The 57671-nt window shown below is 71.9% G+C and carries 48 protein-coding genes and 1 pseudogene (1 of these 49 running past the window's edge); 25 read left to right on the top strand and 24 right to left on the bottom strand.

The features are described from left to right. From ACIQE0_RS33660 to ACIQE0_RS33630, 7 genes are all read left to right on the top strand, one after another. A protein-coding gene (locus ACIQE0_RS33660; RefSeq protein ID WP_366337300.1) for a carbohydrate ABC transporter permease crosses the window boundary here: on the top strand, positions 1-205 show its 3' portion. 671 nt of this gene lie to the left of the window's left edge; only the last 205 of its 876 coding nucleotides appear in the window; its start codon lies beyond the left edge, outside the window; its stop codon occupies positions 203-205. Between the two features lie 222 nt (positions 206-427). Continuing rightward, positions 428-1627: an ROK family protein gene (locus ACIQE0_RS33655; RefSeq protein ID WP_384102092.1), complete on the top strand. Its 1200-nt coding sequence runs from the start codon at positions 428-430 to the stop codon at positions 1625-1627. 141 nt (positions 1628-1768) lie between these two features. Further along, entirely contained in the window at positions 1769-2860 is a 1092-nt protein-coding gene (locus tag ACIQE0_RS33650) for a substrate-binding domain-containing protein (protein WP_402339062.1), read from the top strand. Positions 2861-2983: 123 nt separating this feature from the next. Then, a complete protein-coding gene (locus ACIQE0_RS33645; RefSeq protein ID WP_366337294.1) occupies positions 2984-3784 on the top strand; it encodes an ATP-binding cassette domain-containing protein in 801 nt (266 codons plus the stop codon). Beyond that, positions 3781-5055, top strand: a complete 1275-nt coding sequence (locus ACIQE0_RS33640; protein WP_366337292.1) for an ABC transporter permease subunit — start codon at positions 3781-3783, stop codon at positions 5053-5055. Before ACIQE0_RS33645 ends, ACIQE0_RS33640 begins: the two co-directional genes overlap by 4 nt. A 277-nt stretch (positions 5056-5332) precedes the next feature. Next, positions 5333-7312, top strand: a complete 1980-nt coding sequence (gene dxs / locus ACIQE0_RS33635) for a 1-deoxy-D-xylulose-5-phosphate synthase (protein WP_402339060.1) — start codon at positions 5333-5335, stop codon at positions 7310-7312. Between the two features lie 198 nt (positions 7313-7510). Beyond that, positions 7511-9082 carry an amino acid permease gene (locus ACIQE0_RS33630; protein WP_402339058.1) on the top strand — a complete coding sequence of 524 codons (1572 nt, stop codon included), beginning with the start codon at positions 7511-7513 and terminating at the stop codon, positions 9080-9082. An 80-nt stretch (positions 9083-9162) separates the two neighbouring features. Here the strand turns inward: ACIQE0_RS33630 and ACIQE0_RS33625 are convergent, their stop codons facing one another. The 6 genes from ACIQE0_RS33625 to ACIQE0_RS33600 all read right to left on the bottom strand — a co-directional run bounded on the left by ACIQE0_RS33625 (position 9163) and on the right by ACIQE0_RS33600 (position 16264). Beyond that, complete coding sequence (locus tag ACIQE0_RS33625; protein ID WP_366337286.1) at positions 9163-9561, bottom strand: NTP pyrophosphohydrolase; 399 nt, start codon at positions 9559-9561, stop codon at positions 9163-9165. Between the two features lie 116 nt (positions 9562-9677). Beyond that, positions 9678-11828 (bottom strand): 3-hydroxyacyl-CoA dehydrogenase NAD-binding domain-containing protein, encoded by a 2151-nt coding sequence (locus ACIQE0_RS33620; protein ID WP_402339056.1) that lies wholly within the window; start codon positions 11826-11828, stop codon positions 9678-9680. Beyond that, complete coding sequence (locus ACIQE0_RS33615) at positions 11825-13045, bottom strand: acetyl-CoA C-acyltransferase (RefSeq protein ID WP_366340275.1); 1221 nt, start codon at positions 13043-13045, stop codon at positions 11825-11827. Before ACIQE0_RS33615 ends, ACIQE0_RS33620 begins: the two co-directional genes overlap by 4 nt. 245 nt (positions 13046-13290) lie before the next feature. After that, a complete protein-coding gene (locus ACIQE0_RS33610) occupies positions 13291-14565 on the bottom strand; it encodes a ribonuclease D (protein WP_366340277.1) in 1275 nt (424 codons plus the stop codon). 80 nt (positions 14566-14645) lie between these two features. Then, positions 14646-15308 (bottom strand): response regulator transcription factor, encoded by a 663-nt coding sequence (locus tag ACIQE0_RS33605; RefSeq protein WP_274912735.1) that lies wholly within the window; start codon positions 15306-15308, stop codon positions 14646-14648. A 299-nt stretch (positions 15309-15607) separates the two neighbouring features. After that, on the bottom strand, positions 15608-16264 hold the full coding sequence (locus ACIQE0_RS33600) for a DUF3000 domain-containing protein (RefSeq protein WP_402339053.1): 657 nt from the start codon (positions 16262-16264) through the stop codon (positions 15608-15610). Between the two features lie 102 nt (positions 16265-16366). Between ACIQE0_RS33600 and hemE the strand changes: the two genes are divergently transcribed. Next, positions 16367-17434, top strand: a complete 1068-nt coding sequence (gene hemE, locus ACIQE0_RS33595; protein WP_402339051.1) for a uroporphyrinogen decarboxylase — start codon at positions 16367-16369, stop codon at positions 17432-17434. Positions 17435-17455: 21 nt separating this feature from the next. Here hemE and ACIQE0_RS33590 read toward each other — a convergent pair whose 3' ends face one another. From ACIQE0_RS33590 to ACIQE0_RS33580, 3 genes are all read right to left on the bottom strand, one after another. Then, positions 17456-18838, bottom strand: coding sequence for an FAD-dependent oxidoreductase (locus ACIQE0_RS33590; RefSeq protein WP_366338636.1), 1383 nt, complete (start codon positions 18836-18838; stop codon positions 17456-17458). Positions 18839-18923: 85 nt separating this feature from the next. Continuing rightward, positions 18924-20384 carry an aldehyde dehydrogenase family protein gene (locus ACIQE0_RS33585; RefSeq protein WP_402339049.1) on the bottom strand — a complete coding sequence of 487 codons (1461 nt, stop codon included), beginning with the start codon at positions 20382-20384 and terminating at the stop codon, positions 18924-18926. Between the two features lie 159 nt (positions 20385-20543). After that, positions 20544-21752 (bottom strand): thiolase family protein, encoded by a 1209-nt coding sequence (locus ACIQE0_RS33580; protein ID WP_402339047.1) that lies wholly within the window; start codon positions 21750-21752, stop codon positions 20544-20546. Positions 21753-21973: 221 nt separating this feature from the next. Here ACIQE0_RS33580 and hemG point away from each other — a divergent pair, with 221 nt between their 5' ends. Then, a complete protein-coding gene (gene hemG / locus ACIQE0_RS33575) occupies positions 21974-23431 on the top strand; it encodes a protoporphyrinogen oxidase (RefSeq protein WP_402339045.1) in 1458 nt (485 codons plus the stop codon). A 2-nt stretch (positions 23432-23433) separates the two neighbouring features. Next, complete coding sequence (gene hemQ, locus ACIQE0_RS33570; protein ID WP_384102060.1) at positions 23434-24171, top strand: hydrogen peroxide-dependent heme synthase; 738 nt, start codon at positions 23434-23436, stop codon at positions 24169-24171. An 81-nt stretch (positions 24172-24252) separates the two neighbouring features. Here hemQ and ACIQE0_RS33565 read toward each other — a convergent pair whose 3' ends face one another. The 5 genes and pseudogenes from ACIQE0_RS33565 to ACIQE0_RS33545 all read right to left on the bottom strand — a co-directional run bounded on the left by ACIQE0_RS33565 (position 24253) and on the right by ACIQE0_RS33545 (position 30094). After that, a complete protein-coding gene (locus ACIQE0_RS33565; protein ID WP_402339043.1) occupies positions 24253-25962 on the bottom strand; it encodes an alpha/beta hydrolase in 1710 nt (569 codons plus the stop codon). 130 nt (positions 25963-26092) lie between these two features. Next, positions 26093-26887, bottom strand: coding sequence for a TIGR04222 domain-containing membrane protein (locus ACIQE0_RS33560; RefSeq protein WP_402339041.1), 795 nt, complete (start codon positions 26885-26887; stop codon positions 26093-26095). Between the two features lie 180 nt (positions 26888-27067). Continuing rightward, positions 27068-28388 (bottom strand): annotated as a pseudogene (locus tag ACIQE0_RS33555) (DUF692 domain-containing protein). 144 nt (positions 28389-28532) lie between these two features. After that, positions 28533-29195 (bottom strand): LysE family translocator, encoded by a 663-nt coding sequence (locus ACIQE0_RS33550; RefSeq protein ID WP_402339039.1) that lies wholly within the window; start codon positions 29193-29195, stop codon positions 28533-28535. A gap of 80 nt (positions 29196-29275) precedes the next feature. Next, a complete protein-coding gene (locus ACIQE0_RS33545; RefSeq protein WP_402339037.1) occupies positions 29276-30094 on the bottom strand; it encodes a peptidyl-tRNA hydrolase in 819 nt (272 codons plus the stop codon). A 214-nt stretch (positions 30095-30308) separates the two neighbouring features. Between ACIQE0_RS33545 and ACIQE0_RS33540 the strand changes: the two genes are divergently transcribed. Continuing rightward, a complete protein-coding gene (locus ACIQE0_RS33540) occupies positions 30309-31214 on the top strand; it encodes an ATP-binding cassette domain-containing protein (RefSeq protein WP_402339112.1) in 906 nt (301 codons plus the stop codon). Continuing rightward, complete coding sequence (locus ACIQE0_RS33535) at positions 31211-31891, top strand: ABC transporter (RefSeq protein WP_402339036.1); 681 nt, start codon at positions 31211-31213, stop codon at positions 31889-31891. The genes ACIQE0_RS33540 and ACIQE0_RS33535 overlap by 4 nt, the downstream gene beginning before the upstream one ends. A gap of 113 nt (positions 31892-32004) precedes the next feature. Here the strand turns inward: ACIQE0_RS33535 and zapE are convergent, their stop codons facing one another. After that, positions 32005-33129, bottom strand: coding sequence for a cell division protein ZapE (zapE, locus tag ACIQE0_RS33530; protein WP_402339034.1), 1125 nt, complete (start codon positions 33127-33129; stop codon positions 32005-32007). A 67-nt stretch (positions 33130-33196) separates the two neighbouring features. Between zapE and ACIQE0_RS33525 the strand changes: the two genes are divergently transcribed. The 3 genes from ACIQE0_RS33525 to ACIQE0_RS33515 all read left to right on the top strand — a co-directional run bounded on the left by ACIQE0_RS33525 (position 33197) and on the right by ACIQE0_RS33515 (position 35055). Beyond that, positions 33197-34036, top strand: coding sequence for a pyrimidine reductase family protein (locus tag ACIQE0_RS33525; protein WP_402339032.1), 840 nt, complete (start codon positions 33197-33199; stop codon positions 34034-34036). A 137-nt stretch (positions 34037-34173) separates the two neighbouring features. After that, a complete protein-coding gene (locus ACIQE0_RS33520; RefSeq protein ID WP_384102044.1) occupies positions 34174-34671 on the top strand; it encodes an indole-3-glycerol phosphate synthase in 498 nt (165 codons plus the stop codon). A 180-nt stretch (positions 34672-34851) separates the two neighbouring features. Beyond that, positions 34852-35055 carry a hypothetical protein gene (locus ACIQE0_RS33515; protein WP_402339030.1) on the top strand — a complete coding sequence of 68 codons (204 nt, stop codon included), beginning with the start codon at positions 34852-34854 and terminating at the stop codon, positions 35053-35055. Between the two features lie 66 nt (positions 35056-35121). Here the strand turns inward: ACIQE0_RS33515 and ACIQE0_RS33510 are convergent, their stop codons facing one another. Both ACIQE0_RS33510 and ACIQE0_RS33505 read right to left on the bottom strand, forming a co-directional pair. Beyond that, the gene (locus ACIQE0_RS33510) at positions 35122-35808 is read right to left on the bottom strand and encodes an ABC transporter ATP-binding protein (RefSeq protein ID WP_402339028.1); all 687 of its coding nucleotides are present in this window, start codon (positions 35806-35808) and stop codon (positions 35122-35124) included. After that, the gene (locus ACIQE0_RS33505) at positions 35805-36893 is read right to left on the bottom strand and encodes an FtsX-like permease family protein (RefSeq protein WP_366338640.1); all 1089 of its coding nucleotides are present in this window, start codon (positions 36891-36893) and stop codon (positions 35805-35807) included. Before ACIQE0_RS33505 ends, ACIQE0_RS33510 begins: the two co-directional genes overlap by 4 nt. Before the next feature lie 203 nt (positions 36894-37096). On the opposite strand from ACIQE0_RS33505, the gene ACIQE0_RS33500 reads away from it, so the two are divergent. From ACIQE0_RS33500 to ACIQE0_RS33480, 5 genes are all read left to right on the top strand, one after another. After that, a complete protein-coding gene (locus ACIQE0_RS33500) occupies positions 37097-38344 on the top strand; it encodes a sensor histidine kinase (protein ID WP_402339026.1) in 1248 nt (415 codons plus the stop codon). Then, positions 38341-38982 carry a response regulator transcription factor gene (locus ACIQE0_RS33495; protein ID WP_366338604.1) on the top strand — a complete coding sequence of 214 codons (642 nt, stop codon included), beginning with the start codon at positions 38341-38343 and terminating at the stop codon, positions 38980-38982. Before ACIQE0_RS33500 ends, ACIQE0_RS33495 begins: the two co-directional genes overlap by 4 nt. 201 nt (positions 38983-39183) lie before the next feature. Continuing rightward, positions 39184-40584, top strand: a complete 1401-nt coding sequence (gene murC / locus ACIQE0_RS33490; protein WP_402339024.1) for a UDP-N-acetylmuramate--L-alanine ligase — start codon at positions 39184-39186, stop codon at positions 40582-40584. Between the two features lie 15 nt (positions 40585-40599). After that, positions 40600-41016 carry a peptide-methionine (R)-S-oxide reductase MsrB gene (gene msrB / locus ACIQE0_RS33485; protein WP_402339022.1) on the top strand — a complete coding sequence of 139 codons (417 nt, stop codon included), beginning with the start codon at positions 40600-40602 and terminating at the stop codon, positions 41014-41016. Positions 41017-41536: 520 nt separating this feature from the next. Further along, a complete protein-coding gene (locus ACIQE0_RS33480) occupies positions 41537-41800 on the top strand; it encodes a PLD nuclease N-terminal domain-containing protein (RefSeq protein ID WP_402339020.1) in 264 nt (87 codons plus the stop codon). Positions 41801-41998: 198 nt separating this feature from the next. Here the strand turns inward: ACIQE0_RS33480 and ACIQE0_RS33475 are convergent, their stop codons facing one another. Together ACIQE0_RS33475 and ACIQE0_RS33470 are read right to left on the bottom strand one after the other, a co-directional pair. Beyond that, the gene (locus ACIQE0_RS33475; RefSeq protein WP_402339018.1) at positions 41999-42649 is read right to left on the bottom strand and encodes a response regulator; all 651 of its coding nucleotides are present in this window, start codon (positions 42647-42649) and stop codon (positions 41999-42001) included. Then, positions 42646-43782 (bottom strand): sensor histidine kinase, encoded by a 1137-nt coding sequence (locus ACIQE0_RS33470; protein ID WP_402339016.1) that lies wholly within the window; start codon positions 43780-43782, stop codon positions 42646-42648. The genes ACIQE0_RS33475 and ACIQE0_RS33470 overlap by 4 nt, the downstream gene beginning before the upstream one ends. 131 nt (positions 43783-43913) lie before the next feature. On the opposite strand from ACIQE0_RS33470, the gene ACIQE0_RS33465 reads away from it, so the two are divergent. The 3 genes from ACIQE0_RS33465 (at position 43914) to ACIQE0_RS33455 (ending at position 47005) form a co-directional block, all read left to right on the top strand. After that, the gene (locus ACIQE0_RS33465) at positions 43914-44633 is read left to right on the top strand and encodes a class I SAM-dependent methyltransferase (RefSeq protein WP_402339014.1); all 720 of its coding nucleotides are present in this window, start codon (positions 43914-43916) and stop codon (positions 44631-44633) included. Between the two features lie 233 nt (positions 44634-44866). Next, positions 44867-45649 carry an ABC transporter ATP-binding protein gene (locus tag ACIQE0_RS33460; protein ID WP_384102024.1) on the top strand — a complete coding sequence of 261 codons (783 nt, stop codon included), beginning with the start codon at positions 44867-44869 and terminating at the stop codon, positions 45647-45649. A gap of 6 nt (positions 45650-45655) precedes the next feature. Next, the gene (locus tag ACIQE0_RS33455; protein ID WP_402339012.1) at positions 45656-47005 is read left to right on the top strand and encodes an FtsX-like permease family protein; all 1350 of its coding nucleotides are present in this window, start codon (positions 45656-45658) and stop codon (positions 47003-47005) included. 199 nt (positions 47006-47204) lie between these two features. Here ACIQE0_RS33455 and ACIQE0_RS33450 read toward each other — a convergent pair whose 3' ends face one another. The 4 genes from ACIQE0_RS33450 to lanKC form a co-directional block, all read right to left on the bottom strand. Then, positions 47205-49061, bottom strand: a complete 1857-nt coding sequence (locus tag ACIQE0_RS33450; protein ID WP_402339010.1) for an ABC transporter ATP-binding protein — start codon at positions 49059-49061, stop codon at positions 47205-47207. A gap of 102 nt (positions 49062-49163) precedes the next feature. Next, on the bottom strand, positions 49164-49280 hold the full coding sequence (locus ACIQE0_RS33445; RefSeq protein WP_366338624.1) for a class III lanthipeptide: 117 nt from the start codon (positions 49278-49280) through the stop codon (positions 49164-49166). A gap of 35 nt (positions 49281-49315) precedes the next feature. Then, entirely contained in the window at positions 49316-49432 is a 117-nt protein-coding gene (locus tag ACIQE0_RS33440; RefSeq protein WP_366338626.1) for a class III lanthipeptide, read from the bottom strand. 59 nt (positions 49433-49491) lie between these two features. Then, a complete protein-coding gene (gene lanKC / locus ACIQE0_RS33435; protein WP_402339007.1) occupies positions 49492-52110 on the bottom strand; it encodes a class III lanthionine synthetase LanKC in 2619 nt (872 codons plus the stop codon). A gap of 515 nt (positions 52111-52625) precedes the next feature. Here lanKC and ACIQE0_RS33430 point away from each other — a divergent pair. Further along, positions 52626-53888 (top strand): sensor histidine kinase, encoded by a 1263-nt coding sequence (locus ACIQE0_RS33430; protein ID WP_402339005.1) that lies wholly within the window; start codon positions 52626-52628, stop codon positions 53886-53888. Here ACIQE0_RS33430 and ACIQE0_RS33425 read toward each other — a convergent pair. Then, positions 53829-54431: a DNA-binding response regulator gene (locus ACIQE0_RS33425; protein ID WP_402339003.1), complete on the bottom strand. Its 603-nt coding sequence runs from the start codon at positions 54429-54431 to the stop codon at positions 53829-53831. The two genes, ACIQE0_RS33430 and ACIQE0_RS33425, sit on opposite strands and share 60 nt — an antisense overlap. Before the next feature lie 893 nt (positions 54432-55324). Here ACIQE0_RS33425 and ACIQE0_RS33420 point away from each other — a divergent pair. Further along, a complete protein-coding gene (locus tag ACIQE0_RS33420; protein ID WP_402339001.1) occupies positions 55325-57001 on the top strand; it encodes an SWIM zinc finger domain-containing protein in 1677 nt (558 codons plus the stop codon). Positions 57002-57671 lie beyond the last annotated feature (670 nt).

Genomic DNA, 57671 nt, shown 5'->3' with positions numbered 1-57671 from the left:
CCTGCTGCCGATGGTCCTCAACCAGGACGAGAGCAAGTACGTGCTCACCCAGGGCCTGGCCAACCTCGCGCTCCAGCAGGGTTACCAGGGTGACTGGGGCGGGCTGATGGCAGGCATGATGATCGCGATGCTGCCGGTGCTGCTCGTCTACATGATCTTCCAGCGGCAGGTGCAGTCCGGGCTGACGGCCGGTGCGCTGAAGTAGCGCCTTCGGGCGCCCAAGGGCGGTTCCCCACCAGGGGGAACCGCCCTTCCCGCATGCCCGGAGGCCGCCGATTCCGCCCGGGCTCAACGCCTTGACGAGACTTCCCCGCTGGAGTTCTTCTTAGAGTTCACATGTTGAAATCGGTTGCCGTCCCCCGATGACGTGGGTGCGGCCGGCGGGCAGTCGTCGCACTGCCCGCCCCAGGCGGGAGTGGATGAGTCGATGGAGACTCCGGGGTCGCAGTCCTCGCTGCACCGGGCCAATCTGGAGCGGGTCGTCCGCGCGGTGCGCATGGCGGGCTCGCTCACCCAGGCGGAGATCGCCCGGAGCACAGGGCTGTCCGCGGCCACCGTCTCGAACATCGTTCGCGAGTTGAAGGACGGCGGGACCGTCGAGGTGACGCCCACCTCGGCGGGCGGCCGCCGGGCGCGCAGCGTCTCGCTCTCCGGCGACGCCGGGATCGTCGTCGGCGTCGACTTCGGCCACTCCCACCTGCGGGTGGCGGTCGGCAACCTCGCCCACGAGGTGCTCGCCGAGGAGGCCGAGCCGATCGATGTGGACGCCTCCGCCGCCGAGGGCTTCGACCGGGCGGAACAGCTGGTCAGCCGGCTGATCGAGCGGACCGGGGTCGATCCTGCCAAGGTCATCGGCGTGGGCCTGGGCGTCCCCGGCCCCATCGACGTGGAGTCCGGCACCCTGGGCTCGACCGCGATCCTGCCGGGCTGGTCCGGGACCAAGCCCGGCGCGGAGCTGTCCGAGCGGCTCGGTGTGCCGGTGCACGTCGACAACGATGCCAACCTCGGTGCGCTCGGCGAGCTGGTGTGGGGCGGCGGCCGCGGCGCGGCGGACCTGGCGTACATCAAGGTCGCCAGCGGGGTCGGCGCCGGGCTGGTGATCAGCGGCCAGATCTACCGCGGTCCGGGCGGTACGGCCGGCGAGATCGGGCACATCACCCTGGACGAGTCCGGCCCGGTCTGCCGCTGCGGCAACCGCGGCTGCCTGGAGACCTTCACCGCCGCCCGCTACGTCCTCCCGCTCCTCCAGCCGAGCCACGGCGCCGACCTGACGATGGCGCGGGTGGTCCAGCTGGCCCGCGAGGGCGATCCGGGCTGCCGGCGGGTCATCGCGGACGTGGGCCGGCACATCGGCAGCGGCGTGGCCAACCTGTGCAATCTGCTCAACCCCAGCCGGGTGGTGCTCGGCGGCGACCTCGCCGAGGCCGGTGAGCTGGTGCTCGGGCCGATCCGGGAGTCGGTGTCGCGGTACGCGATCCCCAGCGCCGCACGGCAGTTGGGCATCGTGACGGGCACGCTCGGGGGCCGCGCCGAGGTGTTGGGCGCGCTCGCCCTGGTGCTGAGCGAGATGGGCGACTCGACCCTGCTCGACGGCGTACGGGGGGCGGACGCCCCTGCCATAGCGTGACCGGCATGAGTTCATCCCCCAAACGCATGGCACCGTTGTCATCTCGTTAAGGATTTACTCCTTGACGGTGCGCTTGCGGCCGAGTTGACTCGCTGCCACCTCGGCCGCAACGACGCGGCCACGTCAGGGAGGCAACCCCCAATGAATGTGTGGACGCGTCGCGTCGTCATAGGTACCGCCGCCGTCTCGATGGCGCTGTCCGTGGCCGCCTGCGGCAAGGCCGGCGACGGCGGCAAGAGCGGCGGCGACGGCAAGACCATCGGCCTGCTGCTGCCGGAGAACAAGACCACCCGCTACGAGACCTTCGACCGCCCGCTGATCACCAAGAAGATCCAGGCGCTCTGCAGTGACTGCCAGGTCAAGTACAACAACGCCGACCAGGACACCCAGAACCAGAAGAAGCAGTTCGACGCCCTGATCACCCAGGGCGTCAAGGTGATCGTCCTGGACCCGGTCGACTACAAGGCCACCAAGTCCTGGGTCAACGAGGCCGCCAAGAAGGGCGTCAAGGTCGTCGCGTACGACCGCCTGGCCGAGGGCGAGATCTCCGCCTACGTCTCCTACGACAACGAGAAGATCGGCCGCCTCCAGGGCGAGGCGCTGGTCAAGGCGCTCGGCGACAAGGCCAAGGACAGCAATGTCGTCATGATCAACGGCTCGCCGACCGACGCCAACGCCCCGTTCTTCAAGCGCGGCGCCCACAGCGTCCTGGACAAGCAGGTCAAGAAGGTCGTCTACGAGCAGGACATCCCGGACTGGTCGCCGGACGAGGCCAACAAGAAGATGAGCGCGGCCATCGACTCCCTCGGCAAGGACGGCTTCCAGGGCGTCTACTCCGCCAACGACGGGATGGCCGGCGGCATCATCACCGCCCTCAAGCAGCAGGGCGTCTCCGTGCCGGTCGGGGGCCAGGACTCCGAACTCGCCGGTCTCCAGCGGGTTCTCAAGGGCGACCAGGCGTTCACCATCTACAAGCAGATCAAGCCGCAGGCCGACACCACGGCCGAGATCGCGGTCCGGCTGCTCAAGGGCGAGAAGTTCGACTCCCTGACGCCCACCAAGGTCGACAGCCTCAGCGGGGAGGTCAAGGGCATTCCCGCGAAGCTCTTCGACGCCCAGGTCGTGACCAAGGACAACGTCGAGGACACGATCATCAAGGACAAGGTCTACCAGGCGAGCCAGCTCTGCACCGGTGACGTCAAGGCGGCCTGCACGGCTGCGGGCATCAAGTAGCGCGGGCGGCGGGCCCGTTCACCCGCCCCGCCCCGGCCCGGCAGCCGAACGGCCGCCGCGCCGGGGCCCCGCACCCCCCGCACCCGTACCACCATTCCCGCCGCAGCGACGGCGGTGAAGGAGATGATTCACGTGTCCGCTCCGCCCGTGCTGGCGTTGCGCGGCGTCTCCAAGCGGTTCGGCGCCGTCCAGGCGCTCACCGACGTCACGCTGGAGATCCACGCCGGTGAGGTGGTCGCCCTCGTCGGCGACAACGGCGCCGGAAAGTCCACCCTGGTCAAGACCATCTCGGGCGTCCACCCGGTCGACGACGGCGCCATCGAGTGGCAGGGCGCGCCGGTCCGCATCGGCAAGCCGCACGACGCCCAGGAGCTCGGCGTCGCCACCGTCTACCAGGACCTCGCGCTCTGCGACAACCTCGACGTCGTCGCCAACCTCTACCTCGGCAACGAGCTCCGCACCGCCGGCGTCCTCGACGAGATCGCCATGGAGAAGCGGGCCAAGGAGCTGCTGGACACCCTGTCCATCCGGATTCCCAGCGTCCGGATTCCGGTGGCCGCGCTCTCCGGCGGTCAGCGGCAGGTCGTCGCCATCGCCCGCGCGCTGATCGGCGAGCCGAAGGTCGTCATCCTCGACGAGCCGACCGCGGCCCTCGGCGTCGAGCAGACCGCCCAGGTCCTCGACCTCGTCGAGCGGCTCCGCGAGCGGGACCTCGGCGTCATCCTGATCAGCCACAACATGGCCGACGTGCTGGCGGTCGCGGACCGGGTCGCGGTGCTCCGGCTGGGCCGCAACAACGGTGTCTTCGATGTCGCGGACACCTCCCACGAAGAGATCATCGCCGCCATCACCGGCGCCTCGGACAACGCCGTCACCCGCCGCAGGGCGCGCACCGGCCAGCTCAAGAAGGAGGCCGGGGCGTGAGTGAGCAGCAGACCACCGAGGCGGCACCGCAGTCCCCGCAGCCGGCCGCCGTCGACCCCCGGCTGCTGGTCAGGGAGAAGGGGTTCGCCGGCTACCTGGAGGAGTTCACCCGCCGGATCCGCGGCGGTGAGCTGGGGTCCCTGCCGGTCATCGTCGGCCTGATCGTCATCGCGGTCGTCTTCCAGTTCAAGAACAGCAGCTTCCTGTCCGCCGACAGCCTCGCCAACATCGGTGTCTACACCGCCGGTCTGGGCATCATGGCGGTCGGCATCGTCTTCGTCCTGCTGCTCGGTGAGATCGATCTCTCCGTCGGCTCGGTCGCGGGCGTGGGCGCGGCCGTCTGGGCTGTGTTGAGCGTCACTCATGGCGTCAACGACTGGCTGGCGGTCGTGATCGCGGTGGCCGCCGGCGCCGCCATCGGCGCCCTCCACGGGTTCTTTTTCGCCAAGATCGGCGTGCCTGCCTTCGTCGTCACCCTGGCCGGCTTCCTCGGCTGGAGCGGTCTGCAGATCTGGCTGATGGGCAAGGAAGGCTCCATCAACACGCCCAGCGGCAGTGTGGTGGAGAGCCTCACCGGCTACTACTTCGAGGACAAGGGCGCCGCCTACGGCCTGGCGCTGGTCGCGGTCCTGGCGTACGCGGGCTCGCTGCTGCTGGACACCCGGCGCCGCCGGGCCGCCGCCCTGCCGTCCCGGCCGCTGAGCGAGATCCTGCTGCGCACCGGCGTGGTCGCGGTGCTCGCCTTCGTCGTCGCCTACGTCCTCAACGAGCCGGCCGGCGCCCGCGGTCTGCCGCTGGCCCTGGTGCTCTTCCTCGCCGTCCTGGTCCTGGCCGACTTCGTGGTGCGCCGCACCAGCTACGGCCGGCAGATCTTCGCGGTCGGCGGCAACGCCGAGGCGGCCCGCCGGGCCGGTATCAGCGTGGCCCGGGTCCGGATCACCGTCTTCGCGATCTCCGGGATGCTCGCCGCCTTCGGCGGCCTGTTCATCGCCAGCCTCTCCGGCGGCGCCACCAAGAACCTCGGCTCCGGCAACACCCTGATGAACGTCATCGCGGCGGCGGTCATCGGCGGCACCAGCCTCTTCGGCGGACGCGGCAAGATCTGGTCCGCGCTGCTGGGCATGCTGGTCATCCAGTCGATCCAGCAGGGCCTGAACCTGCTCGGCATGGCCAGTGAGATCCAGTACATGATCACCGGCGCGGTGCTGCTGGCCGCCGTGGTGATCGACTCGGTGTCGCGACGGACCCAGAAGACCGCCGGGCGCACCTAGGCGCGGGCAGTCGGGCGGCTGCGGCGGCGTCGCGGGCGCACCCGGCTGCACGCTCTCTGACAAAACGGTGGAAAACGGCCCCTGTCGGACGCGTTTCGTACGCGCTCCGGTGGGGGCCGCGCCGCGTCCAGGGGCCACGGGGGCGGCTGGAAAACGGCGTTCGGGGCGACTGTCACCCAAGTGGCATGCATCGTGAGGCCCGGCCGCGCCGGCCGCGGACGCAACATTAGACTCATCTGATCGGCAAGCTCGACCTACGGCAGCAAGGAGGCATGGGGTGGCATTGCTGACCCGTATCAAGGGGCCGCGCGACCTGGACCGGCTCTCGCCCGAGCAGCTCACGCAGCTGGCGGGGGAGATCCGCGGCTTCCTCGTCGACGCGGTCTCCAAGACCGGCGGACACCTCGGCCCGAACCTCGGCGTGGTCGAACTGACCATCGCCCTGCACCGCGTCTTCCATTCCCCCAAGGACAAGGTCCTGTGGGACACCGGACACCAGTCCTACGTCCACAAGCTGCTGACCGGCCGCCAGGACTTTTCCAAGCTCAAGGCCAAGGGCGGCCTCTCCGGCTACCCCTCCCGTGCCGAATCCGAGCACGACGTCATCGAGAACAGCCACGCCTCCACCGTGCTGGGCTGGGCCGAGGGCATCGCCAAGGCCCACGAGGTCCGCGGCACGGACGACCGGGTGGTGGCCGTCATCGGTGACGGCGCCCTCACCGGCGGTATGGCCTGGGAGGCGCTCAACAACATCGCCGCCGCCAAGGACCGCCCGCTGGTCATCGTCGTCAACGACAACGAGCGCTCCTACGCGCCGACCATCGGCGGCCTGGCCAACCACCTCGCCACCCTGCGCACCACCGACGGCTACGAGCGCTTCCTGGCCCGCGGGAAGGACATCCTGGAGCGCACCCCGGTCGTCGGCAAGCCGCTCTACGAGACCCTGCACGGCGCCAAGAAGGGCCTGAAGGACTTCATCGCCCCGCAGGGCATGTTCGAGGACCTGGGCCTGAAGTACGTCGGCCCGATCGACGGCCACGACATCGAGGCGCTGGAGTCCGCGCTGGCCCGCGCCAAGCGCTTCGGCGGCCCGGTGATCGTCCACTGCCTGACCGAGAAGGGCCGCGGCTACAAGCCGGCCCTCCAGGACGAGGCCGACCGCTTCCACGCCGTCGGCAAGATCCACCCGGACACCGGCCTGCCGATCTCCTCCGGCGGCAAGGACTGGACGTCCGTCTTCGGCGACGAGATGGTCGAGCTCGGCAAGGAGCGCGAGGACATCGTCGCCATCACGGCGGCCATGCTCCAGCCGGTCGGCTTGGAGAAGTTCGCCAAGCAGTTCCCGGACCGGGTCTACGACGTCGGCATCGCCGAGCAGCACGCCGCGGTCTCCGCCGCCGGTATGGCCACCGCCGGGCTGCACCCGGTCTTCGCGGTCTACGCCACCTTCCTCAACCGCGCCTTCGACCAGGTCCTGATGGACGTCGCGCTGCACCGGTGCGGCGTCACCTTCGTCCTGGACCGGGCCGGTGTCACCGGCACCGACGGCGCCTCGCACAACGGCATGTGGGACATGTCGATCCTCCAGGTCGTCCCCGGCCTGCGGATCGCCGCGCCGCGCGACGCCGACCAGGTGCGCGCCCAGCTGCGGGAGGCCGTCGAGGTCGACGACGCGCCCACCGTGGTGCGCTACTCCAAGGGCGCGGTCGGCCCGGCCGTCGAGGCGGTCGGGCGGGTCGGCGGCATGGACGTGCTGCGCGAGCCCGCCGCCGCCGGGCGGCCCGACGTCCTGCTGGTGTCGGTCGGTGCGCTCGCCCCGATGTGCCTGGAGGTCGCCGACCTGCTCGACAAGCAGGGCATCTCCACCACCGTCGTCGACCCCCGCTGGGTCAAGCCGGTCGACGAGGCGCTGCCGGGCCTGGCCGCGAAGCACCGGCTGGTGGTCACCGTCGAGGACAACATCCGTACCGGCGGCGTCGGTTCGGCCGTCGCCCAGGCGCTCCGGGACGCCGGTGTGGACGTCCCGCTGCGCGACTTCGGCATCCCCGAGCGGTTCCTGGACCACGCCTCCCGCAAGGAGGTCATGGCGGAGATCGGGCTCACCGCCCCGGACATCGCCCGCCAGGTGACCGGTCTGGTCGCCAAGATGGACAACCGGGACGACGACGCCGAGGTGGCCCCGAAGGCCGCGGACCCCGCCGGCACCGCGGAGAGTGGCGCCGGCGCGGCCGAGCCCGCCGAGGTGGCCAGCGACTGACCCGCGCCCCGTACCGCCCGATGGGCCGGCCGGACATCCGCACGGATGTTCCGACCGGCCCATCGGCCTCTCCGGGGTTCCCACCCATCGGGTGAATCCCCGGTCCCCGAAGGCCCGCCGCCGCTGCCCCCTTACGGACATTGCGCAGACTCGGGCAGTTCAGGAGATCGCGAGGGCCGTCCAGGCGGAGGTACGCCCATGAGCACACAGCACGGACCGCGGGGTCAGGCACCGGGCCCCGGGCCGCACCCCCCGCGCATCACGCGCCGCGACCGCGGCGTCCTGCGGACGAAGAGCATCGAGCAGTCGATCCAGGACACCGAGGAGCCGGAGCACGCGCTCAAGAAGTCCCTCTCGGCGCTCGACCTGACCGTCTTCGGCGTGGGTGTGGTCATCGGCACCGGCATCTTCGTCCTCACCGGGAAGATCGCCAAGGAGCAGGCGGGGCCCGCCGTCGCCCTCTCCTTCGTCATCGCCGGTGTGGTCTGCGCGCTGGCGGCGCTGTGCTACGCGGAGTTCGCCTCCACCGTGCCGGTGGCCGGCTCCGCGTACACCTTCTCCTACGCGTCCCTGGGCGAACTGCCCGCCTGGATCATCGGCTGGGACCTGATCCTGGAACTGGCCCTGGGGTGTGCGGTGGTCGCCGTCGGCTGGTCCGGCTATGTGCGCTCGCTGCTGGACTCGGTGGGGGTGCACGTGCCGGCGGCGCTGTCCGGCAGCCACGGCGGGCACTTCGGCTTCGACCTGCTCGCCTGCGTCCTCGTCCTGGTGATCACGGCCGTCCTGGTGCTCGGCATGAAGCTCTCCTCGCAGGTGACGACGGTGGTCGTCGGCGTGAAGGTGACCGTGGTGCTGCTGGTGATCATCGCCGGCGCGTTCCTCATCTCCCCGGAGAACTACCGGCCGTTCATCCCGCCGAGCCGCCCCAGCGCCGTCGGCGGGGGACTGGCCGCACCGCTCTCCCAGCTGATGTTCGGCTTCACCCCGTCCGACTTCGGCGTGATGGGCGTCTTCGCGGCGGCCGCGGTGGTCTTCTTCGCCTTCATCGGCTTCGACATCGTGGCCACCGCGGCCGAGGAGACCCGCGTCCCGCAGCGCGACGTCCCGCGCGGCATCCTCGGCTCCCTGGCCATCTGCACCCTGCTCTACGTCGCCGTCTCCATCGTCGTCACCGGCATGGAGAAGTACTACCGGCTCACCGTCGACGCCCCGCTCGCCGACGCCTTCAAGCACGTCGGCTACCCCTTCTTCGCGGGCCTGATCAGCTTTGGGGCGGCGGTCGGCCTGACCTCGGTCTGCATGATCCTGCTGCTCGGCCAGAGCCGGGTGTTCTTCGCGATGAGCCGGGACGGGCTGCTGCCCCAGGTCTTCTCCCGTGTGCACCCGAAGTTCGGCACCCCGCACCGCTCCACCATCGTGCTCGGTGCCGTCGTCGCGGTGGTCTCCGGCTTCACCTCCATCGACGTGCTGGCCGAACTCGTCAACATCGGGACGCTGTTCGCGTTCGTCGTGGTCGCCGTCGGCGTGGTGCTGCTCCGCCGTTCCCGCCCGGACCTGCCGCGCGCCTTCCGCACGCCGTTCGTCCCGGTGGTGCCGGTGCTGTCGGTGCTCGCCTCGCTGTGGCTGATGCTCAATCTGCCGGCCGAGACCTGGGTCCGCTTCGCGATCTGGATGGCGGCCGGCTTCGTCGTCTACTTCCTCTACGGGCGCCGCAACAGCCGCCTCGCCCGGTACCTGCGGGAACGGGACGCGGCCGGCGCCCGCCCGTAGCGCTCCCGTCCGGGGCCGGCCCGCGGCTGTGGGCCGCGCCCGCCCGTCGGCCCCGCGGCCGCAGACGCCGCGCTGCGCGGCTACGACGCCCCGCGCCGACCCGTTTCCCCGCGGACCGCCCGCGGGCCCGTCACACGGGCGCCCAGCGCCTGTACGCGCTCGCGCAGCCCGCGGTCGGCGGTGACCACCAGGCAGTCCCGGTCCGCGCCCTCGTCGGCCACCAGCGCCACGATCGCGTCGTCGCCGCTGCCCTGCGCCGACACCGCCCGGACGCCCGGTACGGACGCCACCCCGCGCGCCGCGCCCTCCACCACCAGGACCAGCTCCAGCGGCGGCTCGACCAGCCCCGGCAGCCCCGTCGCGGCGCGGTCGGCCAGCGCGTCCCGCAGCCGCTCGGCCGCGCCGCGCCGGTCCCGCCACCAGCCGTCGGGCACCGAGCCGACGACGTTCGCGGCATCGACGACGACCAAGGAATCCATACCGCCAGCCTGCCACGCGCCGCGCCGCCGCCCGCCCTGCGTCCGGGTACGGAACGACGCGCGGACCGGCTCCACCGAGCCGGTCCGCGCGCCAACTACCCAGCTGTGCAGGTCCCTTAGGCGGGAACGCTCGCGACGCCCGGGGCCAGGAACTTCTTGCCGGTCACCCGCTCGGAGACGCCCTCACGGTCCAGGTACGGCGTGATGCCGCCCAGGTGGAAGGGCCAGCCGGCGCCGGTGATCAGGCACAGGTCGATGTCCTGCGCCTCGGCGACCACGCCCTCGTCCAGCATCAGGCCGATCTCCTGCGCGACGGCGTCCAGCACCCGGTCGCGGACCTGCTCCTCGGTCAGCACCGCGTCGCCCTGCTTGAGCAGCGCGGCGACCTCCGGGTCCAGCTCCGGCTTGCCGGAGTCGTAGACGTAGAAGCCGCGCTTGCCGGCCTCGACGACGGCCTTGAGGTTCGGGGAGACCGTGAAGCGCTCCGGGAAGGCGCCGTGCAGCGTCTCGGAGACGTGCAGGCCGATCGCCGGGCCGACCAGCTCCAGCAGCACCAGCGGCGACATGGGCAGGCCCAGGGGCTCGACCGCCTTCTCGGCGACCTCGACCGAGGTGCCCTCGTCGATGACGTTCTGGATCTCGCCCATGAAGCGGGTCAGGATGCGGTTGACGACGAACGCCGGGGCGTCCTTGACCAGCACCGCGGTCTTCTTCAGCGACTTGGCGACCGCGAAGGCGGTGGCCAGCGACGCGTCGTCGGTCTGCTCCGCCCGGACGATCTCCAGCAGCGGCAGGATCGCGACCGGGTTGAAGAAGTGGAAGCCCACGACCCGCTCGGGGTGCTTGAGCTTCGAGGCCATCTCGGTGACCGAGAGGGAGGAGGTGTTGGTGGCGAGGATGGCGTGCGCCGGCACCACCGCCTCGACCTCGGCGAACACCTGCTGCTTGACGCCCATCTCCTCGAAGACGGCCTCGATGACGAAGTCCGCGTCGCCGAAGGCGGCGGCCTTGTCGAGGTGGCCGGAGACCAGGCCCTTGAGGCGGTTCGCCTTGTCCTGGTTGACGCGGCCCTTGAGGAGCAGCTTGTCGATCTCGCCGTGGACGTACGCGACGCCCTTGTCGATCCGCGCCTGGTCGATGTCGGTGAGGACGACCGGGACCTCCAGGCGGCGGGCGAACAGCAGCGCCAGCTGAGAGGCCATCAGACCGGCGCCGACCACGCCCACCTTGGTGACCGGGCGGGCCAGCGACCTGTCCGGCGCACCGGCCGGGCGCTTGGCGCGCTTCTGCACGAGGTTGAACGCGTAGATGCCGGAGCGGAGTTCGCCGCCCATGATGAGGTCGGCCAGCGCCACGTTTTCGAGATCAAACAGCGTCTCGGTGTCGAAGCCCTCGCGGGCGGAGCCCGCGTTCTTGGCGGCCGCGATGATGTCCAGCGCGCGGTAGGCGGCCGGGGCCGCGCCGTGCACCTTGCCGTCCGCGATCGCCTTGCCGCGCTGCACGGCGGCGTCCCACGCCTCGCCGCGGTCCACCTCGGTCCGGTGGACCTCGGTCTCACCGGTCAGCACCGCGGCGGTCCAGTCCAGCGACCGCTCCAGGAAGTCCGCGCCCTCGAAGAGCGCGTCGGCGATGCCGAGCTCGAAGACCTGCTTGCCCTTGAGCTGCTTGTTCTGGTTGAGCGAGTTCTCGATGATGACCGAGATCGCCTTGTCGGCGCCGATGAGGTTCGGCAGCAGCGTGCAGCCGCCCCAGCCGGGCACCAGGCCGAGGAAGACCTCGGGGAGCGAGAAGGCCGGCAGCGCCTTGGAGACGGTGCGGTAGGTGCAGTGCAGACCCGCCTCGACACCGCCGCCCATCGCGGCGCCGTTGTAGTACGCGAAGGTCGGCACGGCCAGCGCGGACAGCCGCTTGAAGACGTCGTGGCCGCCCTTGCCGATGGCCAGTGCGTCCTCGTGGCGGGCCAGCAGCTCGACGCCCTTGAGGTCGGCGCCCACGGCGAAGATGAACGGCTTGCCGGTGAGGCCGATGCCGACGATCTCGCCGGCCGCGGCCTCCTTCTCGACCTGGTCGATCGCGGCGTCGAGGTTCGCCAGCGACTGCGGGCCGAAGGTGGTCGGCTTGGTGTGGTCCAGGCCGTTGTCCAGCGTGATGAGCGCGAACCGGCCCGCGCCCTTGGGCAGGTCGAGGTGGCGCACGTGCGCCTGCGTCACGACCTCGTCCGGGAACAGCGCGGCCGCACCCTTCAACAGCTCAGCGGTGGTGGTCACTTGCCTGCCCCCTTGTGGTGCGGGTTCTCCCAGATAACGGTGCCGCCCATGCCGAAGCCGACGCACATGGTGGTGATGCCGTAGCGGACCTCGGGCTGCTCCTCGAACTGCCGCGCCAGCTGCGTCATCAGACGCACGCCGGAGGACGCCAGCGGGTGGCCGAAGGCGATCGCGCCGCCGTACTGGTTGACGCGCGGGTCGTCGTCGGCGATGCCGTAGTGGTCGAGCAGCGAGAGCACCTGGACGGCGAACGCCTCGTTGATCTCGAACAGGCCGATGTCGTCGATCGTCAGACCAGCCTTGGCCAGGGCCTTCTCGGTCGCCGGGACCGGGCCGATGCCCATCACCTCGGGCTCGACGCCGGCGAAGGCGTAGTCCACCAGGCGCATCTTGACCGGCAGGCCCAGCTCGCGGGCCACGTCCTCGGCGGCGATCAGCGAGGCGGTGGCGCCGTCGTTGAGGCCGGCGGCGTTGCCCGCGGTCACCCGGCCGTGCGGGCGGAACGGGGTCTTCAGGCCGGTGAGGTTCTCCAGCGTGGTGCCCGGGCGCATCGGCTCGTCGGCGGTGGCCAGGCCCCAGCCGAGCTCCCCGCCCTCGGGGGAGGTGCGGCGCACCGAGATCGGCACCAGGTCCTGCTGGATCTTGCCGTCGGCGTACGCCTTGGCGGCCTTCTCCTGGCTGCGCACCGCGTACTCGTCGGCGCGCTGCTTGGTGAGGTGGGGCAGCCGGTCGTGGAGGTTCTCCGCCGTCATGCCCATGAAGAGCGCGGACTCGTCGACCAGCTTCTCCGACACGAAGCGCGGGTTGGGGTCCACGGCCTCGCCCATGGGGTGCCGGCCCATGTGCTCGACACCGCCGGCCACGGCGATGTCGTACGCACCGAAGGCCACGCCGCCGGCGATGCTCGTCACCGCGGTCATCGCACCGGCGCACATCCGGTCCACGGAGAAGCCGGGCACCGACTGCGGCAGCCCCGCCAGGATGGCGGCGGTGCGGCCCAGGGTCAGGCCCTGGTCGCCGATCTGGGTGGTGGCGGCGAGGGCGACCTCGTCGATCCGGGCCGGGTCCAGGTCCGGGTTGCGGCGCAGCAGCTCCCGGATGCACTTGACGACCATGTCGTCGGCGCGGGTCTCGTGGTAGATGCCCTTCGGGCCCGCCTTGCCGAACGGGGTGCGGACGCCGTCGACGAAGACGACGTCCCTAGCGGTACGAGGCACGTTGGCTCTCCTCCAGGTGCGGGATGGCACTGCTGCGTTCGCGCCCCGGAGGACGCGTCACAGGCCCATGCTACTTACGAGTAACCAAGCTGCACACCCCCCTCGCCCGGAGCGGCGAACGTCACACCGCGCGCCGGCCGGAACCCGTCGGCGCAGCGCACGCGGCGACGCGGCGAACGCCGACGGCCCCGGTCGCGCGGTGCAGGCGCGGCCGGGGCCGTCGGTGGGTCGATTGCGGGGCGCGGTCAGGCGCCGCTCGCCCGCAGTGCGTCGGTGAGCAGCGGCGCGACCAGCTCGATCTGCCAGGGACGGGCGCCGTGTCCGGTGAGGACTTCGGCGACCGTCTCCGGGGTCGGGCCGGACGGCGGCTCCCAGCACAGCCGGCGCACCGTGTCGGGGGTGATGAGGTTCTCCTGCGGGAGGTGCAGCTGCTCGGCGAGCGCGGTCACCGAGGCGCGGGCGGCCGCGAGCCGGGCCGCCGCGGCCGGGTCCTTGTCGGCCCAGGCGCGGGGCGGCGGCGGGCCGCCGGGCGCCTGTCCGGGCTGCGGCAGCTCGGTCTCCGGCAGCGCCCGGGCACGGTCGATGGCGGTCTGCCACTGCTCCAGCTGGCGCCGGCCCATCCGGTGCCCGAACCCGGACAGTGCGGCCAACGCGTGGGTGTTGGGCGGCAGTTGGAGCGCGGCCTCGACGATCGCGGCGTCGCCGAGCACCTTGCCGGGCGAGACGTCGCGCCGCTGGGCGACCTGGTCGCGCAGCGTCCACAGCTCCCGGACGACCGCCATCTGCCGGCGTCGGCGCACCTTGTGCATCCCGGAGGTGCGGCGCCAGGGGTCCTTGCGGGGCGGCGCCGGGGGAGCGGTGGCGATGGCCGCGAACTCCTGCCGGGCCCACTCCAGCTTGCCCTGCCGGTCCAGCTCCTCCTCCAGCGCGTCGCGCAGGTCCACCAGCAGCTCGACGTCGAGCGCGGCGTAGCGCAGCCACGGCTCGGGCAGCGGGCGGGTGGACCAGTCGACGGCGGAGTGGCCCTTCTCCAGGGCGAAGCCGAGGACGTTCTCGACCATGGCGCCCAGGCCGACCCGGGGGAAGCCGGCCAGCCGCCCGGCCAGCTCGGTGTCGAAGAGCCCGGTGGGGATCATCCCTATGTCGCGCAGGCAGGGCAGGTCCTGGGTGGCGGCGTGCAACACCCACTCGGTGTCGGAGATCACCGCGCCCAGCGCGGAGAGGTCCGGGCAGCCGACCGGGTCGATCAGTACGCTGCCGGCGCCCTCGCGGCGCAGCTGGATGAGGTAGGCGCGCTGGCCGTAGCGGTAGCCCGAGGCGCGCTCGGCGTCCACCGCGACCGGTCCGCGGCCGGCGGCGAAGGCGGCGATGACCTCGGTGAGTGCCTCCGGGGTGGCGGTCACCGGAGGGATCCCCTCACGGGGCTCCAGTAGGGGTACCGGCGCCGGTCGGGAATCCGGAGGCGATTCTCCGGGTGCTCGCAGTGTCGTGTCTGCTGCGGTCTTTTGGGCGTCGGTCACCAGTCAAGGGTATCTGTGGATGCGCGTCGCCCGTCGGGGGAATGTTCCCTCGACGGGCGGGACGGGGCAGGAGGCGGGTTTCAGTGGATGATGCCGGTGCGCAGTGCGACCGCCACCATCCCGGCCCGGTCGCCGGTGCCGAGCTTGCGTGCGATCCGCGCGAGGTGGCTCTTCACGGTCAGCGCCGACAGCCCCATCGAGACGCCGATGGCCTTGTTGGACTGGCCCTCCGCCACCAGCCGCAACACCTCCACCTCGCGCCCCGAGAGTTCGCGGTAGCCGCCGGGGTGGCCCGGGGCGCCCGGCGGACGGCGCTGCATCCGGGCCGCGTTGGCGCCGATCGGCGTGGCGCCCGGTCGGCCCGGCAGGCCCAGGTTGGTGCGCGTGCCGGTGACGACGTAGCCCTTGACGCCGCCGGCGAGCGCGTTGCGCACCGCGCCGATGTCGTCGGCGGCGGAGAGCGCCAGGCCGTTGGGCCAGCCGGCCGCCCGCGTCTCCGACAGCAGGGTCAGGCCGGAGCCGTCGGGAAGGTGGACGTCGGCCACGCAGATGTCGCGCGGGTTGCCGACGCGGGGACGGGCCTCCGCGATGGACGACGCCTCGATCACGTCACGCACGCCGAGGGCCCACAGGTGACGGGTGACGGTGGAGCGGACGCGGGGGTCGGCCACGACGACCATGGCGGTCGGCTTGTTCGGGCGGTAGGCGACCAGGCTCGAAGGCTGCTCAAGGAGAACTGACACCGGGCCTCCTGGGGAGTGGCGGAGACGGAAGCCGGCTGGGGAAAGCCGGAATGATCCGTGTTTGAAGGGTCACTGACCTCTTCGGCAGCAATCCGGCGGGACTTTAGACTTTGATCACGATTTAGTTAGGGGCAATTCGGGCAAACCGGACGCGTGAGCGATCAAGGTGAGCACGCAGTGCACATCGAGGTGATCACAGGCGTACGCGATGCCGTCCGGAACCGGAAACGGCGAACGACAGGTGCCGCGCACCCGGAGCATCCCGGTGCGCGGCACCTGCCGTTGGTCGTTTCCGCCGGTCAGCGGGCGTGCGGACCGCGACGCTGGGGCAGTGCCACCACCCCGCCGCGCGGCGAGGGGTCCAGCGGGGCCGGCGGCAGCCCGGCCACCTGGCACAGCAGGTCGCACCACGCCGCCAGGTGCGCCGCGAGGTCGGGCACCCCGCCCGGACCCTCGGCCGGCGTCCATGACGCGCGGATCTCGATCTGGGTCGCCGGTTCCCGCGCCGCCAGCTCGCCGAAGTAGTGCGACCCGGCGCGGGTGATCGTGCCGCTGGGCGCGCCGTAGCGGACGCCGCGCGCGTCCAGGGCGCCGGTCAGCCAGGACCAGGACACCTCCGGCAGCAGCGGGTCGGTGCCCATCTCCGGCTCCAGTTCCGCGCGGGCCAGCGTCACCACCCGGAACGTGCCGTGCCAGGTCTCGTCGCCGGCCGGCTGGTGCAGCACCACCAGCCGGCCGTCGGCCAGGTCCCGGTCCTCGCCGTCCGGGCCCGTGCCGTGCTCGACGACCGTGGCCTCCAATGCGTAGGCGTACGGGGCGAGTCGTTTTGGTGCGGGGGTCGGGTCGATCTCGATCTCCGGCCGCAGTCGTGCCGCGCGGAGCGCCTCGACCGCCTGACGGAAGGGGATCGGGGTCTCGTCCGCGCTGTCCGCGAGGTGTTCTTGAGCCGCAGCCATGCCCGGAAGGGTAGGCGGAAGACGGCGCTCATACGCGGAGGACACCCGGTGCGCGCGTCGCCCATTCGGAGGTGCCGCCGGGTGCGTGCGAAGATTTGCCGCGTGAGCGCCAACGACGCCCCTACGGGCCACCCGCAGACCGCTACGTACGACTCGGCCTTCCTCAAGGCGTGCCGGCGCGAGCCGGTGCCGCACACGCCGGTGTGGTTCATGCGCCAGGCCGGGCGCTCACTGCCCGAGTACCGCAAGGTCCGCGAGGGCATCGCGATGCTCGACTCCTGCATGCAGCCGGAGCTGGTCACCGAGATCACGCTGCAGCCGGTGCGCCGGCACGGTGTGGACGCCGCCATCTACTTCAGCGACATCGTGGTGCCCCTGAAGGCGATCGGCATCGACCTCGACATCAAGCCCGGCATCGGCCCGGTCGTGGAGAACCCCATCCGCACCCGCGCCGACCTGGAGCGGCTGCGCCCGCTGGAGCCCACGGACGTCCCCTACGTCACCGAGGCCATCGGCCTGCTCACCCGCGAGCTGGGCGCCACCCCGCTGATCGGTTTCGCCGGCGCGCCGTTCACGCTCGCCAGCTACCTCGTCGAGGGCGGCCCGTCCCGCAACCACGAGCAGACCAAGGCCATGATGTACGGCGACCCGCAGCTGTGGGCCGACCTGCTCGACCGGCTCGCGGACATCACTGCCGCCTTCCTCAAGGTCCAGATCGAGGCCGGCGTCAGCGCGGTGCAGCTCTTCGACTCCTGGGTCGGCGCGCTCTCCCCGGCCGACTACCGGCGCGCGGTGATGCCGGCCTCCACCAAGGTCTTCGACGCGGTCGCCGTCCACGGCGTCCCGCGGATCCACTTCGGCGTCGGCACCGGCGAACTCCTCGGCCTGATGGGCGAGGCCGGCGCGGACGTGGTCGGCGTCGACTGGCGGGTCCCGCTGGACGAGGCGGTCCGCCGGGTCGGCCCCGGCAAGGCGCTCCAGGGCAACCTCGACCCGGCGGTGCTCTTCGCTCCCCGCGAGGCCGTCGAGACCAAGGCGCGCGAGGTCCTCGACGCCGCCGCCGGTCTGCCGGGCCACGTCTTCAACCTCGGCCACGGCGTGCTGCCGACCACCGACCCGGGCGCGCTGACCGGGCTCGTCGAGTACGTCCACGCGCAGACCGCGCGCTGAGCCGGGCGCGGCCGGGGGCCGTCAGGCCCCGGCCGCCCGCACCGCCGCGTCCGCCTTGCGGGCCGCCACCAGGACCGGGTCCCACACCGGCGAGAACGGCGGGGCGTATCCGAGGTCCAGCGAGGTCATCTGCTCCACCGTCATCCCGGCGGTGAGGGCCACCGCGGCGATGTCCACCCGCTTCCCGGCGCCCTCGCGCCCGACGATCTGCACCCCGAGCAGCCGCCCGGTGCGCCGCTCGGCGAGCATCTTCACGTGCATCGGGCGGGCGCCGGGGTAGTAGCCGGCGCGACTGGTGGACTCGACGGTGACGGTGACGTACTGGAGCCCCGCGGCCCGGGCCTGACTCTCCAGCAGCCCGGTGCGGGCGATCTCCAGATCGCATACCTTGCTGACGGCCGTCCCGACGACCCCGGGGAAGGTCCCGTAGCCGCCGGCCACGTTGGCGCCGATGAGCTGGCCGTGCTTGTTGGCGTGGGTGCCCAGCGCGATATGCCGGAACTCCCCGGTGAGCAGATCGCGCACCTCGATGCAGTCCCCGCCCGCCCAGACGTGCTCCTGGCCGGACACCCGCAGCGACGGGTCGGTGCGCAGGCCCCCGTACGCGCCCAGCGGCAGTCCGGCCGCCTCGGCCAGGGTGGTCTCCGGGCGGACGCCCAGCCCGAGCACGACCACGTCCGCCGGGTACGCGGTGCCCTCCGCCAGCACCGCGCGGGCCCAGCCGTCCGCGCCGGTCAGCACCTCGGTGACCCGCGCGCCGGTCACCACCTTGACGCCCATACCGGTCATCGCGGTGTGCACCAGCGTCCCCATGTCCGGGTCGAGGGTGGACATCGGCTGGGCGCCCTGCTCCAGCACCGTCACCTCGAATCCGCGGTTGATCAGCGCCTCCGCCATCTCGACGCCGATGTAGCCGGCGCCGATCACCACGGCCCGCCGGCCCGTCGCGCCCTGGAGGCCGCGCAGCAGTGCCTGCCCGTCGTCCAGCGTCTGCACCCCGTGGACGCCCGGTGCGTCGATGCCCGGCAGCGGGGGGCGCAGGGGGCGCGCCCCGGTCGCCAGCACCAGCTTGTCGAAGCCGGTCCATGACGCGCGGCCGCCGTCCTCCAGGTCGCGGCTGCGCACCCGGCCCCGGTCCAGGTCGAGTTCGACGACCTCGGTGCGCAGCCGGAGGTCGATGCCCCGGGCCCGGTGCTCCTCGGGCGTGCGGGCGATCAGCGCGTCCGGGCCGTCCACCTCGCCGCCCACCCAGTACGGGATGCCGCAGGCGGAGTACGAGGTGAAGTGGCCGCGTTCGAAGGCGGTGATGGTCAGTTCGTCCGGTCCCTTCAGCCGGCGCGCATGCGAGGCGGCGGCCATCCCCGCCGCATCGCCGCCGACGACCACCAGGCGCTCCGCCGCCATCCCCACCACGTCCTCTCGTTCGTCCTCGTCCACATGATCGTGCGGGGGTGCGCCGGTGCGCGGGATTGGCGGTGCCGGGGCCGGCTCAGAAGGGGTACGCGGCCGGGGTGGCGCGCACCGTCGTCCAGCGGGTCTCGGTGAACGCGTCGAGGTTGGCGTCGCCGCCGAAGCGGGAGCCGGTCCCGGAGTCGGCCGATCCGCCGAAGGCCGCCACCGGTTCGTCGTTGACTGTCTGGTCGTTCAGGTGCAGCAGACCGGTGGGGATCCGCTCGGCCAGCTCCAGGGCGCGGGCCGCGTCGCGGGTGACGATGCCCAGCGCCAGCCCGTAGGAGGACTCGTTCGCCAGGGCCACCGCCTCGTCGACGGTGTGGAAGGCGCGGACCGGGGCGACCGGGCCGAAGACCTCCTGGGCGTAGGCGGGGCAGGTGCCCACCGAGCCCGGCCCGTGGGCGGCCGACGGGTCCGCGTCGGCGAGCACCGTCGGCCGGTAGAACAGCCCCTCGTGGGTGCCGCCGGCGGCGATCCGCACGCCGGCCGCGGCGCTCTCCCGGACCAGCGCGTCGATCTTGTCGAGCTGTCCGCGGTCGATGACCGGGCCGAGGTGGACCTGCGCGCGGAACGGGTCGCCGACGGTCAGCGCGTCGGCCTTCTCGGCCAGCCGCGCCACGTACTCCTCGTAGAGGGAGGCGTGGACGAGGTGCCGGCCGGCCGTCATGCACACCTGGCCCTGGTGGAAGAAGGACGCCCAGGCGGCGGTGGACATCGCGGCGTCCAGATCGGCGTCCTCCAGCACCAGGAAGGCGCTGTTGCCGCCGAGTTCGAGGTGGGCGCGCTTGAGGTGCCGGGCGGCCAGCGCGCCGACGCTGCGGCCGGCCGCGGTCGAGCCGGTGAAGGAGATGATCCGCACCCGCGGGTCCTCGACCAGCGCCTGTCCGGTGTCCGCGCCGCCGGGCAGGACGTGCAGCAGCCCTGCCGGCAGGCCGGCCTCGGCGAACACCGCCGCCAGGACGTGCCCGCCGCAGACGGCGGTCCGCGGGTCGGGTTTGAGCACCACCGCGTTGCCGAGCGCGAGGGCCGGGGCGACGGAGCGGGCGGCGAGGACCAGCGGGACGTTGAACGGCGCGATCACGCCGACGACTCCGGCCGGCACCCGGGTGGTGTACGACAGGCGCGGTGCGCCCGAGGGCAGCACCTGGCCCAGCGGGCGGTGGGCCAGCGCGGCGGCCTCGTAGCACTCCTCGGCCGCGGTGCGGATCTCGAACTCGGCCTTGCCCTGGATGCTGCCGGCCTCCCGGACGAGCCACTCGCCGATCTCCGCGGCGTGCCGGTGGAGGAGGTCGCCGGCGCGGCGCAGCACCGCGGCCCGTTCCGTGTACGGTCTGCGGGCCCAGTCCCGCTGCGCCGCGGCGGCCGAGGCGGTGGCCTCCGCGACGTCGGCGGGCGCGGCCAGCGTCAGTTCCGCCAGCGCCTGGCCCGTCGCGGGCTCCACCGCCTCGGCGGGGCCGCCGTGCAGGGTGAGCCAGTCCTTGGGATCGAGCAGGGCCATCGCGCCAACCTCCGGTGGGAACGGGGCAGTTGATAGGTCAACCGAGTGGGCAACGAGTGTGCCCCATGGAGGCGGGGCGCGTCCGGCGGACGGCGATCCGGGCGGGCGGTCCGACCGGATCGCCCGCCCGGCGGACGCGCCGTGTCCCGAGCGGTGGGGCTAGCGCTCCAGCACCATCGCCAGCCCCTGGCCCACGCCGATGCACAGTGCGGCCAGGCCGGTGCCCGAGCCCTGGGCGGCGAGTTGGTGGGCCACCGCGCCGGCGAGGCGGGCCCCGGAGGCGCCCAGCGGGTGTCCGATGGCGATCGCGCCGCCGCGCGGATTGACCACGGCGGGGTCGAGTTCCGGCCACTGGGCGATGCACCCCAACGCCTGGGCCGCGAACGCCTCGTTGAGCTCGCAGACCGCCAGGTCGCCGAAGCCCCGCCCGGCCCGCTCCAGCGCCCGCCGGACCGCCTCCACCGGGCCGAGCCCGAACAACTGCGGCTCGATGCCGGTCACCGCGCTCGCGCGGATACGGGCCAGCGGCTCCCGCCCGGTGGCCCGCAGCCCCTCCTCGTCGACCAGCAGCAGCGCGGCCGCGCCGTCGTTCAGCGGGGAGGAGTTGCCGGCGGTGACCGTGCCCTGCTCGGTGCGGAAGACCGGCTTGAGCCTGGACAGCGCCTCCAGCGAGGAGTTCTCCCGGATCGTCTCGTCACGGGCCAGGTCCACCCCCGGCAGCGGCACGACCTCCGCGTCGTAGTCGCCCGCGGCCCAGGCACGCACCGCCTTCTGATGGCTGGCCAGCGCGAACACGTCCTGCTGCTCCCGGCCGATGCCGTGCTTCTCGGCGACCAGCTCGGCGCCCTCGCCCAGCGCCACCGTCCACTCCGGCGCCATCCGCGGATTGACCATCCGCCAGCCCAGCGTGGAGGAGAACATCTCCTGGTGGCCCGCGGGGAAGGCGCGGTCGGGCTTGCGCAGGACGTACGGCGCCCGGCTCATCGACTCCACGCCGCCGGCCACCGCGATCTGCGCGTCGCCGTGCGCGATGGCGCGGGCCGCCTGGATGACCGCCTCCAGCCCGGACCCGCACAGCCGGTTGACGGTCACGCCCGGCACGCTCACCGGGAGCCCCGCCAGCAGCACCGCCATCCTGGCCACGTTGCGGTTGTCCTCGCCCGCGCCGTTGGCGTCGCCGAAGTAGACGTCGTCGATCCGCGCGGGATCGAGCTGCGGGGTGCGGTCCACCAGGGCGCGCAGCACATGGGCGGCGAGGTCGTCGGGGCGCACCCCGGCCAGCGCGCCGCCGTATTTGCCGACCGGTGTCCGTACCGCGTCGACGATGTAGACGTCCCGCACGGCGTCGCGTACGTGTGGCTCGGTCATCAGGCTGTGTCCTCGCTGTCTGCGCTGTCCTCGCGGTAGCGGATCGGCGGCCGGGCGGTTCGAAGATCGCCGCCCGCCGCCCCGAGTCTTTGCCCGCCACCGCCCGGTGTCAACGGTGTGCCCGGCCACCTTCACCGGCGGTGCCGGTGCCGTGGGCAGGACGAGCGGGCCGCTCGGCCCGGCTCCCGGAGGGCCGAAGGGCCTTTGAGACAGTTGAGGACATGAGCACAGCGCATAGCGGAACGGGCCCAGCGCCCGATCATGTCCTGGTCATCGGCGGCGGGATCGCGGGACTGGCCGCCGCGCACCGGCTGCTTCAGGGCGGGGTCCGGGTGACCCTGCTGGAGGCGTCCGAGCGTCTGGGCGGCAAGCTGCTGGCCGGCGATGTCGCCGGCGTCCCGGTCGATCTCGGTGCCGAGTCGATGCTGGCCCGGCGGCCCGAGGCGGTGGCCCTGGCGCGGGCCGTGGGCCTGGGCGAACGGCTCCAGCCGCCCGGCACCGCCACCGCGTCGCTGTGGACCCGCGGTGCGCTGCGCCCGATGCCCAAGGGCCATGTGATGGGCGTCCCCGGCGATCTGGCGCCGCTCACCGCCTCCGGTGTGCTCTCCCCGGAGGGCCTGGCCCGCATCGAGGAGGACCGGACGCTGCCCACGACCGACGCCGGCACCGATGTCGGGGTCGGCGAGTACGTCGCCGCGCGGCTCGGCCGGGAGGTCGTCGACCGGCTCGTCGAACCGCTGCTCGGCGGGGTCTACGCGGGCGACGCGTACCGCATCTCGATGCGCGCCGCGGTCCCGCAGCTCTTCGACGTGGCGCGGCGCGGCGGTTCGCTGATCGAGGGCGTGCGGGCCATCCAGGAGCGTGCCGTGACCGCCCTCCCCGAGGGCATGGCCGCGAACGGTCCGGTCTTCATGGGCATCGCGGGCGGGATCGGGACCCTGCCCGGTGCGGTGGCGGGCGCGGTCCGCCGCGCGGGCGGCGAGATCCTGGTGGGCATGCCCGTACGGGAGCTGCGCTGGACCGGCCCCGACGGCTGGCAGGTCCGGGCCGGGGACCGTACGTTCACCGCCGACGCGGTGGTCCTGGCCGCTCCCGCGCCGGCCGCGGCCGCTCTGCTCCGCGCCGGCAGCCCGGCCGCCGCCGACGCCCTGGACCCCGTCGAGTACGCCTCGATGGCGCTGGTCACCATGGCCTTCCGCCGTGCCGACCTGGGCACCGTCCCGAGCGGCAGCGGCTTCCTCGTCCCGCCGGTCGACGGCCACCGGATCAAGGCGTCCACCTTCGCCAGCAACAAGTGGGACTGGATCGGCCAGGCCGACCCGGACCTCTTCGTGCTGCGCACCTCCCTGGGCCGCTACGGCGACCAGGCCGACCTGGCGCGCGACGACGCCGACCTGGTCACGCTCTCCCTGGCCGATCTCGGCGAGGCGGTCGGCCTGGCCGCCCGCCCGGTGGCCACCGCGGTCACCCGCTGGGACGACGGGCTGCCGCAGTACACCGTCGGCCACGTGGACCGGGTGGCGCGCGTCCGGACCGCGGTCGCCGGCCTGCCCGGTCCGCTGCGGGTGTGCGGCGCGCTCTACGACGGCGTCGGCATCCCGGCATGTATTTCCTCCGCACACCAGGCCGCCGACGAGGTCCTTGGGACCCTGGCGACGGGTGCCGGCGAAAGCGAGTGAGAATGGACGACATGACAGACGCTTCCACCCCCGCCCCCGACAAGATCCCCCACGCGGGCAAGAAGGCCAAGGACCTCAACGAGGTCATCCGCTACACCCTCTGGTCGGTCTTCAAGCTGCGCGACGTCCTCCCCGAGGACCGGGCCGGCTACGCCGACGAGGTCGACGAGCTCTTCGAGCAGCTCGCCGCCAAGGACGTGGTGGTCCGCGGCACCTACGACGTCTCCGGCCTGCGCGCCGACGCCGACGTGATGATCTGGTGGCACTCGGAGAGCTCCGACGCCCTCCAGGAGGCGTACAACCGCTTCCGCCGCACCCGTCTGGGCCGCGCCCTGGAGCCGGTCTGGTCGAACATGGCGCTGCACCGCCCCGCCGAGTTCAACAAGTCGCACATCCCGGCCTTCCTGGCCGACGAGCGCGCCCGCGACTACGTGAGCGTCTACCCCTTCGTGCGCTCCTACGACTGGTACCTCCTCCCCGACGAGGACCGCCGCCGGATGCTCGCCGACCACGGCAAGATGGCCCGCGGCTTCCCGGACGTCCGGGCCAACACCGTGCCGTCGTTCTCGCTCGGCGACTACGAGTGGATCCTCGCCTTCGAGGCCGACGACCTCTACCGCATCGTCGACCTGATGCGGCACCTGCGCGGCTCCGAGGCGCGTCAGCACGTCCGTGAGGAGATCCCCTTCTACACCGGTCGCCGCAAGCCGGTCGCCGAGCTGGTCGCCGGCCTGGCCTGACCGGCCGCCCGCCCCCGCAGACACGCGTACGGGCCGCCCCCGTGAAGGGGCGGCCCGCACGTGCGTCTATGAGGGCGGCGGTTACTTCCCCGTCACCGGGTGCGCCAGGTGCTGCCGGGCGTGCCGGAGCGACTGCCCCGGCACCGGCTCGGCGCGCGGGCCGCAGTACACCCGGTGCCCGGGGACCTTCCCGTGCAGCAGATACGCCTCGACGTGGGCGTTCACGCAGTCGTTGGGGCCGAACGCGACGCCGTGGGTGCCCGCGCCCCGCTCGGTGACCAGGGACGAGCCCGGCAGCCGCCGCTGGAGTTCCAGTGCGCCCGCGTACGGGGTGGCCGCGTCCCGTTCGGCGGCCAGCAGCAGTACCGAGGGCAGGGCGCCGGGCTCGGTGCGGACGTCGAGCGGGCCGCGCGGGCCGCGCAGCGCGTCGTCCAGGTCGGTGGCGGCGGCGTGCAGGGAGGCGTCGGCCAGTTCACCGCCGGCCGGGGAGCCCTTGGCGGCCCGGTCGGCGGTGCCGTGGGCCGCCTCCTCGACGCCTCTGGCCGCCGACTGCCCGCGGTCCGGCCAGAACGCGCACGGCAGGTTCATCCAGACGTTGTCCCAGGTCTCGAACGGTGCGGTGCGGGCCAGGTCGGTGTTGTCCCGGTCCCAGGTGCTCCAGTTGTGCGGCCAGGCCGCGTCGTTGCACTCCACGGCGGTGTAGACGGCGTTGGAGTTCTCCTCGGCCTTGGCGTCGCCGGAGGGCAGGGCCTGGGCGATCAACTGCTTGGCGTCGCCGTGCAGGTATGCCGACAGCGCCTCGGCGCGCATCGGCCAGAACGCGTCGTTGTAGCCGGTCTTGAGGAACGCCGACTGGAGCTGGCCGGGGCCGATCTTGCCGTTGACCGGCTTGCGGCGCAGCCGTTCGAGGGCGGTGTCGTAGGAGTGCTGCACGGCCTTCGGGGTGCTCCCCAGGTGGTAGGTGGCGCGGTGCTTGGCGACCCAGCGCAGCCAGTCCTTCCAGCGCCGCTCGAAGGCGGTGCTCTGGTCGAGGTTGTTGCGGTACCAGATCTGCCGGGGCTCGGGGTTGACCACGCTGTCGAAGATCATCCGGCGGACGTGGCCGGGGAAGAGCGTCGCGTAGACCGCCCCGAAGTACGTCCCGTAGGAGGCGCCCATGAACGTCAGCTTCTTCTCGCCGAGCGCCGCGCGCAGCATGTCCAGGTCCCGGGCGTTGTTGACCGAGTTGTAGAACGGCAGGTCGGCGCCGGCCCGTTGGGCGCAGCCGCGGGCGTACGCCCTGGCCTGCGCCACCTTCTCCCGCTTGAAGGCGGCGGTGGGGTGCCGCGGGCTGTCGGTGGGCGCCTTGGCGTACTCCTTGGGGTCCTGGCAGGACAGCGGCGCGCTGCGCGCCACGCCGCGCGGTGCGTAGCCGACGAAGTCGTAGGCGCGGGCGGTGCGGCGCCAGTTGGGCAGCGTCCCGTAGAGCGGGAACTGCATGCTGGACGCGCCGGGGCCGCCGGGGTTGAAGACCAGCGCGCCCTGGTGCTTGCCCTCGCCGGTGGCCCGGGCCCGGCTGACCGTCAGCTTGATCTTCTTGCCGCCCGGGCGCGCGTAGTCGAGCGGCACGGTGAGGGTGCCGCACTCGACGGAGGCCGGGAGGTGCTCCACGGCCGCGCACCGGCCGAAGGTGAGGTGGTGAACGGGGGCGGGGGGTGCCGCCGGATCCCGGACGGCGCCGCCGGCCGGTGCGGGGGTGAGGCCGGTCAGGACCAGCGACCCGAGGGCGCCGTACAACGCAAGTGCTCTCACGAGCCGTCCCTTCGTAGGGTGCGCGGTGCGCGTGCGGGGCTTCGCCGCACTGGTCCGCACGGTGGGCATACAAAAGGGATAGTTGGGCCGATCGGAGGCGAAGTAAAGCACCGGGCGGCGGTGTCGGACGCTATGCCCCGGAAGAGTGGAGCGCCGCGCGCAAACCCGGATCGGCGAGTGCGTCGGGCCCGTGCAGCGCCAGCCCTGTCAGGCCGCCCGGAACCGCTCCTGCGGGTCTCTTCCGCACACCGGGGTGGACGTGCCGCAGCAGCGCCGTACCGGCCTCGGTGGCCCAGTCGGTGTACGGGTGGGCCTCGACGCGGGCGATGGCCCAGGTGGCCAGGGTGAGGATCAACGGGAGCGCGAACCAGGCCAGTATCAGGCCCGCCCCGTTGCCGGCCGGCGCCATCCAGTAGGTCGCGCCGGCGGCCAGCACCACCAGGAGGGCGGCGCCCTGCACCTGGCGGACCGCGGAACCGATCCCCGAGCGGACCGCGGCGGGCGCCGCGAGTCCGGCGCGGACCAGCCGGTCGGCCATCCCCCGGACCGTGTCCGTGGTCGACAGGGCGCTCCGCACGGCCGGTATGGGGCGCTGGCCCTCGGGGCCTATGGCGGTGAGGGCGGCGCGCTCGACCGGATCGTGGCCGACGGGGTCGACGACCGTGGCCCAGCCGGTGTGGGCCAGGTGCAGCCGTCGTTGCTGCGCCATCAGGACCAGCACCACGTCGGCCAGTCGGTGCGGGCCGCCGGAGAGGTAGGCGGTCTCGTACAGGGTGAGCCCGCCGTCGTCGGGGGCCGGAGCGTCGTCCGCCGGGGCGGACGGTGCCTGGTGCCGGATCCGGCCGGCGGCGATCGCCGTGCGGCACACGCGGACGCAGGAGACGACCGCCGCGCACCAGGCGAGAAGGAGGAAAAGGAGCCACATGGCGGAGGTTCTACGGTACGGACGCCGACCTCGCCAGAAATATCTCGCCATGTGGACGTGATGTTTCGCGGAGGGGGTGGGAGTGGTGAACCTCCGTTGGGGAGCGGGGACTTCGGGCTGGCCGTTGGTGGAGGGTGCGTCAATCTCCGCCTCGATGGCAGCAGTTCGTGACGTGCGGTATTACCTGCGGCGCAGGGTGCGCCACAGGGTGTGGGTGCGCAGGGCGGTGGCGCGGGCGAGGCGGGCCGCGGGGTGCGGGGACGGGGGCCGCGGGCCGGAACGGTCGCGCCACCAGCGGGTGAGTTGCCGGCGTGCCGCCGGGTCCGCGGGGCGGCCCTGGGACAGCAGGAACGCGGCGAAGTCCAGGGCGTCCTGGCGGTAGCCGCCGCTCATGGGGCGGTGGTGGGCGTAGTCGAGGAAGGCCGGTCGGTAGCCGTCGCCGAGGATCTGCGGCAGCTCGGGGGCGATGCGGCCGACGACCGCGGCCCGTTTGGCGGCCAGCGCACGGCTCTGCACCCGCAGCCGGGCCTGGTCGAAGCCCTCCGGCGCGGGCGTCCCGGCCACCAGCGCCGACAGCAGCGCGGCCTGCGCCCGGGCCAGCCGCTCGCGCGCCGCAGCGGTGTCCGCCGCCGGGGCGTCGTCGCTCCCCGCCGCCGGTTCAAGCCGCCCGGCCATGGCGTGCTCCCTCCACCACGGCGCGGATCGCGTCCAGTTCACCGGCCAGCCCGTGGCCCTCGGGGAAGTCGTCGTCCCGCTCCAGCAGCACACCGGGCGGGTCGGTGCGGGCGCACAGCTCCGCCAGGACGTCCAGTATCGGCCGGCTCACCGGGTGGGCGTGGGTGTCGTGCCAGACGCCGTCCCGTTCGACGCCGCCCGCGACATGGACGTAGGCGAGCGCCTCGACCGGGAGCGCGTTTAGGGTCGTGGCCGGGTCCTCGCCGCGGTTGATGTGGTTGGTGTGGAGGTTGGCGACGTCTATCAGGAGGCGGACCCCGGTCCGCTCGACCAGTTCGGTCAGGAACTGCCCCTCGGTCAGCTCCTCGCCGGGCCAGGAGAACAGCGCGGCGATGTTCTCCAGGGCCAGCGGCACCGGGAGCGCGTCCTGGGCGATCCGGACGTTCTCGCAGAGCACGGCGAGTGCGTCGCGGGTGCGCGGCACCGGCAGCAGGTGCCCGGTCTCCCTCGCCGGCGACGCGGTCGGCGGGCCGCCGGCGCGGACGAACGCGAGGTGCTCGGTGACCAGCGGGGCGGCCAGTGCGGTGGCCCGTTCGGCGAGCGCCGCCAGCCGGCCGGCGTCCGGGCGGTCCGCGCCGCCGAGCCCGAGGGAGACGCCGTGCGGGATCACCGTCGTCCCGCGCTCCCGCAACTCCCGCAGGGCGTGGGGGAGATGGCCGGGGCAGACGTTCTCGGCCACCACCTCCACCCAGTCCACCCCGGGCAGTGCGGCGATCTCCGCGGCGATCTCCGGCCGCCAGCCGATGCCCGTGCCCAGATACTCCATGGCTCCCCCTTCTGCGCCCCCGTGGACGGGGTGCTCCGCACCGCGCACGGGCGGTTCAAGCGCCCGTGCGTCCGGTGCGGAGACCGATGTGCGCTTCGCCGGCACCGGCCGGGCCGTGCGCCGGCCGGTCCGCGCGGTCGCGGATCAGCGGGCGACCTCGAACCCGACCGCCGCGCCCAGTGCCACCAGTACCCCGCCGGTGGCCTGGTCCAACCGCCGCCGCACCCGCGGACGTTGCAGCACCGCCCGCGCCCGGTGCACCGCCAGGGTGACCCCGCCCAGCCACAGCAGACCCAGTGCCGCGTGCACACCCACCAGCAGCAGCGTGGTGCCGACCACCGGGGCGCCGTGCGGGATGAACTGCGGCAGCAGGGAGAGGTAGACCACGCCGACCTTGGGGTTGAGGACGTTCGTCAGCAGTCCGGTGCGGAACGCCCGCCAGGGGCTGGTCGGGACGGCGGGCGCGGCGTCGTCCGCGGGCCCGTCCGCGGCGCCGGTCTCCCCGGCGCCCGCCCGCCGCCGGCGTCGGGCGCTGAGGAGTGCCTGGCCCCCGAGCCACACCAGGTACACCGCGCCGGCCACCCGCAGCGCGTCGTACGCCGCCCGCGAGGCGGCCAGCATCGCGGTCAGCCCGACCGCCCCCGCCAGTCCCCATACGAAGCACCCGGCGGCTATGCCCAGCGCGCTGCACAGCGCGGCGCGCCGCCCCGAGCCGAGCGCGGTCCGCAGGACCACCGCGAAGTCCGGGCCGGGCGAGATGGTCAGCAGCGCGGCCACCACGGTGAAGCCGATGAGGGAGGTCAACATGGGGCACACCGTACGTCCCGCTCCGGGTGGGTTCGTCGGCGGGTTGTGAGGCCTGGCGCGGCAGCGCTTCCGCGGTCTGTCTACGGCTGTCGCAGGCGCGGGAGCGGGCAGTAGCGCTCGCCGCCCTCGGCGACGACGGTTTCCCCGGGGGCGATCTCGGTGAACCCGGCGTCCCGGACCACCGGCAGGCCGCTGTCGATCAGCGCCGCCCAGGCCGCGGGCTCCGCCGTCCGCACGGTCAGCGGGAAGCCGGCCGCGCGCCAGGCGTCCCGGTCCGCCGCGGACAGCTCCCACCACGCCAGCTGGGCACCGTGCCCGACCTGTGCCATCGCCTTGCCCGCGGTCATCTCCAGCCCCGGGTTGATCCACAGCACCGGAGCGCCGGCCGCCGGCTCCCCGGGCTCCTGCGGATCGTCCAGCTCCGTGCCGGAGACCTGGAGCCGCGCCAGGTCCTTGGGCCAGCCGTCCAGCGGCACCGGCGGGAACACCCGCACCTCGGCCTCCCGGCCGGTGACCGTGATGCCGGGCAGTGCCGCGGCGCGCCGCCACTCCGCGCCGCGCGCCCGCCGCACCACCTTCCGAATCCGGTGGTCCTGCCAGTCCCGCACCACCTGGGCCCATGCGCCGGCCCCGGTGGCCCGCTCGTCGGAGAGCAGCACCAGCACCGCCCGCGCCGCCGCCTCCAGCGCGTCGGTGCGCGCCGGCGGTGCGTCCCGCTCCAGGCGCACCACGAGCGGCAGTACGTACTCCGGTGCGGTCTCCGCGCGCTCCTGGTCTTCCTCGCGGACGCCCTGCTGCGCGTCGGGCCGTGCGCCGTCGGTCCGTGCCTCGGGGGCCCGGCCGTGCGGGCCGTGCTGACGCTGCTCGCCGGGCCGGTCGGTGGTCTCGGTACTGGTCACGCCGCCCAGTCTGCCAGCCACCACTGACAGCGCCCCGCGCCCGCCGGTGCCTGCCTGCGACCGCCCGTGGTCGCGCGGTGGTGCACGGCCGCCGCAGTCGCCGCTCCCGTCCTCGGCACCCCGCCCCGCCCCGCGCCCGGCTATCGTCGGCGCCGAACGGGGAAGCACGCCGATGGGGGAGGTGTGGCCGATGCCGCGGCAGACGGGGCAGCGGATGCGGCTGGACGGGGTCGGGCGGCGCTACGGACTGCGCGGGCCCTGGGTGCTGCGCGAGGTGCGGCTGGATGTGCCGTCGGGCGCGCTGCTGCGCATCGAGGGGACCAACGGCAGCGGGAAATCAACCCTGTTGAGGCTGCTCGCCGGTATCGACCGGCCCACCGTCGGGCGGATCGCCGGACGCCCGCGCACCGCCTACGTTCCCGAACGCTTCCCGCCCGCCCTGCCGTTCACCGCCGCCGGGTACCTCACCCACCTCGGCCGCATCCACGGTCTGCGGACGCCGGAGGCGGCCCGCCGGGCGGCCGAGTGGCTCGAACGCTTCGGCGCCGCCGGGCACGCCCGCACCCCGCTGGCTGAGCTGTCCAAGGGGACGAGCCAGAAGGTCGCGGTCGCTCAGGCCCTGCTCGCCGAGCCCGAACTCCTCGTCCTGGACGAGGCGTGGACGGGCCTGGACCCGGCCGCCCGGGATCTCCTCGACCGCGCGGTCGCCGAACGGGTCGCCGCCGGCGGCACCGTCGTCTTCGTCGACCACGACCCGCGCCGACTGGCCGGGGCCGCGGACGCCCGCTACCGCGTCGCGGACGGACGGCTGCTCCCCCAGGACCCCGGGCCCACCGCCGAGGTGAGGGACGACGCGGCGGACGACGCGCGCCCGCGGACCGTCATCGAGGCGGAGGGCCCGCCGGGCACCCCGCCGCCGGCCGGCCTCCCCGGCTCCCCGGAGATCGCCCCCGGCCCCGACGGCACCTCCACCTACCGGCTGACGGTCCCGGCCACCCACTCCGACGCCCTGCTCCGCGCCCTGCTCACCGCGCGCCCGCCCTGGCACATCCGCGCCGTCACCGCCGCCGGGCCGCCCGGCACCGAAGCCCTCGCCCCCGGAGAGAACTCCCGCCCATGACCGCCTCCTTGACCGCCCTGGTCCGCTACCAGGCGGCGCTGCTCGCCGGTTCCTACCGGTGGGTGCCGCCGCTCCTGGCCTACGCGGCGTTCCTCGCCATCGGTATCCAGGGCGGCGGTCCGATCCTGGACGCGTACGGCTATGCCGCCGGCGGGCTGTTGCCGGTCTCCGTGTGGCTGACGCGGATCTGTGCGAGCAACGAGCCGCCGGCCGCGCGTAGTTGTACGGCGGCCGCCGCCGGTCCCGGCCGGGCGCACGGCGCCGCCCTGCTGGCCGCGGCCGGCGCCGCGCTCGTCCTCGCGGTCGCCGGCACCGCGTATGTCACCCTGCGCTCCGACGCGCACTCGACCAATCACCAGGTCGCCGTGCCGGTGCTGCCCGCGCTCGGCGCCGGGCTGCTCACCGCGCTGGTCTGTCTGCTGCTGGGCACCGCGATCGGTGCGCTGTGTTCCTGGCCGGTGCTGCGCCGCCCCGGCTGGGGCGTTCCGGCCGGGCTGGCCGCCGCGCTGCTGGTCCTCGTCCTGGGGGCCTCGCCCGCCAACGCCGCGCTGAGCGGCATGGTCACCGGCTCCCAGCACGGCACGGTCACCGTGCCCTGGCTGCCGCTCGCCGTCGCGGTGCCGCTCACGGCCGCCGCCGCGGCCCTGGCCTGCGCCCTCGCCGGCCGCCGCGGCTGACCTTCCGAAGGCCGCACGCGCACCCGTAGGCGGGCGGGGGAGCCGACCGCCCCGGAGGCCGGTGCCAGATCTGACAACTCGGCGCCCGGCTCCGCCCGTTGCCGGCTGTCGGGTTACGCGACCAGCGTCTTGGCGTCCCGGGCCAGTGCGGTCAGGCGCGATATCGCCCGGAAGTACTTCTTCCGGTAGCCGCCGCGCAGCATCTCGTCGCTGAACAGCGCGTCGAAGGGCTTCCCGGCGGCCAGCACCGGCACCTCCCGGTCGTAGAGCCGGTCGGCGAGCACCACCAGGCGCAGCGCGGTGGACTGGTCCGGCACCGCCTGGACGTCGGTGAGGCAGACCGCCGTGATGCCGTCGCACATCGCGCCGTACCGGCTGGGGTGCACCTTCGACAGGTGGTCCAGGAGGGAGGGGAAGTCGTCCAGCGAGGCGCCGGGGGCGTCGTGTGCCGTGCGGACCACCGTCTCGTCGTCGAACGGCGCGGGCGCCTCGGGCAGGCCGCGGTGGCGGTAGTCCTCACCGTCGATGCGCAGGGCGCGGAAGTGGGAGCTCAGGCCCTGGATCTCGCGCAGGAAGTCGGCGGCGGCGAACCGGCCCTCGCCGAGCTTGCCGGGCAGCGTGTTGGAGGTGGCGGCCAGGGCGACGCCCGCCTCGACCAGCTTGCCCAGGAGGGAGGAGACCAGCACGGTGTCGCCGGGGTCGTCCAGCTCGAACTCGTCGATGCACAGCAGCCGGTGCTCGCCGAGCGTGCGCACGGTCTGCTGGAAGCCCAGCGCGCCGACCAGGTTGGTCAGCTCGACGAAGGTGCCGAACGCCTTGAGCTCGGGGGCCGCGGGGGTCGCGTGCCAGAGGGAGGCGAGCAGGTGGGTCTTGCCGACGCCGTAGCCGCCGTCCAGGTAGACGCCGCGCGGGCCCTTGGGGGCGGCGGGCTTCTTCGGTGCCCTGGAGAACCAGCGGCGCTTGCCGCCGTCGGCGTCCGCGCCGCCGCCGATGCCCGCGGCGAACGTCCGCAGGGTCTGTACGGCCTCGGCCTGGCTGGGCTGTCCCGGCTGGGGGATGTAGGTGTCGAAGCGGGCCCCCTGGAAGCGCGGCGGCGGCACCATCTCGGCGACCAGGCGCTCGGCCGGCACCTGCGGTGCGCGGGAGGTCAGCGCGGTGGGCGCGGTGGCTTTGCCCCCGTCGGCCGGGGGCGTGGCTATCGGGGAGGGCGCGGAGGACGAGGGCTGCGAAGGTGACACAGCCGTCCAGCCTAGTGGCTCTGAGGTACCCCCCGGCCCGGTGAGCGAGGCATGTCACACTGCGCCCATGCGACGCCTGTTCCCCCTCCCCCTCCCGACCGCCCCGGATGCCGCCGAGGACGCCCTGCCGGGCGCCGACCGGACCGCCGGCCCCGAGGGGAGCACCGACCGCGAGTGGACCCTGGACGAGTTGGCCGCGGCCTATGCGTACCCGGAGGCGGACGACCCGCTGCGCGTCGGCCGTCCTGGTTGGCTGCGGGCGAACATGGTGTCCTCCCTGGACGGCGCGGCCCACCACGAGGGGCGTTCGCAGCCGCTCTCCGGGGCCGCCGACATGCGGATCTTCGGGGTGCTGCGGGCGCTGTCGGACGCGGTCGTGGTCGGCGCGGAGACGGTCCGGCGGGAGGGTTACCGGCCGGCCCGCGCCCGGGCCGCGTTCGCCGCCCGGCGGGCCGCTGCCGGGCAGGGCCCGGCCCCCGCCATTGCGGTGGTGAGCGCGGGCCTCGCGCTGGACTTCACGCTGCCGCTGTTCACCGAGCCGCTGGTGCCCACCGTGGTGCTGACCGGCACCGACGCCCCCGAGGAGCGGGTGCGCGCGGCCCGTGCGGGCGGCGCGGAGGTGCTGTTCGCGGGTGAGGGGCTGGGCGTCGACCCGGGACGGGTGGCGGGGGCGCTGGCCGCACGGGGGCACACCCGGCTGCTCACCGAGGGCGGGCCGCGGCTGCTGGGGCAGTTCGCGGCGGCCGGGGCGCTGGACGAGATGTGCCTGTCGCTGGCCCCGGTGGTGGCGGTGGGCAGCGCACAGCGGATCATGGACGGGCCCGCCGTTGCGGTTCCCGAGCGGTTCGCGCTGGTGTCGGTGCTGGAGGAATCCGGGTTCCTGTTCACCCGTTACCGCCGGCTCTGATTTCGGCGGAACTATCTGTTCCGCTTAGCTTCCGGTGGGCACACTAAGAGCCGACAGGTCCCGTGTGGTGACGGGGCAGGATGGTTTCTGTGGGCACCCGGGAATAAGGTGCTTGGAAGAGAAGAAGGGCGTCCGTCGTGTTCACGAGCGTATTGATGATCGAGAAGCCGCTGGCGCCCGCCGACGTGGAGTTCGTCACCACTCTGCACGGTGACGACCGGGTCTCCTTCGTGGTCCTCATGCAGCCGCGCGGCAAGCAGGACGTCCTGCTGCGAGCCATCGACGACGTCGCGCTCGGGGAGTTCGAGGACGCCGTGCGGGAGGGCGAGGAGCCCGGCGGGGTGAACGCCGTGCTCCCCGCGGAGCAGGGGCTCGCCCACAGCCTCCAGGCGCTGCGTGCCGCCGGCGCGGAGGCGGTGGGGCAGGTGGTCGAGGACCACCCGCTGGACCTGCTGAAGTCGGTCGTCGACGAGACCGGCGCGGACGAGGTGATCGTGCTGACCACCCCGCACTTCGTCGAGGAGTTCTTCCACCGGGACTGGGCCTCCAGGGCCCGCCACAAGGTCGGCGTTCCCGTCCTCAAGCTGTTCTCGCACGCCGCCGACGAGCAGCCGCAGGCGTCCAACGGCGGCTGAGCCGCGGCCCCGGTACGACCCGTTCCGACCGGCGCGTCAAGCTTGCGCCGACTCTCCACCCGAACGGGTCACCTCTAGCTCACCGCCGTCCTGAATCGGTGCGTTCCTGGTCAGGAAGCGGCCCACAGCGGGCCGAATCCAGCACAGTCGAGGACCGGCGCAACGAGGAAAGGGGCCGTCATGGCGGACCAGCGGGAACCGGACGCGGAACGAAGGCGCGGCCGGAACGAGGACCGGACCCGGGACGAGAAGCGCGGCACCGACCCGGCGGGCCCGGCCGCCTCGGAAGCCGACGACTCCGAGTCCGGAGCGCACGGCCGTCAGCAGGACCGGAAGGCCGAGAAGTCCAGCCTCTTCCCCACTTTCTCCCACCGCGACGACTGAACGGATGCGGGGCCTGCGCGCCAGGCATACGGGACGGGCCGGTGCCCCGCCCGTCCCGTAGGAGGCTCACACCCCCGCGCCCGTCCCCAAGGACAGCCGGCCGTCCAGGACTTCCGCCACCGCGTCCACCGCGTCCAGATGGGAGCGGTCGTGGGTGACCAGCACCGTCGCGGTGCCGCGCTGGTGAGTGAGGTCGGTCAGCAGCTCCAGCACCGCCGCGCCCCGCTCGTGGTCCAGCGCGCTGGTCGGCTCGTCCACCAGCAGCACCGCGGGCTCGTTCATCAGCGCCCGGGCGATGTTCACCCGCTGCCGCTGGCCGCCCGACAACTGGTGCGGCCGCCGGTCCGCCTGCCTTTCAAGGCCCACCGCCGCCAGCAGCTCCCGCGCCCGGGACCGCGCCGAACGGGGTGGGCGGCCCGCCAGGTGGGCCATCACCTGGAGCTGCTCGGCGGCGGTCAGCGACGGCAGCAGGTTCGGCTGCTGGAAGACCGTCCCGATGGTGGTCCGGCGCAGCGCGGCGAGTGCGGCGCGGGTCAGCCCCGCGGTGTCCGTCCCGTCGATCACCACCTGTCCGCGGTCCGGCCGGATCAGCGTCGCGGCGACCGCCAGCAGACTGGACTTGCCGGACCCGGACGGTCCGACGACCGCCGTGAGGGTGCCGGCGGGCACGGTCAGCGACACCGCGTCCAGCGCGGTCAGCCGGGCGTCGCCGTCGGGGTAGGTGAGGGTGACGTCGGTCAGTTCGAGGCTCATCGGGCACTTCCCAGGGCGGTCAGCGGGTCGACGGAGGTGAGGCGGCGGATGGCCAGCGCGGCGCCCACGGCACCCAGCGCGATCATGATCAGGGCCGGGACCAGCACGGTGGAGGTGTCGAGGACGAACGGCACGGTGCCGCCCACCGCGGCGCCCACGGCGGCGGCCGCGGCGGTCCCCAGGCCGGTACCGGCCACCAACAGGACGACGGCCTGGCCGAGCGCGTCCCGCAGCAGATAGCGGGTCGAGGCGCCGAGCGCCTTGAGGACGGCGACATCGCCGCTGCGCTGGATCGTCCAGACCGTGAAGAACGCCCCGATGACCAGCGCGGAGATGGCGAACAGGAAGCCGCGCATGAGCTGGAGCGAGCCGTTCTCGGCGGAGTAGGAACCGATCGCCTGGAGGGCGTCGGCGGAGGCCACCGTCCGGGTGCCGAGCCGCCGGTCCGCGGCGGCCAGGCCGTCCGTCCCGGTGGTGGACAGGGCGAGGACGGTCGCGCCCCCGGAGTCCGCGCCGCCGTGGCCCCCGGACAAGCGCTGCCAGTCGCCGAGCGAGGCCCACACCACCGGTGTGTGGCTGTACATCGCCGCGCCCGACACCGCCGCCACCGCGACCTTCCGGCCGCCCAGGACGACCCGGTCACCGGCCCGTACGCCGAGCTTCCCCGCGGCCTTCTCCGACAGCACCACCGTGCCGTCACCGGCCGGCCCGGAGGACGGCGCCAGCCGCGAACCGGGCCGCACCCCGAACACCGACACCGCCGCGGACTTCCCGCCGGCCCCCTCGGCCTTGGTGGTGGCGATCCCCAACGGGTCCGCGCTCCGTACACCGGGCACCCGTGCCCACTGGCGCACGGTCTGCTCCGACAGCCGGGAGTCGGTGAACGACGGTCCGCCGTCCCCGGCCGGGGCGGCGAAGACCAGGTGGTCGGCGGGCAGCGCGGTGATCGCCGAGGTGTTCTCCCGGCCCAGCCCCGCCGTCAGGCCGGACAGCAGCCCCACCAACACCGTGATCAGGGTGACGACGGTCCCCATCAGGGCGAACCGGCCCCGGGCGAATCTCAGGTCTCTCAAGGCGACGAACACCGGCGTGGCCATCCTCGGATCGGAGCCGGGCCCACTGCCCGGCGGTTCGCCCCCACCGTCGCCCTTCACAGGGGTGCGCGGCATCGCGCCCGGGAGTGGTTCACGGCAGCCGAAAGATGCGCTCCGGCCTCCACCTTCGGCTGCCCGCGCTCCACCTTTCGATTGATGCCCGGGCCCCCGCCGGCCCGTAGCCTGAGGAGGCTGTGACCGAACAAGCCAGGACCGACCACTCCCTCACCCCCGTACTGCGCGTGCTGCGCCTGTGCCTCCATCTGATGGTGGCCGCACTGCTCGCGCTCGCCGCCGTACGCGCCCTCGCCGACGGCGCGCCCGCCGCCCCGGCCGTGCTCGCCACCGCGGCGGTCCTCCTGGCGCTCTACGTCCTGGGGCCCTCGCTGCCCCGGGTGCGCAGCTCCTCGCGCGCCGCGGCCCTCTGGCTCGCGGCCGTGGCCGCGGTCTGGCTGGTGCTGCTGGCGCTCACCCCGGACGGTGTCTGGCTGGCCTTCCCGCTCTTCTTCGTCGAACTGCATCTGCTGCCGCCCCGTTGGGCGCTGCCCGCCGTCGTGGCCAGTACGGTCGCCGCCATCGCCGGGTTCGGCTGGCACACCCACACCCTCAGTGTCGGCACGGTCATCGGCCCCGCCCTGGGCGCCGCGGTCGCGGTCGCCGTCGTCTTCGGCTACCAGGCCCTCTACCAGGAGAGCGAGCAGCGCCGCCGCCTCATAGAGGAGCTCACCGAGGCCCGCAGTGAACTGGCCGCCGCGGAACGGGCCGCCGGCGTCCTCGCCGAACGGGAGCGGCTGGCCCGCGAGATCCACGACACCCTCGCCCAGGGCCTCTCCAGCATCCAGCTGCTGCTCCGGGCCGCCGAGCGCGCCGTACCGGAGCGTCCGGAGACCGCCCTCGGCCACATCCGGCAGGCCCGCACCGCGGCCGTCGACAACCTCGCCGAGGCGCGCCGCTTCGTCCGCGCCCTCAGCCCGCCCGACCTGGAGGCCGGCTCGCTGCCGGCCGCTCTGGAGCGGCTGTGCGCCGCCACCGCCCGCAGCTCCGGGCTCGCGGTGCACTGCCAGGTCTCCGGCGTCCCCGCCGCGCTGCCCACCCCGCACGAGGTCGCCCTGCTGCGCATCGCCCAGTCCGCGCTCGCCAACACCGTCCAGCACGCCGCCGCCGACCGCGTCGAGCTGACCCTCAGCTACATGGACACCGAGGTCGCCCTGGACGTCGTCGACGACGGCAGCGGGTTCGTGCCCGCCCAGGTGCCGCCGCCGGGCTCCGCGGCGGCCGGCGGCTCCGGCTTCGGACTGGCCGCGATGCGCGCCCGGGCCCGCGCCCTCCACGGCACCCTCGCCGTCGAGTCCGCCCCCGGGGAGGGCACCGCCCTCGCCGTCACCCTGCCCCTCCCCGACCCGTCCGCCGTCCCCGAGACCGCCCAGGGGGCCGCCCCGTGACCGCACCCGCCACGCCCGTCCGGCTGCTGCTCGCCGACGACCACCCCGTCGTACGGGCCGGGCTCCGCGCCGTCCTGGAGACCGAGCCGGACTTCGAGATCGCCGCCGACGTCCCGACCTGTGAGGAGGCCGTGGAACTGGCGGCCCAGTTGGACGTCGACGTGGTCCTCATGGACCTCCAGTTCGGCGGCCGGATGCTGGGGTCCCGGGCCACCGCGGAGATCACCGCCCGCCCAGGGGCGCCCCGCGTACTGATCCTCACCACCTACGACAGCGACGCCGACATCCTCGCCGCCATCGAGGCCGGCGCCACCGGCTACCTCCTCAAAGACGCCCCGCCCGAGGAACTGGCCGCCGCGGTGCGGACCGCCGCGGCCGGCAAGTCCGCGCTCGCCCCCACCGTCGCGCTCCGCCTGATGGACCGGATGCGGACGCCCGCCACCGCCCTCTCCCGACGCGAGACCGAGGTCCTCCAGCTCGTCGCCGACGGCCTGTCCAACGCGGCGATCAGCAAGCAGCTCTTCCTCAGCCAGGCGACCGTGAAGTCCCACCTCGTGCACATCTACGCCAAGCTGGGCGTCGACTCCCGTACCGCGGCGGTCGCCGCCGCCACCACCCAGGGCCTGATCCGCCGCTGAGCGCCCCGGGCCGACGGCCGTGGCAGGCCCCGCCGCGGGGTCGCGGACCGGCGCTGTCGGTGCCGGGTGCGAGAATCGTCCGCAGCGTGCGAACCTTTCGCACCGCGAGACGACGTCTCGGCCGCACGACACCGCACGACACCGCACGACGCACGACCGCACCACCCGCACGCCACGCTCGACGATCAGGGAGACGCACCCATGGCACCCGCCATCCCAGCCTCGATGGAACGGCCGCACTTCATCGGCATCGGCGGCGCCGGCATGTCGGGCATCGCCAAGATCCTCGCGCAGCGCGGTGCCGAGGTGGCGGGCAGCGACGCCAAGGACTCCGCGACCGCCCAGGCCCTGCGCGACCTCGGCGCCACCGTCCACATCGGGCACGCCACCGAGCACCTGGCGGCGGACGCCACCAGCGTCGTGGTCTCCTCCGCGATCCGCGCCGACAACCCCGAGCTGGCCGCCGCCGAGCAGCGCGGCATCCCCGTCGTCCACCGCTCCGACGCCCTCGCCGCCCTCATGGACGGCCTGCGCCCGATCGCGGTCGCCGGCACGCACGGCAAGACCACCACCACGTCGATGCTCGCCGTCTCCCTCGGCGCCCTCGGCCTCAAGCCGTCGTACGCCATCGGCGGCGACCTCGACGCCCCCGGTTCCAACGCCGAGCACGGCAGCGGCCAGATCTTCGTCGCCGAGGCCGACGAGAGCGACCGCAGCTTCCACAAGTACGCTCCCGAGGTCGCCATCATCCTCAACGTGGAGCTGGACCACCACGCCAACTACGCCTCGATGGACGAGATCTACGCCTCCTTCGAGACCTTCGTCGGCCGCATCCGCCCCGGCGGCACCCTGGTCGTCTCCGCCGACCACCCCGGCGCCCGCGAGCTCACCTCCCGGCTCGGCCGCGACGACATCGAGGTCGTCACCTACGGCGAGTCCAAGGACGCCGACGTCCGCGTCCTCCAGGTCACCCCGCACGGCCTGGCCAGCGACGTCACCGTGACCCTCACCAGCGGCAAGATCCTCACCTTCACCGTCTCCGTCCCCGGCCGGCACTACGCCCACAACGCCGTCGCCGCGCTGGCCGCCGGAGTCGCCCTCGACCTCCCGCCGCACCAGCTCGCCGACGCCCTCGGCAAGTACACCGGCGTCAAGCGCCGCCTCCAGCTCAAGGGCGAGGCCGCCGGCGTCCAGGTCATCGACTCCTACGCCCACCACCCCACCGAGATGACCGCCGACCTGGAGGCCATCCGCGGCGCCATCGAGGAGACCGGCGGCCGCATCCTCGTGGTCTTCCAGCCGCACCTGTACTCCCGCACCCAGGAGCTGGGCACCGAGATGGGCCAGGCCCTCGCCCTGGCCGACGCCTCCGTCGTCCTGGACATCTACCCGGCCCGCGAGGACCCGATCCCCGGCATCACCAGCGCCCTGATCACCGACTCCGCGCTGGCCGCCGGCGCCCAGGCCACCCCCGAGGCCGACAAGGGCGCGATCCCGGACCTCATCGCCGGAATGACCCGGCCCGGCGACCTTGTTCTCACCATGGGCGCGGGCGACGTGACCGACCTCGGCCCCGCCATCCTGTCCCGCCTGGGCGCATGAGCTGAGGAGCCCCCGATGACGTACGAGATCGACAAGCCCGACGAGCAGTGGCGCGCCGAGCTGACCCCGGCCGAGTACCACGTCCTCCGCCAGGGCGGCACCGAGCCCGCCTTCGTCGGCGAGTACACCGACACCAAGACCACCGGCGTCTACTCCTGCCGCGCCTGCGGCGCCGAACTCTTCCGCTCGGACACCAAGTTCGAGAGCCACTGCGGCTGGCCGTCCTTCTACGACCCCAAGGACACCACCGCCGTCGAGCTCCTGGAGGACCGCAGCCACGGCATGCTCCGCACCGAGGTCCGCTGCGCCACGTGCGGCTCCCACCTCGGCCACGTCTTCGAGGGTGAGGGTTACCCGACCCCGACGGACCAGCGGTACTGCATCAACTCGATCTCACTGCGGCTGACTTCGACCACTCCCGACAAGGCGTGAGCGGCGGGGCGCAGAGCCCTTACGAACGCGACGACTTGCGGAGTTGCCGAGTCGCGCTTCGACGCGTGATGCCCGCCGAGGCATCGGCGTAGCGACCTGGCCAACGGGGTCGGCCCTGACCGGGGCCGGCCCCGTTGCCGTACCGGGTGTCGGATTCGTGCTGGATCTCCTGACCTCCGTCACCTGTCGTTGCGGTGGGGGAGTGCGCATGGTGCGTTTGGTTGCAGTGGTGAGCCCGGGTCTCGTCTGGTGGTCCGGAGCGTCTGGCCAGCCGCGCGAGGACGAGGGCCTGGTGGGGGACGAGGGCGCCGTGTACCCCTTGAGTAGGACGTCCGTGCCACCTGGGGCTTACGGTCACCTCGTGCTGGGGGCGAACGTTTCCGGGGCGACACCGGCATAGATTTCTGGTGTGCCCGCCGCTCAGGTGGCCTCACCTGAAGGCCACGGACCGGAGCGGGGGCCGGCGGCGCCCGGGCGCCGCACATCCGCTCTTTCCCCCCACGAAGGTGGTCTTCTCGTCATGCACGTCGTTCTCGCCGGTCAGCAGAGCTTCCTGGGTCTGTCCGAGAGTGCCGTGGGCTATACGGGCCTCGTCGTCCTGTTCGCGGCGGTGGTCGCGTTCGTCGCGCTGTTCGTCGGTGCGCTGGTCAGCATCCTGAAGGCGCGGATGGACGGCGGGATGAAGCTGGTGTGGGTGGTGTTCGCCTTCATCGCGCCCATCCTGGGCAGCCTGCTCTGGTTCCTCATCGGCCGGCGCCACCTCACCACGTACCGAAGCGCCTGAATCCGGACACGGTGAAGCGGCGGCGCTGAGGGCTGCCCCGGAGTGGGGACGGCATCAGGTGCCGCCCGGAGGGATCGCTGCTTGCGGGGGATGCCGCCCACGTGCACCCCCGGCCGGGGCATACGGCGCCGACGTCGGCATACCGGACGCGCATGACCACGTACCGAGGCGCCCCCACAACGGTCGTTCGACGTGCCCTCAGTGCGTCAGGCCGGCGTCCCTGGCGCACAGGGCCGCCTGTACCCGGTTGTCCACCTCGAGGGCGGACAGGATACGGCTGACGTGTGCCTTCACCGTGCTCTCCCGCATGCCCAGCCCGGTGGCGATCTCGGCGTTGGACGCACCGCCGGCCAGGAGCCTGAGCACATCGGTCTCGCGCGGTGTCAGACGCCCCACCCGGGTCTGGGCGGCTGCCGAGGCGCCGCGCGCGGTGTGGTGATGGCGCTCGATGAGCCGTCGGGCGGCATGGGGGTGGAGCATCGCCTGCCCGTCGGCGACGACCTCGACGGCTCGGATGATCTCCGCGGGGTCGGTGTCCTTCAGCAGGAAGCCGACGGCGCCGGCGGCCAGTCCGTCGTAGACGTACTGGTCCAGGTCGAAGGTCGTGAGCAACACGACCTTGGGCGGCTCGGGCAGTGCGGTGAGCTGTCTGGTGGCTTCGATGCCGTCCATGCGGGGCATCCGCACATCCATGAGCACGACGTCCAGGCATTGCGCGGTGGCCCGTCGGACGGCCTCCCGGCCGTCGGATGCCTGTGCGGCGACGGTGATGCCGGGGGCGTCCTGAAGAATGTCGGCGAGCGCCAGCCTCACCAGGCCGTCGTCGTCGACGATCATTGTCCGGATCACGCCGCCCCCCTGCTGCGTCGGTCGTCGAGTGGGATGGTGGCAGCCACCTGCCAGCCTCCTGATCCCGTAGGTCCGTACTCCAGTTGCCCGTTGAGGGCGGTCACTCGCTCGGCCAGGCCGACCAGGCCGTAGCCGGAGCCTTCGGCCGCGGCCTCGGACGAGGCGCCGGCCGGGTTGCGGATCACCACCGTGGACTGCGGCGGGCCGTAGCGCACCTCGAGCCGCGCGGTCGCTCCGGCGGCGTGCTTACGGGCGTTGGTCAAGGCTTCTTGGGCAAGTCTGTGGATGGCGAGGCGATGGCTGGCCGGTACGCGGTCGGGGTTGCCCTCGACGACCGCGTCGATCTGCTGTCCGGCCGCGCGGGCCTCGTCGATCACTGTGGAGAGTTCCGGAAGGCCGGGTACGCGTGAGCCCGTGGTCTCCCCGCTGTCGTGGCCACGCAGCACGCCCAGTACGTCCCGCAGGTCGCCGAGCGCGTCGGTGGACGCGGTGCGCAGCAGGCCGATCCTGGTCGCCACCGGCTCCGGGAGGTCGGCGGCGCGCTGTTTGAGGGCGCCGGTGTGCAGGGCGATGACGGTGAGCCGGTGGGCGAGGACGTCGTGCATCTCGGCGGCGATCCGGGTGCGCTCCTCCAACCGGGCCTGTTCGGCGCGGAGTTCACGCTCCATCCGGAGGCGGTTGACCTGTTCGGCGAGCGAGGCGACGTGCCGGCGGCGGTTGCCCGTCCACAGTCCGATGGCCGTCGCGAGCAGCAGCACCGCCAGCGGCCCGTATTTCCGGGTCATCCACAGGTTGGATCCCGGATGCGCCAGCGAACTTCCGATCATCGCGACCACCACGCACAGCCCCTCGAAGAGGAACCGGCCCTGGGAGACGCGGTAGAAGAACACGACCAGCAGCGGAAAGAACAACCCCAGCAGCAACGCGCCCACCATGGTGCCGAGCAGGGCGCACACCGGCCAACGGCGCCGCAGCAGGACCGCGGCGGTCAACGCCACGGCCGCCGCGACCTGGGGGCTGAGCAGCGTGGACCCCGCGCCTACGTAGGCCTGTTGCACCGTTCCCACGCCGACGACGCAGAGCACCAGTGCCTCGGCCCACCACGGCCAGGCTCGGCCCGCCACCTTGTTCACCAGGTCAGTGTAGGTATGCAATATCCTTGCCACATCGACTAGTTGGCGGTCATCACCCTCTACTTTCGTACGGGGTGGCCGCGGCGGAACGGCCGATGGAAAAGGTTCGGCCGCCGCCTACCGTCGTGAGCATGAACCAGACACCGGTTACGGTCACAACCGCGTCCTCGGTCACCGTCCCGACCGGCACTCGGCGTCATGACGGCGCTGCCGCGTTCCTCCGGGAGGCCGTCCGCTCCATGCCCGCCACCGGCGCGGTCGCGCCGAGCGGCTCGCCCCTCGCCCGGAGGCTCGCCGCGCCGTTGCCCGCCCCCGGCGGCCGCAGCCCACTGCGCGTCCTGGAGGTGGGCGCGGGGACCGGCACCGTCACCCGCGCCCTGGCCGAACGTATCGGGCCGGGCGACCGGCTGGACGCCGTCGAGATCAACCCCCGGTTCGTGCGCATGCTGACCGGGGCGCTGCGGACGGACCCGGCGCTGGCCGCAGCGGCCGAGCAGATCCGGATCGTCCCGGAGTCGATCTGCCACACGCCGCTGCCCGAGAGCAGCTACGACGTGATCGTCTCCTGTCTGCCGTTCACGAACTTCGCCCCCGACACGGTGCGTTCCCTGATGGAGCGGTATATGGCCGCTCTGGTCCCCGGTGGGCATCTGACCTTCTTCGGCTATCTCGGCACGCTCGCCCTGCGGACCCTGTTCGCCGACCGGACCGATACCGCCCGGCACCGCGCGGTGGCGGCCGTACTGGCCGAGTTCTCCGCCCGTTACGGCAGCGGCGACGGCCGCAGCGTCGTCTGGCACAACCTGCCGCCCGCCCGGGTCTCGCACCTGAGGGCGCCCGGCGGTGGATAGGCGTCGCGGCCCCGGATTCCTCCGGCCGGCGATGACGGGGCGTCCGGCGACCTGCTGCCGACCGTGTCGGCACCCGGCGTATACCGCGTGATCACCGTGCTGCGGCGCTGGATTGGGGCGGTGCCGGCCACGCGCGCCCGAATCAGGCCCTTGAATCAAGGGGAGTTCTTTCCCCTCCGCGGTATTCCGCCGCGTCCACTGAAAATGATCTCCGTCCGGAATTGAATAGGATCATGAAGAAAACGCCTCCGCCCTCCCTCGCCTACCGACCCGTCACGGACGAACACCTGGCCGTCCGGCTGCGCTCCGTGCGCAAGGTGCACGGTAAGGGGGCGGGTTCGGTGACGGCCCTGCACGATATCGACCACGGCTTCCCGGCCGGCACCTTTACCGCGGTGATGGGGCCGTCGGGGTCGGGCAAGTCGACGTTGCTGCACTGCGCAGCCGGGCTGGAGCACCCCACCACAGGCACCGTCGTCCTGGGCGGCCGGGATTTAGGCGAGCTGTCCGAGCGGCAGTTGACGCTGCTGCGCCGGGACCGTGTCGGCTTCGTCTTCCAGGACTTCCACCTCATCCCCGCGCTGAGCGTCGCCGCCAACGTGGAGTTGCCGCTGCGCCTGGCCGGCCGCCGCCCCGACACACACCGCCTGGACGATCTCTTGACGCGCGTGGGGCTGAACGACCGCCGCCGCCACCGTCCCGCACAGCTCTCAGGAGGCCAACGGCAGCGCGTCGCGCTGGCCCGGGCGCTGATCACCCGGCCCGAGGTGGTCTTCGCGGACGAACCGACCGGTGCGCTGGACAGGGCCTCCGGCCGCGAGGTGCTGGCCTTGCTCCGCGGGGCCGTCGACGACCTGGGGGCCACCGTCATCATGGTCACCCATGACCCGCAGGCGGCAGCCTGGGCCGATGACGTACTGCTGCTCGCCGACGGACGGCTGGTCGACCGGCTGGCCGGGCCCGAGGACACCACGGCCGAGACGATTGCGGCTCGCCTGGCCGCCCTGGAGGTGTGAACAGCCATGCTCTCTCTCGTCCTTGCCTCCGTCCGTACCCGCCTGGGGCAGTACGTGGGTGTACTCCTCGTCTCCGCCATGAGCGCGGGTCTGCTGACCCTGCTGGCCTCCGTCCTGGACAGCGTCCACCAAGCCGACCCGGGCCACCGCGCCGAGCGTTCGGCACAATCGCTGCTCGGCCTGGTCGGAGGCACCTCCGGCTTCGCCGCCCTGCTCCTCGTCTCCAACACCTTGACCCTGGTCGCCCAGCAGCGGCGGACGGAGATCGGAGCGCTGCGGGTCGTCGGAGCGAGCACGACGCAGATCCGGATCCAGATCGTGAGCGAGGCCGCGGTGGTCGCCGCGCTGGGCGGCGTGGCGGGGGCCGCCGGCGGGACGGTCGCCCTCGGCCCCGTACTGGACTGGCTCATCGGCCACCACGTGCTTCCGAGCGGACCTCGACCCGACTTCTCGCCCCTCGGCTTTGCCGTCGGGCTGCTCTCCACCGTCGTGATCGCCGTCCCGGCGGCGCTGGCGGCAGTCCGCGGCCCGTTGCGCACGTCCGCGGTCGCCGCCCTCCGGGAAGCCGTGGTCGAGCGCCGCGCGCTGCCCACCGGGCGGGCGATCGGGGCGGTGGTCATGCTGCTCCTGGCCTGGGCGGTCTGGGAGCGTTACGCACGCAAGAGCGGGGCACACGAAGCAGTCAACGGCTCGATGGCGCTGTGCATGATGCTGCTCATCGCCGCGTGGCTGCTGCTTCCGCTCGTCGTGCGTCCGGCGGCGGCGCTCAGCGCCCTGCCCGGACGGCTGCTGTCCCGTTGCACGGGGCGTCTTGCGGCAGCGAACAGCGCGGCGGCGGGACGACGGGTGGCGGCCATGGCAGGTCCGGTGCTGCTGGCGGCCGGGCTCAGCACCATGCTGTGGTGTGGCAACGCCGTGTCGCAGGCGACCGCCACCGCGCATAACGCGCTCCAGCAGGAGAACAACGCCGTCGGTCTGCGCATCCTCATGACACCTTTGATCGTGTGCGCGGCCCTGGGCATCCTCAACACCCTGTTGCTGGCCACCCGGCAGCGCCGCCAGGAGTTCGCGGCGCTGCGGCTGGCCGGGAGCACGCGAGCCCAGCTGCTGCGCATGCTGGGCTGGGAGTCCGTCGCCGTGGTACTGAGCGGGTTGATGACAGCCGGCTTGGTCAACTGGGTCTTTCTGGCCGGACTGTCGTCCCGTATTGCGCCGTACCTCACGGACATGACTGCCGTGCTGCCCTGGGCCGATATGGCGAAAATCGCCGTGGGGTGTGCGGGACTGGGCGCACTCGGCGTGCTTGTCCCGGGCGTTCTGGTACTTCGCGTGAACGCCGTCCACGCGGTGGAATAGCGGTCGCCGCGCGGGTATCGCTCTTCGCACTCGCAGGCGGTCCGAACCTCTTTCGCCCCGAACTCCCCGGTGGTGACCGGACGTTCCTGCCGGCCGACCTCACTTTCGACCGCGAAATGCATCGGGAACAACTTCGACAAACCGGGATTGCGCGCGAGGAACACGGACCGTCGACGCGTGCCGGCTGTTCCGGCCCGAATCAGGTGGTGATGCCGACCGCGCGGCCGTGTCCGACCGCCCCGTCACCGAACTGGGTGCGGTAGAGCGAGGCATAGAGCCCGTCGGCCGCCAGCAGCTCCTCGTGCGTGCCGCTCTCCGCCACGCCGCCGTCGCGCAGCACGACGATGCGATCGGCTCCCCGCACGGTGGACAGGCGGTGGGCCACGATCAGTGCCGTACGGCCGTGCAGGGCTCGCGCCAGCGCCTGCTGGACCTTTTCTTCCGACTCCGAGTCGAGATGCGCGGTGGCTTCGTCGAGCAGCACGATCCTCGGATTCTTGAGCAACAGCCGGGCGATGGCCAGCCGTTGCCGCTCACCGCCCGAGAGGTGATGCCCGCCGTCACCGACCACGGTGTCCAAGCCCTTGGGCATGCGCTGCACGGTGTCCCAGACCATGGCCTCCCGGCATGCGCTCTCACATGCTTCATCGGTGGCGTCGGGACGCGCGTAGGTGAGGTTGGCCCGCAGCGTGTCATGAAAGAAGTGGCTGTCCTGGGCCACCACGCCAACGGCATCCCGTATGGACTCCTGGGCGACGGTGCGCAGGTCGTGGCGGCCGATCCGAACCGTGCCGCTCACCGGGTCGTACAGCCGGCACACGAGATTGACCAGGGTCGATTTGCCGGCACCCGACGGGCCGACCACGGCGAGAGTCCGCCCGGCCTCGACATGCAGATCCAGGCCTCGGAGAATGTCCTGTTCTTTTCCGCTGGTCGGTGCCTCCTCCTCAAGCGTGACGAGGCTGGAACCCGACGGCGTCCGATGGCGGAAGCGGACGTTCTCAAAAGTGATGGAGGCGCTGTCCGGGGGAAGTGCCACGGCGGTGGGAATGTCCTGGATATCGGGCACAAGGTCCAGAACCTCAAAGATGCGCTCGAAGCTGACGACCGCAGCGGTGACTTCGGCACGCGTGGAGGAGAGCGAGGTGATGGGGCCGTAGAGGCGAGCCATCAGGGTGACCATGGCCATGAGGGTGCCGACGGTGATGCCGCCGTCGACGGCCAAGAGCCCACCTGCCAGATAGGCCGCGGCAGTTCCCATGGTCGCGAGCCAGGAGACGGTGAGCGCCAGCATGGCATTGGTGACGGTCAACTGAATGCCGGCGTCGCGGAGCCGTCTGCCACGCCCCTCGAAATGCTGGATCTCAGCCTCGGGCCGACCGTAGAGCCGGGCGAGCACCGCCCCTTGGCTGCTGAACCGCTCGGTCATGAAGCTCACGAGTGCGGCGTTGTCGGTCAGTTGCCGCCGATTCAGCTTGCGCAGCCGCCTGTTGAGAACCCGAGCCGGCAACAGGCATGCGGGCACCAGTACGGCGGCCACGATGGTGATCTGCCACGACAGGAAGACCATGGTGACTGCCACCGCGACGACCGCGACAAGGTTCGACAGCAGAGTGGACGCGGTCGTGGTGAATGCCTTTTGGGCCCCCAGGACATCGGAGTCGAGGCGAGTGACAAGGCGTCCGGTCGGCACCCTGGTGAAAAAGGAGACAGGCATGCGTTGTACCTGGGAAAAGGCACGTTTCCGCAGATCCAGGGTCATGCCCTCACCGATGCCAACGGCCAGACGCCGCTCGAAATACGTCACCCAGGCGGCGAACGTCGCCAAGGCGACGAGCAGTACGACCAGCTCGATGACCCGGCCCTTGTCGTGACGCAACACCCCCTCGTCGACGATGCGTTGGGTGAGCAGCGACGGCAGGACTATCAGTGCCGACTCGAGCAGCACGAGGAAGAAGAAGCCTATGAGGCGGCTGCGAAAGGGCACGGCGCATTCTGCGATCCGGCGCCACGTTCCCGGAACCCGACCACTGCGCTCCTGCTGCCTGTCGTCCATGGTCTCTCCTTACGGGGGCTTCCTGAGCCGACCGCCGTGGTCGGAAACGACGTGCGGGGCGGCTTATCGCCGCCCCGCACTCATTCGACCTCAGTCGGTCATTCAGCAGAAGACGCTGATGCCGCTGGTGTCGTTGCAGTGCTCGCTGTTGCCGGAGCCCAGGGCCACGACGTCCTCGTCACGAAGCTCCAGGGACTGCAGGTCCAGAATGTTCGCCATGATGATGCTCCTTTGGATGAGTGGGGTGTGCAGGCTCAGCAGGCGATGCTGATGCCGCTGGTGTCGTTGCAGTGGACGCTATTGCCGGAGCCCAGAGCGACGATGTCCTCGTCACGAAGCTCCAGGGACTGCAGATCAAGAATGTTCGCCATGAATGACGCTCCTTGAGTGGTACGGGCCGAGGCGGCCCATGGTGGGTGTCAACCCGCCGTCAGGACTCCTGATGGGCCTGACGGAGGAATGGGAGGAAATTCGCGGTTCCGCTCAACGAGCTCTTGAGGCCGAGCAAAATACCCGCATTTCCAGTCGCGTAGTCCATCGAAATCCGCATCAGCTGGAAGCCTGGGAAGACGACGTTTCCGTGGAGCCCGAGCTGATGCCAGGAAAGTCTTTCGAGATGGCGCCGTGTGACCTGGGCCGTATCGGCATCGGTCGGACCTGTGATGTGCTGCAGGGCTGCCATCTGGCCGACGCGGCCGTTCCAGAGGGAAGGCTGCACGAAGAAGCCGCCGGCGCAGGTGTTGCGTGCGGAGGTGAGAGCGTCCAGCAACCTGTCGTCCGCACGGTGGCGCAGTAGCTCCGAGCCGACGATGGCGATTCCGGCAGCACCGGTCTCGATGTAGGGGTTGAGTCGCCATCCCTCGTCGACGTTCAAGGTGTTGAAGCTGGAAACGACGCAGCGGTCCAGGTCGAGGTGGGATGCTGTGAATGCCAGGTCCAGCCATGAGCTGTCGTTGGTGTGCTCGTACATCCGCAACATCAGCAGTGCGGGTCCTGACCAGCCGTGCATGAGGCCGGCCGGGCCCTTCGACTTGCGGACGAGACCGAGTTCCGCACCCGAGCGTGTGCCGGCGGCCCGCGGGAACGTGCCGCCGGCAATCGATTCCGCCACTCTCTTCGCCAGTTGCGTGGCGCGGCCACTCATGGCGCTGTCACCCGTGACGTCGGCGAAGTGCAGGAGATTCAGCCCTATCCCTGAGAGCCCGCCGAACAGATTCGGGTTGGTCAACTGGTCGAGCGTGGGGTCGATCCGCTCGATCAGGCGCAGAGCGTCGTCCTTGCGGCCGATTCTCTCAAGCGTGTGCGCCACTCCATGGAGACCGTCGAAGAATCCCGGTTGGTTGATGCTGCTGCGCTCGACGGCGGACAGCAACCAGTCGTCCGCCCCTTCGGGGATCTCATAGCCGCTTTCCCGCAGCGCGTACAGCACGCCTGCCGCACCGAACGCGAAGGTCTCACCCACGTGTGAGAACTGCCGTACGTCACCGGGGAAGAGACGGTCCTCCCGTTCGGGTGTCGCGCTGGTCTTGATCGCCGCTGCCATGGAGTCCAGCAGTCGCGGCCAGTCGGTGGCCTCGCCCTGGATCCGCACCGGAGGCCGGCCGATGCCCGCTTGTACCGCCTTCGTCCTGGGCACGTGCTTTCCCAACCCGGCGCGGATGGCCTCGACATACTCCGCCGGTACGGGGAAATTCTCCTCCATCGCGTCGATGAGGTCGTGGACTTTGTCCCGGTCGAGGGTGAGCATCGGCACCAGAGGCATGAAGAGCCACAGGCGCAGAATCCCCATCGCATAGCTGTCGACGCGGGTACCACGGTATTCGCGAGGTGCCGCAAAACCGGGTGCGGCCATGGCCTGTTGGAAGCCCTCGGCGTCGAAGGAGGACGTCTCGAAGTCGACGAGCACCCCCCGGCCGTCCTCAAGCACCAGAACGTTGTGCGGGTGCAGGTCGCCGTACACCACACCCCGCTCGTGGATCTCGCCGAGCAATGTCTCCACCTGCCGGCAGATGTCCACGGCCCACTGGGTGTAGGCAGCCTTCTGCTCGTCGTCGGCGTTAGCACCGAGCAGCGGATAGGTCTGAGCCTCCTTCGAACTCAGCCGCTCACCCTCGAAGTGCTCGATGGCCAAGAAGTGGTGATCCCAAGCGGTGAAGTGCTCATGGAACTGGGGTATCCCCTGTACCCCGCTGAGTTTGACCAAGGTGTCCCGCTCACGGAGAAGCCGGGTCACCGCGTCGGCTGCCTCCGCATCGAGTCCGGCATGCGGCCGGGCCTCCTTGAGGACGACCTGGAGTCCGTCGGAGAGGCGCTTGGCCACATAGATCCCGCCGCCGTTGGAGAAGTGGAGCGGCTTGAGGATGTGGTACGGGAAAGTATCGTTCGAGGCCACGGTGCGTGCCTCGATGCTCTTCTTGAGGATGCCTGGCGGGGTCACCCACTCCGGAACCTCGAAGACCGGCCGACGTATATCCGGTACGAGCTCACCGTCTGGCCTCTGCATGGCGGGGACGACGTCACCGCTCTCCAGCAGGATCTCCCGCTTGCGGAAACCTCCGTAACGCACATAGAGCGGGCCGGCTTCATAGCGTGCATCGCTGAGGATGTACGGGCCGGGCTCTCCCTCCAGGAGAGCGGAAAGACCGGTCAGTACATCGGTCAACTCCGCCTCGTTGCGAGGGTAGATCGTGATGAGCTTGCCGCTCGCACCCCGCGGAGCATACTTGCCGTTCTGCCCCAGGAAGGCGTGCCGGCTGGGCAGGAATTTGAATCCATAGCGGCGGGGGACGCAGTAGTCCCACACCGTCTCAATCATGCGTTCGGCATTCTCCGCGGTACCCGAGGCGTGTACCTTCCACCCCTGTTCCAGCATGTGCTCGCCAAGGGGGTGGAGCTCAAGCCACATGTCCCCTCTGTGCTGCCGCCACCCTTCGGGAACGGCGCGTCCGGACACTGCGAAATCGGTACCGCTGGCGCCGTTGTCGGACCGGCCAGGGGCTTCGAAGAAGACGGGGTCGGCCATGCAGTAATTCTCATAGCGCTTGTCCATCGAAATTCCCCTCTGCTGACTGCCGGTTCCCCGGACATGCTGGGCCCGTGGATCCTCCTCGACGCCCCGCGTCCTTGGTGGGTGCACCATGAACCTTGCCTGGCGGGCCGCTTCTGCACGAGAGAAGAACTCCTGAAATCCCCTGTTAATACTTCACAGTCGACCGCGGAGGTCGTGCGGGCGCCGGCGTGACCTGGGCCCTGGCGGCGGCAACTCGCGTCACAAAACCGGAATCTGGAGATCCGGCACTGGCGGCTTCGAGTCGTAAGGGCAAGCGTGGAGCATCATTCCAGCCGGGTTGGCCAGAAATAACGGGTTATGGCGCAGAGACGTGATTCCTTACCCTTGCCACCCGTCTTCGCGAGGACGTGTACGTTTTGCAGTGGAGTCGACGGCCTCGTTGAACGCGCGCCAACCGCAGGGGAGATGGCCGGTGCGCCGTCCCGGGGTCGACAGCTGTAGGGGCATCGGAAAGATGCTCATCTCGGGAGGGCTTCATAAGGGGGGAAGTGCAAGTGGAGTTCGGCACGGGGATCGGCACGCCAAGACAGGCCCAGCAACTGGCACTTGCTGTCGTTACGGTCATTTCCGCTGGGTTTCTTGTCGTGGTTCTCTTGGAGATCAGCAAAGCTCCCGCGGTTACGCCCGGCATCGTGGTCAGTGAAATCGTGGTGGCTGCTCTCGGCGGTATGCAGATATATCTCACCGCCTGTGCCCTGTGCGGACGCCAGCTACGCTGGGGTCCCTTTGTCCTGGCGGCGCAGGGTGTGCTGGCCCATCTTCCTCATCTCCTTGTCGGAGACCGATGGAGCGGCGTGCCGGGCCTGTTTGTCGGCTCCCTGCTCTTCAGCCTGCGCGGCCGGAAGATTTGGCTGCTGGCCGGCTGTGTGACCGCCTTCAACCCCGTGTTGGTGTTCGGAGTCAGCCACGACGCGCGTTCTGCTCTGGTCGGGCTGTTGGTCACCGCATTGATCGGATTGACACTGTTCGGCGCGGTGCGTCTTGCCGATCAGACCCGCGAGGCCCATGCCTTACGGATGGATCTGGCGCAGCTGGCCGTCACCCAGGAGCGGATACGGTTCGCACGCGACCTCCACGATCTGGTCGGGAACACGCTTTCCAGTGCCTCCGTCAAGGCCGAGCTGACGCACAGGTTGCTCGCTCAGGACCCACGGGCCGCCCGGGGGGAGGTCGCCGATCTCATCAAGACCGTACGGCAGGCGCACGCCGAAATACGCAAGGCCGCCCAGGGGTACCGCAGCCTCTCCCTGGAGTCGGAGCTGGTCTCGGCCCGCTCAACGCTCCAGGCTGCCGGCATAGCGCCTCACTTTTCGCACCACGGCGTCTCGCTGCCGCAGAGCTCAGGCGGCGTTCTGGCGGCGGTCCTCAGGGAGGCCGTGACCAACGTCGTGCGTCACAGCGCGGCGCGTCACTGCACCGTACGGATCACCCGGTACAAGGGCACCACCCGGCTCATTGTCGTCAATGACCGTCCCCGTCCCGCACGGGCCGTCGTGCCCCCCGAATCGAGCGGCTTGCGGAACCTCTCCGAGCGCGTCGCGGTCTTGGGGGGAACCCTGTCCGTCTCACGCCCGGCAACCACTCGGGGAGAAGAGTTCCGGTTGGAGGTCCGCCTACCGGTCAACCTTCCGACCGGACACGTGGACGGCGATGACGGCGCTTCTCCGCCCCAGCGACGCCTGCTCCCCTGGAAGGCATCAGATCCATCCCTCGTGCAGGGCAATCCGGATGGCGTCGACGCGATTTCTGGCGCCTGACTTGGTGACGACCCTCGACAAGTGGTTCCGCACGGTGCCCAGTTCCAGGTGAAGCCGTTGGGCGATTTCTTGGGGCCGCGCGCCTTCGGCCGCATGCCGGAGTACCTCGGCCTCCCGTGGGGTGAAGGGGTTGGGAGTACTGTCCAACGCTGCGGCTGCCAGCTCCGAATCAATGACCCGCTCACCCTTCGCAACCTTCCTTATGGCCACGATGAGTTGATCCAGCGGGGTGTCCTTGAGCAGGAATCCCCTGGCGTGTGCGGCCAGGGCACGTCGGATGTTTCCGGGCTGGCCCAGGCTCGTGACGATGAGACATCGGCACGACGGCAGGTGCTCGTGCAGTTGGGCCGCAGCAGTGAGTCCGTCCATGCCCGGTAAGCCGATGTCTATTAACGCGAGATCGGGTTCGGTGCGCAGTGCCGTCGGCACGATCTCGTCCCCACGCGCCACCTCCGCCACGACGTCGATGTCTGCTTCCTGGCGCAGCAGGCTCGCCAACGAGCCACGCAGGAGCTGCATATCTTCGGCCAAGAGCACTCGCATCGCGTACCTTCCCTTCGACCGCGCCCCACTGGGCACTCACCCACCTGCCGAGGCTCGAACACCTCGCGCCTGGAGCCTTCTCATCCCTACCTCTGCCAGCAGGGAGCGCCATGCCGCACCGTCCACAACGACCCTTGCTGATCGTGAGCCAAGTATGCGTGTACGCACGGGAGTTGGCAGTCGAAGTCGCGAGGACGGGTAGCGCCCAGTGGTTCGCAACGGCGATCGCCAGACGGGAGAGCTGACGAGCACCGAGGGCCGTCAAGGCGAAGGCCTCGCGCCGACCGATGAGCGCGTCGACGATCACCGGCACCGGCAGGAGCATCGAGATCACCGTCGAGTTCCTGCGCGGCACCCGCAGGGCAGATTCACCAGCCGAAGCGGCGAAGGCTGGACGATGTGCGGTGCTCGGTTCCGTAGCCCCCAATGCCACTCTCCCGTGGGCACGAGGGGCGCGTGAGCACCGGCGCGGGACACGGGCCTCCATGCACCGGCCTGACGTTGGTCAGGCCACCGCGAGCACTTCGGCGCCCGCCGCACCCTGCTCCCGTACCAGCAGCTGCGTGCTGCTGCCAGGGCCGCAGGCCGCCGGCCGGCCGAGCGCGAGAGCGCGTCGGCCTGCTGCAGGCCGACGCGGAGAGCGGCAGCAGGGCTGGTGAGGCAGCCCCATCCTGGTCGACGCCCCGCTGGGGGCGAGGAATGCTGAGAGCGCAGACAGCAGAGGGAGAACCGCTTCGCCGACCCCTCCAGTGGGCAGACCCTCCTTGCTCGGCGCACCGCGCAGTACGGACCCCGGCGACGGGGACGCTCTGGAGCTGCCGGATCAGGCTGCCCGGCAGTCATGAACTGCCAAGCGGTGTCGGACAGGACCAGAAGACAGGGCGAAAGAGACCATGCGCGACCTCACCGAATCGAACCTCAAGATGTTGGCCGGCTCCCGTTCCTTCGAGCGCGGGCGTGGATACCTGGATGCGGTGTCCGGGGTCGAGGTCGGTGACGGCTGGATCAGCGCGAGCGTCCACGGTACGGAGCGGTACGAGGTGGAGCTGTCCCTGGACGGGCCCGGCGGGCTGTCCGGCGAGTGCGACTGCCCGTTCGGCCTTGAGGGCAACTTCTGCAAGCACCTGGTCGCCCTCGGCCTGACGATGCTGGCCCGACCGGAGGGCCTGCCGCGGCAGAGGAAGGCGGCCCAGGACCGGGCGCAAGACCTCGACGGGTGGCTGTCTGCCCAGTCCAAGGACGAGTTGCTCGCTCTGCTGCGCGAACAGCTCGGCGAGGACCGGCAGTTGCGGCGTCGCCTGGAGGTACGGGCCGCGAGCGCACGCGGGGATCTCGCCGCGGTCCGGGCCCGCATCCGCGAACTGCTCGACATCGGCCCGTTCGCACAGTACGGGTACGTCGAGTACGCCGATGCCCGCGCCTACGCGGACCAGGCCGAGCAGGCGGTGTCCGCGATCGGCGCGCTCACCGGCTCCGGACGGGCAGCCGAAGCGATCCCCCTGGTGCGGGAGGCCATGAAGCTGCTGGCCCAGGCGGTGGAGAGCGTCGACGACTCCGACGGATGGCTCGGCCAGGTGGGCGACGGCCTCGCCGACGCCCACCTCGACGCGTGCCGTGCGGCGTCCCCCGATCCGGGAGAGCTCGCGCACTGGCTGGTCGGCCATGCGCTCGGCGAGTCGGGCGACGACCTCACCGACATCGATCCACTCGACTACGAGGACGTTCTCGGCACAGAGGGGATGGCCGCCCTGCGGAAGCTGGCGGTCGAGGCATGGCAGGCCAACCGCCGCGGCTGGGCGGAGAAGTACCTGATGGAACGTCTGGCCAAGGCGGGAGACGATATCGATGCGGTGATCGCCGTGCATGCGGCCGACCTCGCGCCGAACGGCCACACTCACCTCGTCATCGCCCGCGAGCTGGACACCGCCCGGCGCCGCGACGAGGCGCTGGACTGGGCGGAACGCGGTGTCCGGGAGACCCAGGACCTCGCCGCCGTCGACACCGCCCTCGTCGACTACCTCTGCGACCGCTACGTGCAGGCGGACCGGTTCGCCGACGCCGTCGCCCTGCGCCGCGACCACTTCGGCGCCCGCCGCACCCTGCTCACATACCAGCAGTTGCGCACCGCAGCCCGGGCCGCGGACTGCTGGCCGGCCGAGCGCGAGAGCGCGCTGGCCCTGCTGCGGGCTGACGCGGAGCATCGGCAACAGGGTCGGTACGGCGGCCCTGTCCTGGTTGACGCCCTACTCGACGACAAAGACATCGACGCTGCCTGGCACGCCGCCACCGAGGGCGGCGCCGATGACCGGCAGTGGCTCACCCTCGCCGACCAGGCCCGTGCCACCCGCCCTGCCGACACGCTTGCCGTCTACGTGCGCCTGGCGGAGCCGCTGACCACAAAGACCGGCAACGCGGTCTACGAGGAGCTCGTCAGCCTGCTGCTGAGCATCCGGGACTGCCACCGCCGCTTGGGAACGCCGGAGGAGTTCACCGGGTACGTGACCGCCCTGCGTACCGCTCAAAAGCGCAAGCGGAACCTGATGCGCCTGATGGACGAGCACGGACTCTGAGCCGGAGGAGGGGCGCCTGTGGTGAGCGACGGAGACCACGGCGCAGAACATGACCCAAGGGGCGGACGCGGTTCGAGCCGCCGGCGGAGCGCGTGCCCACCTTGTGGATGCTCCGATGACCAGGCGGCCCGGCGGCTTGGTGGTCCGAGACGGCTCGGACCACCGCGGATGCCCCCCGAGTCGCGCCGTACCCGTAGGATCTTGTAAACTCTTCGAGTTGTCATGGAGCCGACGGCCCCAGGCAGCCATCCCGCCGCATCGCGGCACCTCACTACTGCACGGCCCCTCAACGAGATCGAATTCCGCACGCCGAAATTCATTCCGGGCGCCTGATTAGGCGTCACCGAGGAATCCCGCTAACGTAGTGGACACCCCGCCGACGGGGAATCAGAACGAAAGAAGATCTGATAAAGTCGGAAAGGCCGAAAAGCGAAAGTGAAGCGGCCGAACCCCGCTCCAACAGGGGGCCGGAGACGGAAACGGATCTGGTACGGTTGGAACCGCGAGAAAGCTGAAAGGCCGGATCGCACCGGCGAAAATCGGGGCCGAAAGGGTCTGATAGAGTCGGAGACGCAAAGACCGAAGGGAAGCGCCCGGAGGAAGCCCGAGAGGGTGGCCGAAGGAAGCGTCCGTTCCTTGAGAACTCAACAGCGTGCCAAAAGTCAACGCC

Origin of the sequence: Streptomyces sp. NPDC093097 (genome assembly GCF_044754325.1) — a bacterium.
GTDB lineage: Bacteria > Actinomycetota > Actinomycetes > Streptomycetales > Streptomycetaceae > Streptomyces.
The sequence above is the reverse complement of the archived record's forward strand: the minus strand, read 5'-3'. Positions and strand labels throughout refer to the sequence as shown.

Bases quoted from the DNA above. Each gene is read 5' to 3' on its own strand.
- ACIQE0_RS33655 (WP_384102092.1), top strand. From the start codon at position 428: ATGGAGACTCCGGGGTCGCAGTCCTCGCTGCACCGGGCCAATCTGGAG.
- ACIQE0_RS33650 (WP_402339062.1), top strand. From the start codon at position 1,769: ATGAATGTGTGGACGCGTCGCGTCGTCATAGGTACCGCCGCCGTCTCG.
- ACIQE0_RS33645 (WP_366337294.1), top strand. From the start codon at position 2,984: ATGATTCACGTGTCCGCTCCGCCCGTGCTGGCGTTGCGCGGCGTCTCC.
- ACIQE0_RS33630 (WP_402339058.1), top strand. From the start codon at position 7,511: ATGAGCACACAGCACGGACCGCGGGGTCAGGCACCGGGCCCCGGGCCG.
- ACIQE0_RS33625 (WP_366337286.1), bottom strand. From the start codon at position 9,561: ATGGATTCCTTGGTCGTCGTCGATGCCGCGAACGTCGTCGGCTCGGTG.
- ACIQE0_RS33600 (WP_402339053.1), bottom strand. From the start codon at position 16,264: ATGGCTGCGGCTCAAGAACACCTCGCGGACAGCGCGGACGAGACCCCG.
- ACIQE0_RS33590 (WP_366338636.1), bottom strand. From the start codon at position 18,838: ATGGCGGCGGAGCGCCTGGTGGTCGTCGGCGGCGATGCGGCGGGGATG.
- ACIQE0_RS33585 (WP_402339049.1), bottom strand. From the start codon at position 20,384: ATGGCCCTGCTCGATCCCAAGGACTGGCTCACCCTGCACGGCGGCCCC.
- ACIQE0_RS33580 (WP_402339047.1), bottom strand. From the start codon at position 21,752: ATGACCGAGCCACACGTACGCGACGCCGTGCGGGACGTCTACATCGTC.
- hemG (WP_402339045.1), top strand. From the start codon at position 21,974: ATGAGCACAGCGCATAGCGGAACGGGCCCAGCGCCCGATCATGTCCTG.
- hemQ (WP_384102060.1), top strand. From the start codon at position 23,434: ATGGACGACATGACAGACGCTTCCACCCCCGCCCCCGACAAGATCCCC.
- ACIQE0_RS33560 (WP_402339041.1), bottom strand. From the start codon at position 26,887: ATGTGGCTCCTTTTCCTCCTTCTCGCCTGGTGCGCGGCGGTCGTCTCC.
- ACIQE0_RS33550 (WP_402339039.1), bottom strand. From the start codon at position 29,195: ATGTTGACCTCCCTCATCGGCTTCACCGTGGTGGCCGCGCTGCTGACC.
- ACIQE0_RS33540 (WP_402339112.1), top strand. From the start codon at position 30,309: ATGCGGCTGGACGGGGTCGGGCGGCGCTACGGACTGCGCGGGCCCTGG.
- ACIQE0_RS33535 (WP_402339036.1), top strand. From the start codon at position 31,211: ATGACCGCCTCCTTGACCGCCCTGGTCCGCTACCAGGCGGCGCTGCTC.
- ACIQE0_RS33525 (WP_402339032.1), top strand. From the start codon at position 33,197: ATGCGACGCCTGTTCCCCCTCCCCCTCCCGACCGCCCCGGATGCCGCC.
- ACIQE0_RS33515 (WP_402339030.1), top strand. From the start codon at position 34,852: ATGGCGGACCAGCGGGAACCGGACGCGGAACGAAGGCGCGGCCGGAAC.
- ACIQE0_RS33510 (WP_402339028.1), bottom strand. From the start codon at position 35,808: ATGAGCCTCGAACTGACCGACGTCACCCTCACCTACCCCGACGGCGAC.
- murC (WP_402339024.1), top strand. From the start codon at position 39,184: ATGGCACCCGCCATCCCAGCCTCGATGGAACGGCCGCACTTCATCGGC.
- msrB (WP_402339022.1), top strand. From the start codon at position 40,600: ATGACGTACGAGATCGACAAGCCCGACGAGCAGTGGCGCGCCGAGCTG.
- ACIQE0_RS33480 (WP_402339020.1), top strand. From the start codon at position 41,537: ATGCACGTCGTTCTCGCCGGTCAGCAGAGCTTCCTGGGTCTGTCCGAG.
- ACIQE0_RS33465 (WP_402339014.1), top strand. From the start codon at position 43,914: ATGAACCAGACACCGGTTACGGTCACAACCGCGTCCTCGGTCACCGTC.
- ACIQE0_RS33460 (WP_384102024.1), top strand. From the start codon at position 44,867: ATGAAGAAAACGCCTCCGCCCTCCCTCGCCTACCGACCCGTCACGGAC.
- ACIQE0_RS33455 (WP_402339012.1), top strand. From the start codon at position 45,656: ATGCTCTCTCTCGTCCTTGCCTCCGTCCGTACCCGCCTGGGGCAGTAC.
- ACIQE0_RS33450 (WP_402339010.1), bottom strand. From the start codon at position 49,061: ATGGACGACAGGCAGCAGGAGCGCAGTGGTCGGGTTCCGGGAACGTGG.
- ACIQE0_RS33445 (WP_366338624.1), bottom strand. From the start codon at position 49,280: ATGGCGAACATTCTGGACCTGCAGTCCCTGGAGCTTCGTGACGAGGAC.
- ACIQE0_RS33440 (WP_366338626.1), bottom strand. From the start codon at position 49,432: ATGGCGAACATTCTTGATCTGCAGTCCCTGGAGCTTCGTGACGAGGAC.
- lanKC (WP_402339007.1), bottom strand. From the start codon at position 52,110: ATGGACAAGCGCTATGAGAATTACTGCATGGCCGACCCCGTCTTCTTC.
- ACIQE0_RS33425 (WP_402339003.1), bottom strand. From the start codon at position 54,431: ATGCGAGTGCTCTTGGCCGAAGATATGCAGCTCCTGCGTGGCTCGTTG.
- ACIQE0_RS33420 (WP_402339001.1), top strand. From the start codon at position 55,325: ATGCGCGACCTCACCGAATCGAACCTCAAGATGTTGGCCGGCTCCCGT.